Source organism: Sphingomonas sp. IC4-52 (assembly GCF_020707225.1).
In the GTDB taxonomy this organism is placed as follows: domain Bacteria; phylum Pseudomonadota; class Alphaproteobacteria; order Sphingomonadales; family Sphingomonadaceae; genus Sphingomonas.
Genome location: NZ_JAJFEU010000001.1, coordinates 398,385 through 453,616, shown reverse-complemented (window position 1 = coordinate 453,616; position 55,232 = coordinate 398,385). Strand labels below are relative to the sequence as shown.

At 62.2% G+C, this 55,232-nt stretch carries 63 protein-coding genes and 1 tRNA gene (2 of these 64 cut by a window edge); 27 read left to right on the top strand and 37 right to left on the bottom strand.

Annotation, left to right across the window (positions count from 1 at the left end; all coding sequences use genetic code 11):
* Positions 1-100: the 3' end of a type II toxin-antitoxin system RatA family toxin gene (locus tag LK535_RS02175; RefSeq protein WP_227770248.1), read on the top strand. Its footprint begins 383 nt before the window's first position; 100 of the gene's 483 nt are visible here — the last part of the coding sequence; the start codon falls outside the window, past its left edge; its stop codon occupies positions 98-100.
* Here LK535_RS02175 and LK535_RS02170 read toward each other — a convergent pair.
* The 3 genes from LK535_RS02170 to LK535_RS02160 are packed head-to-tail and all read right to left on the bottom strand — an operon-like array spanning position 37 to position 2,212.
* Positions 37-564: a CinA family protein gene (locus LK535_RS02170; RefSeq protein ID WP_227770247.1), complete on the bottom strand. Its 528-nt coding sequence runs from the start codon at positions 562-564 to the stop codon at positions 37-39. The genes LK535_RS02175 and LK535_RS02170 overlap by 64 nt on opposite strands.
* Positions 561-1,091: a hypothetical protein gene (locus tag LK535_RS02165; RefSeq protein WP_227770246.1), complete on the bottom strand. Its 531-nt coding sequence runs from the start codon at positions 1,089-1,091 to the stop codon at positions 561-563. Before LK535_RS02165 ends, LK535_RS02170 begins: the two co-directional genes overlap by 4 nt.
* Positions 1,088-2,212 (bottom strand): bifunctional 2-C-methyl-D-erythritol 4-phosphate cytidylyltransferase/2-C-methyl-D-erythritol 2,4-cyclodiphosphate synthase, encoded by a 1,125-nt coding sequence (locus LK535_RS02160; protein WP_227770245.1) that lies wholly within the window; start codon positions 2,210-2,212, stop codon positions 1,088-1,090. Before LK535_RS02160 ends, LK535_RS02165 begins: the two co-directional genes overlap by 4 nt.
* Before the next feature lie 82 nt (positions 2,213-2,294).
* On the opposite strand from LK535_RS02160, the gene dusB reads away from it, so the two are divergent.
* The 7 genes from dusB to hflX all read left to right on the top strand — a co-directional run bounded on the left by dusB (position 2,295) and on the right by hflX (position 11,388).
* Entirely contained in the window at positions 2,295-3,293 is a 999-nt protein-coding gene (gene dusB, locus LK535_RS02155) for a tRNA dihydrouridine synthase DusB (protein ID WP_227770244.1), read from the top strand.
* Positions 3,293-4,357 (top strand): two-component system sensor histidine kinase NtrB, encoded by a 1,065-nt coding sequence (locus LK535_RS02150; protein WP_227770243.1) that lies wholly within the window; start codon positions 3,293-3,295, stop codon positions 4,355-4,357. Before dusB ends, LK535_RS02150 begins: the two co-directional genes overlap by 1 nt.
* Positions 4,354-5,802, top strand: coding sequence for a nitrogen regulation protein NR(I) (ntrC, locus tag LK535_RS02145; protein WP_227770242.1), 1,449 nt, complete (start codon positions 4,354-4,356; stop codon positions 5,800-5,802). The genes LK535_RS02150 and ntrC overlap by 4 nt, the downstream gene beginning before the upstream one ends.
* Before the next feature lie 52 nt (positions 5,803-5,854).
* Positions 5,855-8,092 carry an ATP-binding protein gene (locus tag LK535_RS02140; protein ID WP_415837060.1) on the top strand — a complete coding sequence of 746 codons (2,238 nt, stop codon included), beginning with the start codon at positions 5,855-5,857 and terminating at the stop codon, positions 8,090-8,092.
* A gap of 2 nt (positions 8,093-8,094) precedes the next feature.
* Positions 8,095-9,465, top strand: coding sequence for a sigma-54-dependent transcriptional regulator (locus LK535_RS02135; protein ID WP_227770241.1), 1,371 nt, complete (start codon positions 8,095-8,097; stop codon positions 9,463-9,465).
* Between the two features lie 82 nt (positions 9,466-9,547).
* Positions 9,548-10,081, top strand: coding sequence for an RNA chaperone Hfq (gene hfq / locus LK535_RS02130; protein ID WP_321576542.1), 534 nt, complete (start codon positions 9,548-9,550; stop codon positions 10,079-10,081).
* Positions 10,078-11,388, top strand: a complete 1,311-nt coding sequence (gene hflX, locus LK535_RS02125) for a GTPase HflX (RefSeq protein ID WP_227770239.1) — start codon at positions 10,078-10,080, stop codon at positions 11,386-11,388. Before hfq ends, hflX begins: the two co-directional genes overlap by 4 nt.
* Positions 11,389-11,440: 52 nt before the next feature.
* Here the strand turns inward: hflX and mazG are convergent, their stop codons facing one another.
* The 10 genes from mazG to LK535_RS02075 form a co-directional block, all read right to left on the bottom strand.
* Entirely contained in the window at positions 11,441-12,208 is a 768-nt protein-coding gene (gene mazG, locus LK535_RS02120) for a nucleoside triphosphate pyrophosphohydrolase (RefSeq protein ID WP_227770238.1), read from the bottom strand.
* 45 nt (positions 12,209-12,253) lie between these two features.
* Complete coding sequence (locus LK535_RS02115) at positions 12,254-12,418, bottom strand: hypothetical protein (protein WP_227770237.1); 165 nt, start codon at positions 12,416-12,418, stop codon at positions 12,254-12,256.
* Positions 12,415-13,179 carry an MBL fold metallo-hydrolase gene (locus LK535_RS02110; RefSeq protein ID WP_227770236.1) on the bottom strand — a complete coding sequence of 255 codons (765 nt, stop codon included), beginning with the start codon at positions 13,177-13,179 and terminating at the stop codon, positions 12,415-12,417. The genes LK535_RS02115 and LK535_RS02110 overlap by 4 nt, the downstream gene beginning before the upstream one ends.
* Complete coding sequence (locus LK535_RS02105; protein ID WP_227770235.1) at positions 13,176-13,952, bottom strand: TatD family hydrolase; 777 nt, start codon at positions 13,950-13,952, stop codon at positions 13,176-13,178. Before LK535_RS02105 ends, LK535_RS02110 begins: the two co-directional genes overlap by 4 nt.
* A complete protein-coding gene (gene metG / locus LK535_RS02100) occupies positions 13,952-15,499 on the bottom strand; it encodes a methionine--tRNA ligase (RefSeq protein WP_227770234.1) in 1,548 nt (515 codons plus the stop codon). Before metG ends, LK535_RS02105 begins: the two co-directional genes overlap by 1 nt.
* Positions 15,500-15,514: 15 nt before the next feature.
* A complete protein-coding gene (locus LK535_RS02095) occupies positions 15,515-16,462 on the bottom strand; it encodes a DNA polymerase III subunit delta' (RefSeq protein ID WP_227770233.1) in 948 nt (315 codons plus the stop codon).
* On the bottom strand, positions 16,459-17,085 hold the full coding sequence (gene tmk, locus LK535_RS02090; RefSeq protein WP_227770232.1) for a dTMP kinase: 627 nt from the start codon (positions 17,083-17,085) through the stop codon (positions 16,459-16,461). The genes LK535_RS02095 and tmk overlap by 4 nt, the downstream gene beginning before the upstream one ends.
* Positions 17,082-18,257, bottom strand: coding sequence for a D-alanyl-D-alanine carboxypeptidase family protein (locus LK535_RS02085; RefSeq protein ID WP_227770231.1), 1,176 nt, complete (start codon positions 18,255-18,257; stop codon positions 17,082-17,084). The genes tmk and LK535_RS02085 overlap by 4 nt, the downstream gene beginning before the upstream one ends.
* A 23-nt stretch (positions 18,258-18,280) precedes the next feature.
* Positions 18,281-18,940: an SPOR domain-containing protein gene (locus LK535_RS16870; protein WP_227770230.1), complete on the bottom strand. Its 660-nt coding sequence runs from the start codon at positions 18,938-18,940 to the stop codon at positions 18,281-18,283.
* Positions 18,941-19,163: 223 nt separating this feature from the next.
* Positions 19,164-20,207, bottom strand: a complete 1,044-nt coding sequence (locus LK535_RS02075) for a lytic murein transglycosylase (RefSeq protein WP_415837059.1) — start codon at positions 20,205-20,207, stop codon at positions 19,164-19,166.
* 94 nt (positions 20,208-20,301) lie between these two features.
* Between LK535_RS02075 and LK535_RS02070 the strand changes: the two genes are divergently transcribed.
* The 3 genes from LK535_RS02070 to LK535_RS02060 all read left to right on the top strand — a co-directional run bounded on the left by LK535_RS02070 (position 20,302) and on the right by LK535_RS02060 (position 22,711).
* Positions 20,302-20,391 (top strand) — tRNA-Ser (locus LK535_RS02070).
* A 144-nt stretch (positions 20,392-20,535) separates the two neighbouring features.
* The gene (locus LK535_RS02065; protein WP_227770229.1) at positions 20,536-21,816 is read left to right on the top strand and encodes a tyrosine-type recombinase/integrase; all 1,281 of its coding nucleotides are present in this window, start codon (positions 20,536-20,538) and stop codon (positions 21,814-21,816) included.
* Positions 21,817-21,841: 25 nt separating this feature from the next.
* Entirely contained in the window at positions 21,842-22,711 is an 870-nt protein-coding gene (locus tag LK535_RS02060) for a helix-turn-helix domain-containing protein (protein ID WP_227770228.1), read from the top strand.
* 413 nt (positions 22,712-23,124) lie between these two features.
* Here the strand turns inward: LK535_RS02060 and LK535_RS02055 are convergent, their stop codons facing one another.
* The 6 genes from LK535_RS02055 to LK535_RS02030 form a co-directional block, all read right to left on the bottom strand.
* Positions 23,125-23,742: a tyrosine-type recombinase/integrase gene (locus tag LK535_RS02055; protein WP_265334018.1), complete on the bottom strand. Its 618-nt coding sequence runs from the start codon at positions 23,740-23,742 to the stop codon at positions 23,125-23,127.
* 282 nt (positions 23,743-24,024) lie between these two features.
* Complete coding sequence (locus LK535_RS02050; protein ID WP_227770227.1) at positions 24,025-24,246, bottom strand: hypothetical protein; 222 nt, start codon at positions 24,244-24,246, stop codon at positions 24,025-24,027.
* 137 nt (positions 24,247-24,383) lie between these two features.
* On the bottom strand, positions 24,384-25,040 hold the full coding sequence (locus LK535_RS02045) for a hypothetical protein (RefSeq protein WP_227770226.1): 657 nt from the start codon (positions 25,038-25,040) through the stop codon (positions 24,384-24,386).
* Entirely contained in the window at positions 25,021-25,455 is a 435-nt protein-coding gene (locus LK535_RS02040; RefSeq protein WP_227770225.1) for a hypothetical protein, read from the bottom strand. Before LK535_RS02040 ends, LK535_RS02045 begins: the two co-directional genes overlap by 20 nt.
* An 81-nt stretch (positions 25,456-25,536) precedes the next feature.
* Positions 25,537-25,890: a hypothetical protein gene (locus LK535_RS02035; protein WP_227770224.1), complete on the bottom strand. Its 354-nt coding sequence runs from the start codon at positions 25,888-25,890 to the stop codon at positions 25,537-25,539.
* Between the two features lie 230 nt (positions 25,891-26,120).
* Complete coding sequence (locus LK535_RS02030) at positions 26,121-26,825, bottom strand: hypothetical protein (RefSeq protein ID WP_227770223.1); 705 nt, start codon at positions 26,823-26,825, stop codon at positions 26,121-26,123.
* A gap of 226 nt (positions 26,826-27,051) precedes the next feature.
* Here LK535_RS02030 and LK535_RS02025 point away from each other — a divergent pair, with 226 nt between their 5' ends.
* The 6 genes from LK535_RS02025 (at position 27,052) to LK535_RS02000 (ending at position 33,360) form a co-directional block, all read left to right on the top strand.
* Positions 27,052-28,140 (top strand): trypsin-like serine peptidase, encoded by a 1,089-nt coding sequence (locus tag LK535_RS02025; protein ID WP_227770222.1) that lies wholly within the window; start codon positions 27,052-27,054, stop codon positions 28,138-28,140.
* A gap of 207 nt (positions 28,141-28,347) precedes the next feature.
* A complete protein-coding gene (locus LK535_RS02020) occupies positions 28,348-28,836 on the top strand; it encodes a hypothetical protein (protein WP_227770221.1) in 489 nt (162 codons plus the stop codon).
* A 262-nt stretch (positions 28,837-29,098) separates the two neighbouring features.
* Positions 29,099-30,205: a protein kinase domain-containing protein gene (locus LK535_RS02015; RefSeq protein ID WP_227770220.1), complete on the top strand. Its 1,107-nt coding sequence runs from the start codon at positions 29,099-29,101 to the stop codon at positions 30,203-30,205.
* 289 nt (positions 30,206-30,494) lie between these two features.
* A complete protein-coding gene (locus LK535_RS02010) occupies positions 30,495-31,844 on the top strand; it encodes a hypothetical protein (protein ID WP_227770219.1) in 1,350 nt (449 codons plus the stop codon).
* A gap of 290 nt (positions 31,845-32,134) precedes the next feature.
* Entirely contained in the window at positions 32,135-32,887 is a 753-nt protein-coding gene (locus LK535_RS02005) for a hypothetical protein (protein WP_227770218.1), read from the top strand.
* An 11-nt stretch (positions 32,888-32,898) separates the two neighbouring features.
* Entirely contained in the window at positions 32,899-33,360 is a 462-nt protein-coding gene (locus tag LK535_RS02000; RefSeq protein ID WP_227770217.1) for a hypothetical protein, read from the top strand.
* Positions 33,361-33,473: 113 nt separating this feature from the next.
* On the opposite strand, the gene LK535_RS01995 is transcribed toward LK535_RS02000, so the two are convergent.
* Both LK535_RS01995 and LK535_RS01990 read right to left on the bottom strand, forming a co-directional pair.
* On the bottom strand, positions 33,474-33,797 hold the full coding sequence (locus LK535_RS01995) for a hypothetical protein (RefSeq protein ID WP_227770216.1): 324 nt from the start codon (positions 33,795-33,797) through the stop codon (positions 33,474-33,476).
* Positions 33,798-33,992: 195 nt separating this feature from the next.
* Complete coding sequence (locus LK535_RS01990; RefSeq protein WP_227770215.1) at positions 33,993-34,562, bottom strand: helix-turn-helix domain-containing protein; 570 nt, start codon at positions 34,560-34,562, stop codon at positions 33,993-33,995.
* Between the two features lie 90 nt (positions 34,563-34,652).
* On the opposite strand from LK535_RS01990, the gene LK535_RS01985 reads away from it, so the two are divergent.
* From LK535_RS01985 to LK535_RS01955, 7 genes are all read left to right on the top strand, one after another.
* A complete protein-coding gene (locus LK535_RS01985) occupies positions 34,653-35,021 on the top strand; it encodes a YdaS family helix-turn-helix protein (RefSeq protein WP_227770214.1) in 369 nt (122 codons plus the stop codon).
* Positions 35,022-35,262: 241 nt separating this feature from the next.
* Positions 35,263-35,745: a hypothetical protein gene (locus tag LK535_RS01980; RefSeq protein WP_227770213.1), complete on the top strand. Its 483-nt coding sequence runs from the start codon at positions 35,263-35,265 to the stop codon at positions 35,743-35,745.
* 196 nt (positions 35,746-35,941) lie between these two features.
* On the top strand, positions 35,942-36,310 hold the full coding sequence (locus LK535_RS01975; RefSeq protein ID WP_227770212.1) for an XRE family transcriptional regulator: 369 nt from the start codon (positions 35,942-35,944) through the stop codon (positions 36,308-36,310).
* The gene (locus LK535_RS01970; RefSeq protein ID WP_227770211.1) at positions 36,307-36,489 is read left to right on the top strand and encodes a hypothetical protein; all 183 of its coding nucleotides are present in this window, start codon (positions 36,307-36,309) and stop codon (positions 36,487-36,489) included. Before LK535_RS01975 ends, LK535_RS01970 begins: the two co-directional genes overlap by 4 nt.
* Positions 36,486-36,707: a hypothetical protein gene (locus LK535_RS01965; protein ID WP_227770210.1), complete on the top strand. Its 222-nt coding sequence runs from the start codon at positions 36,486-36,488 to the stop codon at positions 36,705-36,707. The genes LK535_RS01970 and LK535_RS01965 overlap by 4 nt, the downstream gene beginning before the upstream one ends.
* Positions 36,707-36,973: a DUF2312 domain-containing protein gene (locus LK535_RS01960; RefSeq protein ID WP_227770209.1), complete on the top strand. Its 267-nt coding sequence runs from the start codon at positions 36,707-36,709 to the stop codon at positions 36,971-36,973. The genes LK535_RS01965 and LK535_RS01960 overlap by 1 nt, the downstream gene beginning before the upstream one ends.
* Before the next feature lie 14 nt (positions 36,974-36,987).
* Positions 36,988-37,221 (top strand): helix-turn-helix transcriptional regulator, encoded by a 234-nt coding sequence (locus tag LK535_RS01955; protein WP_227770208.1) that lies wholly within the window; start codon positions 36,988-36,990, stop codon positions 37,219-37,221.
* A gap of 401 nt (positions 37,222-37,622) precedes the next feature.
* On the opposite strand, the gene LK535_RS01950 is transcribed toward LK535_RS01955, so the two are convergent.
* From LK535_RS01950 to LK535_RS01880, 16 genes are all read right to left on the bottom strand, one after another.
* Positions 37,623-37,934: a PilZ domain-containing protein gene (locus tag LK535_RS01950; RefSeq protein WP_227770207.1), complete on the bottom strand. Its 312-nt coding sequence runs from the start codon at positions 37,932-37,934 to the stop codon at positions 37,623-37,625.
* Positions 37,935-37,971: 37 nt separating this feature from the next.
* Positions 37,972-38,199, bottom strand: a complete 228-nt coding sequence (rpmE, locus tag LK535_RS01945) for a 50S ribosomal protein L31 (RefSeq protein WP_066778564.1) — start codon at positions 38,197-38,199, stop codon at positions 37,972-37,974.
* A 105-nt stretch (positions 38,200-38,304) separates the two neighbouring features.
* Entirely contained in the window at positions 38,305-38,781 is a 477-nt protein-coding gene (gene fabZ, locus LK535_RS01940; protein WP_227770206.1) for a 3-hydroxyacyl-ACP dehydratase FabZ, read from the bottom strand.
* Positions 38,782-38,789: 8 nt separating this feature from the next.
* Complete coding sequence (locus LK535_RS01935) at positions 38,790-39,434, bottom strand: OmpH family outer membrane protein (protein WP_227770205.1); 645 nt, start codon at positions 39,432-39,434, stop codon at positions 38,790-38,792.
* Positions 39,434-42,082 carry an outer membrane protein assembly factor BamA gene (gene bamA, locus LK535_RS01930; protein ID WP_227771041.1) on the bottom strand — a complete coding sequence of 883 codons (2,649 nt, stop codon included), beginning with the start codon at positions 42,080-42,082 and terminating at the stop codon, positions 39,434-39,436. Before bamA ends, LK535_RS01935 begins: the two co-directional genes overlap by 1 nt.
* A gap of 122 nt (positions 42,083-42,204) precedes the next feature.
* Positions 42,205-43,338, bottom strand: coding sequence for a M50 family metallopeptidase (locus LK535_RS01925; RefSeq protein ID WP_227770204.1), 1,134 nt, complete (start codon positions 43,336-43,338; stop codon positions 42,205-42,207).
* Positions 43,335-44,492, bottom strand: a complete 1,158-nt coding sequence (locus tag LK535_RS01920) for a 1-deoxy-D-xylulose-5-phosphate reductoisomerase (RefSeq protein ID WP_227770203.1) — start codon at positions 44,490-44,492, stop codon at positions 43,335-43,337. Before LK535_RS01920 ends, LK535_RS01925 begins: the two co-directional genes overlap by 4 nt.
* The gene (locus LK535_RS01915) at positions 44,489-45,244 is read right to left on the bottom strand and encodes a phosphatidate cytidylyltransferase (RefSeq protein ID WP_227771040.1); all 756 of its coding nucleotides are present in this window, start codon (positions 45,242-45,244) and stop codon (positions 44,489-44,491) included. Before LK535_RS01915 ends, LK535_RS01920 begins: the two co-directional genes overlap by 4 nt.
* A 47-nt stretch (positions 45,245-45,291) precedes the next feature.
* On the bottom strand, positions 45,292-45,969 hold the full coding sequence (gene uppS / locus LK535_RS01910) for a polyprenyl diphosphate synthase (RefSeq protein ID WP_227771039.1): 678 nt from the start codon (positions 45,967-45,969) through the stop codon (positions 45,292-45,294).
* 35 nt (positions 45,970-46,004) lie between these two features.
* Entirely contained in the window at positions 46,005-46,130 is a 126-nt protein-coding gene (locus LK535_RS16730) for a hypothetical protein (protein WP_265333966.1), read from the bottom strand.
* Complete coding sequence (gene frr, locus LK535_RS01905) at positions 46,127-46,684, bottom strand: ribosome recycling factor (protein WP_227770202.1); 558 nt, start codon at positions 46,682-46,684, stop codon at positions 46,127-46,129. Before frr ends, LK535_RS16730 begins: the two co-directional genes overlap by 4 nt.
* Positions 46,671-47,414, bottom strand: a complete 744-nt coding sequence (gene pyrH / locus LK535_RS01900) for a UMP kinase (protein WP_227770201.1) — start codon at positions 47,412-47,414, stop codon at positions 46,671-46,673. The genes frr and pyrH overlap by 14 nt, the downstream gene beginning before the upstream one ends.
* 234 nt (positions 47,415-47,648) lie before the next feature.
* The gene (gene tsf, locus LK535_RS01895) at positions 47,649-48,602 is read right to left on the bottom strand and encodes a translation elongation factor Ts (RefSeq protein WP_227770200.1); all 954 of its coding nucleotides are present in this window, start codon (positions 48,600-48,602) and stop codon (positions 47,649-47,651) included.
* A gap of 165 nt (positions 48,603-48,767) precedes the next feature.
* Entirely contained in the window at positions 48,768-49,574 is an 807-nt protein-coding gene (rpsB, locus tag LK535_RS01890) for a 30S ribosomal protein S2 (RefSeq protein ID WP_227770199.1), read from the bottom strand.
* 501 nt (positions 49,575-50,075) lie between these two features.
* Positions 50,076-50,942 carry a CDP-alcohol phosphatidyltransferase family protein gene (locus tag LK535_RS01885; protein WP_227770198.1) on the bottom strand — a complete coding sequence of 289 codons (867 nt, stop codon included), beginning with the start codon at positions 50,940-50,942 and terminating at the stop codon, positions 50,076-50,078.
* Positions 50,939-51,673, bottom strand: a complete 735-nt coding sequence (locus LK535_RS01880; protein WP_227770197.1) for a phosphatidylserine decarboxylase — start codon at positions 51,671-51,673, stop codon at positions 50,939-50,941. The genes LK535_RS01885 and LK535_RS01880 overlap by 4 nt, the downstream gene beginning before the upstream one ends.
* A gap of 115 nt (positions 51,674-51,788) precedes the next feature.
* On the opposite strand from LK535_RS01880, the gene LK535_RS01875 reads away from it, so the two are divergent.
* The 3 genes in view from LK535_RS01875 to LK535_RS01865 are tightly spaced (at most 18 nt apart) and all read left to right on the top strand, a layout consistent with a single transcriptional unit that may run on beyond the window.
* On the top strand, positions 51,789-53,009 hold the full coding sequence (locus tag LK535_RS01875) for an NADP-dependent isocitrate dehydrogenase (protein WP_227770196.1): 1,221 nt from the start codon (positions 51,789-51,791) through the stop codon (positions 53,007-53,009).
* The gene (opgC, locus tag LK535_RS01870) at positions 52,937-54,142 is read left to right on the top strand and encodes an OpgC domain-containing protein (protein WP_227770195.1); all 1,206 of its coding nucleotides are present in this window, start codon (positions 52,937-52,939) and stop codon (positions 54,140-54,142) included. Before LK535_RS01875 ends, opgC begins: the two co-directional genes overlap by 73 nt.
* Positions 54,143-54,160: 18 nt before the next feature.
* Positions 54,161-55,232, top strand: partial view of a cation:proton antiporter gene (locus LK535_RS01865; protein WP_227770194.1) — the 5' portion only. It continues 713 nt past the right edge of the window; 1,072 of the gene's 1,785 nt are visible here — the first part of the coding sequence; the start codon lies at positions 54,161-54,163; the stop codon falls past the right edge of the window.

The window sequence follows — 55,232 nt, the reverse complement described above, 5'->3', positions numbered from 1 at the left end:
GATGATCGGAGCTTTCGAGGAGCGTGCACGAAAGCTCTACGGGTCCGAAGGCTCCTCAGACGGCGGCATCAGCAAATCGAGCGCGCATAGCGCCGCCTGAAGCCGGATCCCGGCGCGACCGAGATCTCCGAACTCGCGCCGGTCCGCCACAACATTGGCGGGGTCGCCGCCCTTTTCGGCGCGAGCGAATACCACGGTACCCACCGGTTTCTTCTCACTGCCGCCGCCCGGGCCGGCGATCCCGGTAATCGCAACGGCGACATCTGCGCCGGTTACTTCCAGAGCGCCCTGCGCCATGCTCCAGGCGGTTGCGATCGAAACTGCGCCGAATGTTTCAATCACGTCCTGGGACACGTGGAGGAGGCCCATTTTCGCTTCATTTGCGTAGCTGACGATCGAGGCTTCCAGCACGTCAGAAGACCCTGGCACCTCCGTGAGTGCGGCAGCGACGAGCCCACCCGTGCAACTTTCGGCCACAGCGACACGGCGTCCCGCGGCCCGATTCGCTGCGATGACGCGTGTAGCCGAAGCGATCAGCGCTTCCGGAAGAAGGCTATCGCTCATCGGCCGGGCGCCGGGCAAACAGGGAGGTCAGGCACCTCGCGAAGGGCCGCAGTACCACGAGCCTTCTCGGCTTTAAGATGCTGTAGGCTGGCCACAACAATCCCCGCGATGTTCCGGGCCGGTAGCGGCTCCAGCAGCGTCATCAACCGGTCAATGGTGCCGCAGTCGGATGTCTGAACCCGTCCAACGATTTGGGGCGCGATGAGCGACGTGATCAATGGCCGCGCGTAGTCCGACTGAAGCAGCAGCATAGACACGCGCGGATCACTGAGTTTGGCGATAGCTCCACGTGCGGTGGGCCAAGCGCGATCTGCCTCTGCCTGGTAGCGGCTGATGAACGGGCCGGACGTCCGGCGGACCAGACTCGAGGCGGGAAGGGTGGTACAAACCCGTCCGGTCTCCAGTATGATATCGGGCAGGGCGACCAGCGTCACGGCCTCTGCCTCTGCGCGGGTGAGGCATGGCGTCTGGGCGAGTGCTGCGCTGGGAAAAGCGAGCAGGGCAACTGCAGCAAGCAAACGCTTCATGGCTGCACTCCGGGCAGGCGGACGGTAGCCACGGCTTGGGTTGCGATGCCTTCCCCCCGGCCGGTGAAGCCCAGTCGCTCTGTTGTAGTCGCCTTCACGCTGACGCGATCGGTTGAAAGCCGCAGAAGTTCCGCGATCCGGTTGCGTATCGCTTCACGATACGGCCCGATCTTGGGCGCCTCGCAAATGATCGTGACATCGACGAAGATGATTTGGCCGCCCCGTGCTTCAACCAAGGATGCAGCGTGGCGCAGGAATTGGCCGGACTCTGCGCCTCGCCATTTCGGATCACTGGGCGGGAAGTGGAGCCCGATGTCGCCTTCTGCGATGGTCCCCAGCACCGCATCAGTGAGCGCATGGAGGGCCACATCAGCATCGCTGTGGCCGGAAAGTCCCTGCGTATGAGGAATCCGTACGCCGCCCAGCCAGAGCTCTTCCCCGTCCGCCAGACGATGCACGTCAAAGCCGGTCGCCGACCGCGTGTCCCACCCGATCCGCGCCTCTGCAGCCGCGAAATCAGCAGGCCAGGTTACCTTTTCTAGCATGGCGTCGCCCTGCACCAGTGTTACCGATCCGCCAAGCGTGCGAACCATCTGCGCGTCGTCAGTAGGTTCGCTACCCGTCCATCCCACGTGAGCACGGCGAAGCGCATCGAAGCGGAACGCCTGCGGCGTCTGTACGCGCGAAATCCCGTCGCGCGGAACGTTCACGCCGTCAGCAGTGACCAACGTGTCGGCCACAGGGAGCACCGGAACTGCACCATCGGCCTGGTCGAGCGCCGCGAGAAGCCGGTCGATGACCTTGGCACTCAGGAACGGCCGCGCGGCATCATGAACCAGGATCCGATCGGCTTGTCCGATCCCCTCCAGGCCACGTCCCACGGACTCTCGACGTGTCGCGCCACCGAGAACAAAGCGGGCGGAAGGCAACGCCGAGCCAAGGAGCGGCTCCTGACCGTCGCCGATCACGACAAGCACGTCATCGATAGCCGGGTTGGCGGACAGAGCAGCATAGCTCCAGGCAAGCATCGGTCGGCCCGCCAGAAGGGTGAATTGCTTGGGCAGCGTACCGCCTATGCGCTCACCCTTGCCAGCAGCCACAATCAGCGCAACGGTCTTCATCGTCGCGGCCGTAGCCGGATCAGAGCCGCCTTGCCAGCGCTGCAATCATCGCTTACCTGCCTGTTTTTCAGGCAAACGATTGATGCGCACGCTCGCTCCCATTCACATTGGCCCCGTCCGGATCGATGAGCCGGTGGTACTGGCGCCGATGACCGGTGTTACCGATCAGCCATTCCGCACATTGGTGCGCCGCTATGGCTCGGGCCTCAATGTCACGGAGATGATCGCGAGTCAGGCTGCGATCCGGGAGACGCGCCAGTCCATCCAGAAGGCGGCTTGGCACCTTTCGGAAGAGCCTGTCTCCATGCAACTGGTCGGCTGCACGCCGCACGAAATGGCCGAGGCAGCGAAGCTGGCTGAGGAAAAGGGTGCAGCGATCATCGACATCAACATGGGATGCCCGGTCCGTAAGGTTACGAGCGGCGACGCCGGCTCGGCGCTGATGCGCGACCTCAAGAACGCTGGCGCCATCATCGATGCCGTGGTGAAAGCAGTCGCGGCACCGGTGACCGTGAAGATGCGCATGGGCTGGTGTCACGACAGCCTGAATGCGCCGGAGCTTGCCCGCATCGCCGAAGATCTGGGCGCTAAGATGGTGACCGTGCACGGGCGCACGCGGAACCAGATGTACAAGGGCTCGGCGGACTGGAGCTTCGTTCGCCGGGTGAAGGACGCGGTTACGGTGCCCGTCATCGTCAACGGCGATATCTGCTCGGTTGATGACGCCCGTGAAGCTCTTGATCAATCGGGCGCAGACGGCGTGATGGTCGGGCGCGGTGCCTATGGCCGGCCTTGGCTGCTCGGCCAGGTTATGGATGCGCTAGTAGGACGACCCGTCCGACCGGAGCCTTCACTCGATGAGCAATACCACCTGATCGTCGAACATTATGAAGCGATGCTAAGCCATTATGGCGAGGTCACCGGCGTCAACATGGCCCGCAAGCACATCGGCTGGTACACCAAGGGTATTCACGGTTCGGCGGAGTTCCGCAACGCGGTCAATAAGGAGCCCGACGCGAAGGTCGTGCTTCGAATGCTGGCGGACTTTTACGCGCCATATCGGAGCCGCGCGGCAGCCTGATGCTGACGCGGCGGGGCCCCGAAGCGGCGGAACTGCTGAGCGCATTGCCGGTTGCCCTGATGGTTGTTGATGCGGAAGGTCGCATCGCTCAGGCAAACGCAGAATGCGAACTGCTCCTCAATCTGTCGGAACGCGCGATGCGGGGACGATCGATCGGCGATGTTCTGGCGCTGCCGGAAGAAGCGGTCGGGCACGATGGAAGGGCGTTTACCGCTTTCGATCTGGCGCTCGAGACGGTTCGCGGCCATCGACTTCGGGTAGACTTGGCCGCGGTGGAGTTGGTTGAGCATCCCGGCTGGCGCATGATCACGCTTCACAATGCGGCAAGTTCCCGACGGCTGGGCGTCTCCGCAGATCGTGCCGCGGCGGCGCGCTCGGCCGTCGGTGCAGCGGCCATGCTCGCCCATGAAATCAAAAATCCCCTCTCGAGCATTCGCGGCGCGGCTCAATTGATCGCTGATGGGGTCGATGCGCAGGTCATGACGAAACTGGTGATTGACGAGGTCGATCGGGTTGCTGCGCTTATCGATCGAATGGAGGATTTCACGGATACCCGGCCGCTGGTCGTCGAGCCGCTGAACATCTATCCGCTACTTGCGCATGCGCGCGATGCGGCACAGGCTGGTTTCGCACGTGGGATCACGATCGAAGAGCGGTTCGATCCGTCGCTTCCACGGGTGCTCGCAAATCGCGATGCGCTGCTTCAGGTGCTGATCAACCTGATGAAGAACGCGGCCGCTGCTTTGGGCGATCGCGGCGAGCGGCGTATCACACTCACGACCTCTTACCGCCACGGCATGGCGATCGCGCCCGGACCGGGCCGACCCCGGCTCCCCTTGCCGATCGAGATCTGCGTGGTTGATACCGGCCCGGGGGCACCCGAAGACATAGCGGAGCACCTGTTTGATCCGTTTGTGTCTAGCCGTCCCGAAGGGAAGGGGCTCGGATTGGCGCTGGTCGACAAGCTGGTGCGCGACATGGGTGGTATTGTGCAATATTCGCGCGAGGGGACGCCAAACGAGACCGTTTTCCGCGTCCTTCTGCCCAGAGCGTCGCAGCGATGAGCGGCGGCAACGTTCTCCTCGTCGATGACGACGACGCGATCCGCACGGTGGTCGCCCATGCGCTGCGCCGTGCCGGTCACCGCGTTAGAACGGCAGCAAGTGTTGCCGATCTGGACCGCGAGCTCCAGCAGAGCGTACCCGACGTCTTGCTAACCGATGTCGTGCTTCCTGACGGCGACGGCATCGAGATAGCCGCACGCCTGAACGCGGTGTCACCGGAGGTGCCGGTGATCGTCCTTTCAGCGCGCAACACCTTGACCACAGCGGTGCGTGCGAACGAAGCAGGGGCCTATGATTACCTGCCCAAGCCGTTTGACCTCGACACTCTGACACGAACGGTTGCCGCCGCCCTGGGCCGACGCGGCGCAAGCCTGCCCTCGCAAGTAGAGGATGAGGATAAGAGCCTGCCCCTGATCGGGCGATCACCCGCGATGCAGGAAGTCTATCGCGTGATCGCACGGGTGGTTTCCAACGACCTCACGGTGCTCGTGTCCGGTGAATCTGGGACGGGAAAGGAACTGGTCGCTCGCGCGATCCACGATCTTGGGCACCGTCGCACGGCGCCCTTCGTGGCGATCAACATGGCGGCAATCCCGCGCGAACTGATCGAAGCGGAGCTGTTCGGCCACGAGCGCGGGGCGTTCACGGGTGCGGCCCAGCGCACGGCTGGCCGATTTGAGCAAGCGGCAGGCGGAACGCTGTTCCTGGATGAGATTGGAGACATGCCGACAGAGGCGCAAACGCGGCTTCTCCGCGTTCTTCAATCGGGAGAATTTACCACCGTGGGCGGTGCCCGCACGATACGCGCCGACGTTCGCATCGTTGCCGCCACCAATCGGGATCTTCAGCAGGCCGTCGCGACCGGGCAGTTCCGTGAAGATCTCTACTATCGCCTGAACGTGGTGCCGATTGCTTTACCCGCGCTGCGGGAGCGCAAGGGCGATATCGCCATGCTGGCGCGGCATTTCCTGGAGCGCGCCGCGGAGTCTGGCCTGCCGCGCAAGACCCTAGATGAGGACGCAGTAAGCGCACTGGAGCAACACGATTGGCCCGGGAATGTCAGGCAGCTCGAAAACCTGATGCGGCGTCTGGCGGCGCTGTCCCGTGATGACCGGATCTCGTCGTCTGAGCTTGCCGCGATGTTGGGTTCTGGCCAGCACGTTGCCTGCCCGGTGCCGGATGACGAAAGGCTGAGCACAGCAGTGCGTGCCTATCTCGAACGACTAGCGCGGTTAGAACCGACCGCGCTGGATAACGGAACCCTCTACGATCGGCTGCTCGCCGAAGTTGAGCGGCCGTTGATCGAGACAATGCTGGCCCGCCACGGGGGCAACCAGTTGCGCGCAGCCCGTGCGATCGGTCTCAACCGCAACACCCTGCGCAAGCGCCTGGACATGCTCGGCATCGATCCGGGGCCTCGACCGCCTGCGCAAGAGTTGCGGTGAACGCCTCAAATATGTGTTTTCTCTGCAACACTCTTGTTGTAGCCTTGCTTCGATGAACGCCGGTTCGGCACCTGGGATTGATCCGGCCTCTGTGCCGCAGCGCCCGACCGTGACGCCTGTTATGGAAGCAGGCGTGCTAGGGATCGCTGTCGCCATCGCGGTAGCTACCTATTACGTCATTGCGCATACGGGTCGACCGGAGGGCTTGATAGCGCCCGGCATCATCGCGCTTCTGCTCGTCGCAAACCTGGTGCCCGGTGTGGCGCTGATGATGCTGCTTGGCCGGCGGATCGCCCGCCGTCGCGCGGCACGCTCGCCCGTTGGCGGCGAGGGACGGCTGCACGTCAGGCTCGTCGCGCTGTTCTCAAGCCTCGCTGCAGTGCCGATGGTGCTTGTGACCATCGCCGCGTCGCTTCTGTTCCAATATGGTGTACAGTTCTGGTACTCCGACCGTGCGAGGGGCGTGTTTGAGAACGCCGCGTCCCTGACTCGGACGTCGTACAACCAGATCCTTCAGCGCTGGGAAGAAGCCACCGTCACGATGGCGACGGATATCAGCCGCGAATTGGAGGAGCGGGCCATCGATGACCCCCGCTTTGGGGCGTTCCTGTTCCAGCAAACCTACTTCCGCAGCCTGTCAGAGGCATTGCTGTTTCAGGTGTCGCCGAATGGCGAGCTCCAGACCCTGGCCTTCGTGAACCCTTACGACCTTGATCTGGCGCGGCAGGTGTCCGCCGATGCCGTCGGGCAGTTGCGACGGGGCCAGCGGAGCGTCGTGACGGTTACCGGTGATCGTATCCAGACCGTTACGCGCTTGCCTGGCTCTGCAAGGGTGTACCTCTACGCCGCGCGGGTCACCAATCCCAAGGAGATGACCACTCAGACGGAGCGAGCGGAGGCGGCTCTCGCCAATTACCGCAGCCTGCTGGTGCGCGCGCGGACCTTGCAACTTCAGTTCAATGCCGCCCTGCTACTCCTGTCTCTCTTGATCGTTGGTGTTGCAGTATGGATCGCCCTCGCTGTTGCTGATCGCCTGGTGCGGCCCGTTGCGGAACTCGTCGATGCCGCGCGACGGGTGGAACGAGGCGATCTTTCCGCACGGGTTCCGGAAACCCGCGAGCGGGACGAAGTGGGCACCCTGTCTCACGCCTTTAATCGCATGACGGAGCGGTTGGAGGAGCAAAACACGGCGCTTGTCACCGCGAACTCTCAACTCGACAACCGGCGCGCGCTGATCGAGGCGGTAATGTCGGGCGTGTCCGCTGGCGTGGTGTCGATTGCGCCTGACCGGACTATCCGGCTGATCAACAGTTCCGCTCAATCGCTTCTAGGATTGACGGACACTCCGATCGGCCGCCCCCTGGCAGTCGTGGCACCCGAGCTGAACGCGCTGCTGGAGGGCACCGCACGCGAAGCGATCATCCAGCTGAACGCGGCTGGAGAAGCTCGCACCCTTGCAGTCCGGATCGCCCGAGACGGTACTGGGCCGATCCTGACGTTCGACGACATCACCCAGCAACTGCTCGATCAGCGCCGAGCCGCCTGGTCCGACGTAGCGCGACGGATCGCGCACGAGATCAAGAACCCACTTACTCCCATTCAGCTCGCGGCCGAACGACTACAGCGGCGCTACGGCGCAAAGGTAGAGGAGGGGGATACCACTTTCGCTCGTCTGACCGAGACGATCGTTCGCCAGGTCGGCGACCTCCGCCGGATGGTCGACGAGTTCTCCTCATTCGCTCGAATGCCGAAACCCGAGTTCCGCGAGGAAGCGCTGGTCGACATCGCCCGGCAGACGATGTTCCTTCATGAGGTGGCACATGCCGCCATTCACTTCGAGCTCCGGCATGACGAACCTGGCCCCACCTTGGTCTGCGATCGTCGGCAGATCGGCCAAGCGCTCACCAATATTGTCAAGAACGCCGTCGAAGCGATCGAGGGGACCGGTCGCGGAGCCGGTGAAATCCTGATGGAAGTGGCAGAGGTGGGAGGACGGGCAGTGATCACCGTGGCAGATGACGGTGTGGGCCTGCCGGCCGAGCGCGACCGTATCGTCGAACCTTACATGACCACACGTGCCCGGGGCACGGGTTTGGGCCTCGCGATCGTCAAGAAGATCGCAGAAGAACATTTCGGAACGATTTCGTTCGCCGACCGTCCCGAAGGCGGAACGCTCGTGACAATGACTTTCGACACAACCATGCTGGCCGGCCTGATCGGCCGGGAAGATGACTCCAGCGACAACGACGGCGGAGAGCTCGCCGCGCTTACCCGAAATCGGACTGCATAATCATGGCGCTAGACATCCTCGTCGTCGATGACGAACTTGATATTCGCGAACTGGTATCCGGCGTACTCGAAGACGAAGGATATGAGACACGCAGCGCGGCGGACAGCGACGCGGCGCTTGAAGCCATCGCAGCGCGCCGCCCCAGCCTCGTCATCCTGGACGTCTGGCTTCAGGGGTCCCGGCTGGATGGACTAGAGCTTCTCGCCGAAATCAAGCGACGGGATCCGTCCATTGCGGTACTGGTGATCTCCGGGCACGGCAATCTGGACACGGCCGTAGCCGCCATCAGGCAGGGCGCTGCCGACTTCATCGAGAAGCCGTTTCAGGCCGAGCGCTTGCTGCTGATGGTGGAGCGCGCGACAGAAACCGAGCGTCTGCGCCGTGAGGTGGCGAGCCTGCGTCTCTCCGCCGGCCGCGACACGGATCTGACCGGAAGCTCCGGCTCTATCAACACCGTCCGGGCGACGCTGAAGCGGGTGGCCGCAACCGGCAGTCGGGTCATGATTGTCGGCCCGGCCGGCGTCGGCAAGGAAGTGGCCGCGCGGCTGCTACATGGCTGGAGCCAGCGCGCGAGCAGCCCCTTTGTCGTGGTCAGCGCCGCCAACATGACCCCCGAGCGAGTGGAAGAAGAATTGTTCGGGGTGGAAGAGGGCGGGGACCTGGTTCGTCCCGGCCTGCTCGAACAGGCACATGGCGGCACGCTGTTTCTTGATGAAATCGCCGACATGCCGATCACTACGCAAGGTCGCATCCTGCGTGTGCTGACGGACCAGAGTTTCACCCGGGTTGGCGGTACGAGGATCGTGAAAGTCGACGTTCGCGTGGTGTCAGCCACGGGACGTGATCTGACCCAGGAGATTGCAGAGGGGCGGTTCCGAGAGGATCTGTACTACCGGCTCAACGTTGTTCCCGTCTCGATCCCGCCGCTGTCGGAGCGGCGCGAGGACATACCTGCGCTGGTGGAGCATTTTGTAGCACACTACGCCGCCGAACGCCGTGTAAGCACGCCGGAGGTCGCCACCGACGCCATGGTGGCTCTGCAATCCTACGACTGGCCAGGTAACGTGCGCCAATTGCGCAACGTGGTGGAGCGTACGATCATCCTCGCGCCGGGTGACCGGATCGGGAGGATCGACGTCGACCTGCTGCCCGCCGAGGTTTTGGGGGATCAGGGCAGCGGCGGCGGTTCCAATACCATCATGGGCGCGCCGCTCCGCGAAGCGCGTGAAACGTTTGAACGCGAGTATCTGAAGGTTCAGATCCGTCGCTTCTCTGGAAACATTTCGAGGACGGCTACCTTCATCGGGATGGAACGCTCCGCGCTGCACAGGAAGCTGAAACTACTCGGCATTACGGAAACCAAGGACGATTGAGCCGCTGGACCATAAGCGAGATGGTTCCTACATAACGGACAGCGTGCTGCATGAGCCGCAACCCGACGCCGGGCACCGGCGCATCGCGGAGCAAACTCCGCCAAAAAAGAAAGGGCATCGACCAATGGCCGACAAGCAAAGCTCCCTGCAGGATCTGTTCCTGAACGCACTGCGAAAATCAAAGACTCCTGTGACGCTGTTCCTGGTGAAGGGCGTCAAGCTCCAGGGCATCGTGACCTGGTTTGACAATTTTTCGGTGCTGCTTCGTCGCGACGGGCAGAGCCAGCTGATCTACAAGCATGCGATCTCGACAATAATGCCCGGAGCGCAGATCGACGTTCAGTCCATTGTTGATCATCTCGGCGAGCAAGGCCGAAAGCAGCCGCTGCTGCAGGAGATCTTCCTGAACGCTGTGCGCAAGTCGGAAGACGCGGTCACGATGTTCCTCGTGAATGGCGTTATGCTGCAAGGGCAGATCGCGGCGTTCGATCTTTTCTGCATGCTGCTGCAGCGCGATGGCACGTCGCAGCTCGTATACAAGCATGCAGTTTCCACTATCCAGCCGGCGCGGCCGCTGAATTTGGCGGATGAGACTTCAAGTTCGGAGGAAGATTGAGTACAGGTTTCGATCGCGATCGTGAGGAGTTCGCACGTGGCGCGCGCGCCATCGTCGTTTATCCTGATCTCGGCGGATCGTCGCGCGACGCCGACGCTCGTCTCGAGGAAACGGCTGGTCTAGCGGCTGCCATTGGTGTGGACGTGGTCGATCGGCAGGCAGTGCGTGTGCGTTCCCCGCGCGCTGCCACACTGATAGGCTCCGGTCAGGTTGAGCAACTTGGCGTCCTGGGGCGACAGGAGGATGCTTCGCTGTTCGTCTTCGATGCTGCCTTGTCGCCCATTCAGCAGCGCAATCTGGAAACTGCGCTCGAGGCCAAGGTGATCGACCGCACTGGCCTTATCTTGGAGATTTTCGGCGAACGCGCAGCCACGGCAGAGGGGCGGCTTCAGGTTGAGTTGGCTCACCTCGATTACCAGGCTGGTCGCCTGGTGCGCAGCTGGACCCACCTCGAACGCCAGCGCGGCGGCTTCGGCTTTCTGGGGGGGCCTGGTGAAACACAGATCGAGGCGGACCGCCGGCTCATTCGCGATCGCATGGCCCGGTTGCGGCGAGAGCTTGATCAAGTCACCCGTACTCGTGGCCTCCACCGGGAACGCCGACAACGCGCGCCTTGGCCGGTGATTGCACTGGTTGGCTATACGAACGCCGGCAAATCTACGCTCTTCAACCGGTTGACCGGCGCCCATGTGATGGCCGAGGATCTCCTGTTCGCCACGCTGGATCCCACGCTTCGGCAGATCAGCCTGCCGGGGATCGAAAAAGCGATCCTCTCCGACACAGTGGGCTTTGTTTCCGAGCTGCCCACGCAGTTGGTGGCGGCGTTTAAGGCGACGCTCGAGGAAGTAGTCTCGGCCGATCTGTTGATCCATGTGCGCGACGTGGCCCACCCAGACACGTTGGCGCAAAAGGCAGACGTAGAGGCTGTGCTGGCCGAACTCGGCGTGTCGGAGACGACACCGCGCATTGAGGTTTGGAACAAGGTCGACCTGATCGAGCAGGATGCGGGTGAGGAAATGCTAAGCGAGGCAGCGCGCCGGGACGACGTGGTCGCCATGTCTGCTTTGCGCGGTGAGGGGGTTGATACGCTCGTTCGGCTGCTCTCCAACCGGTTGACCGAGGGTCATCAGCGCTATTCCATCGCCCTCGACATCGGCGATGGTGCGAGTGCCGCATGGCTGCATCAGCACGGCGAAGTGCTCCATCAGTCGGTAGATGCCGATCAGGCCATGTATGAAGTGCGCATGTCCCCAAAGGACTACGAGCGCTTCGCGGAACGTACGGGTGGGATCGACGACGCTTCTTAGCGGCGTCCAATGAGGTCAGCGCGGCAACATACGCACAGAGGAGAGTAGGGCGCTACTCTCCTCGTTCCTGCCGCTTTGCAGCCAACCAGAGCTCCTCTTGATCAGAGAGATTGAGGCCGGCGATGGAACCGCCTGCAGCTTTCTCCATAGCCACAAAGCGCCGCTCGAACTTTCCATTCGCGCTTCGCAGTGCAGCTTCTGCATCAACACCGAGATGCCGCGCCCAATTCACCACCGCGAACAACAGGTCCCCGACCTCTTCAGCACGTGTCGCGTCGCTCGCCGTTGAGACCTCCTCGAGCTCCTCATCGATCTTTGCGCGCGGGCCCGCAGCGTCCGGCCAGTCAAAGCCTACGCGGGCTGCACGCTTTTGAAGTTTCTCAGCACGGAGCAACGCTGGCAGACCCAACGCCACGCCGCTAAGAGCGCCAGCGTCCGACTTTTTAGCACGTTCCTGTGCCTTGATGATCTCCCAAAGGTGATGACCACCTTCCTCGGCATTCCCGAAGATATGCGGATGGCGTCGCTCCATCTTCTCGGAAATCGCGTTTGCCACATCATCAAACGTGAATTTTCCTCGCTCCTCCGCGATCTGGCTATGGAAGATCACCTGAAGCAGCAGGTCACCTAGCTCGTCCTTGAGGTCACCCAAGTCGCCCCGCGAGCATGCGTCTGCAACTTCGTAAGCTTCTTCAATCGTGTAAGGCGCGATGGTTTCGAAAGTCTGCTCCCGATCCCACTCACAGCCTGTATCGGGATCACGTAAGCGCGCCATAATGGCCCGCAACCGGATTATGGGGGAGAGCTCCCGATCATTCATTCACATTCACCGATAATAAACATTATGTTAAGCCTGAGCTAGGTTTCAGGAACTCACCAGCAGGACCGCCCCGGTGACTATGGCGAAGATCGCCGCCCATATCACAGCGAACCACACAACTCTGCCAAGTGGCAGCCGCCGGACGAGCAATGCGGACACTGGTAGGACGAGCATCAACAGCAGCAACAGCGCCGCGGCGCTGTCGTTCACAGCATGAACTCCTGACCATCAAAACATGGCTCCACACCCGAGGGCAGCTCCGCGAGCAAAGACGCGTAATCCATGGAGTGATCCATATGGGTCAAAGCAGCGCGCCGCGGCTGTAGCTCGTTGATCCACCCAAGGGCCTGTTCAAGGCTCGGGTGCGTCGGGTGGGTTCGACGACGCAGCGCGTCGACAATCCATAGATCCAGCCCGCTATAAAGAGAGCGCATTTGCTCCGACATGCCACTAATATCAGTGGCATAACCGAATGCCTTACCATCGGCTTCGAACCGCAACCCGGCGGAGGTGATCGCCCCATGCGGTTGGTCCACGACCCGCAGGTTGATCGAGCCAATCGTGAACGCGTCGGGCAGCTCGTGGAGTGACACCGTAGGCGGATACTCGTCCTGTCCAGCAAAGACGTAGCCGAACATTGTCTTGAGCTTCGCACCGGTACGCCGGCGTGCAAAACCGGTGACTGGCCGGCCGATCTGGTGATAAATCTGTCGCAAATCGTCGATCCCAAACACGTGATCGGCGTGTTCGTGAGTCCAGATTACCGCATCCACCGTACCGACGCCTGCAGCCAACAACTGCTGGCGCATGTCCGGTCCCGTGTCGACCAGGATACGGGTACCCTCATGCTCCACCAGAACCGAGACCCGTGTTCGCCGGTTTCGAGGTTCCGACGGATCGCACAGGCCCCAGTCATTGCCGATCCTCGGCACTCCTGAAGACGTCCCACAGCCGAGGACACGGACCTTCACGCGGTCGTCTTATCGAACAAGGCATGAAAGTTTCGAGCCGTAACTTCTTTGAGACGCTCGACGTTCTCGCCTCGAAGGTCAGCCAGGAAATTGGCGGTATCGGCGACAAAGGCGGGCTCGCCAGTCTTCCCTCGATGTGGAACGGGCGCAAGAAACGGTGCGTCTGTCTCTATCAGCAGGCGATTGAGAGGAAGAGCGGCAGCGGTCTGCTGAAGGTCGCGCGCGCTCTTGAACGTCACGATCCCGGAAATCGAGATGTAGAAGCCGAGTTCGATCGCGATGGCAGCGAAGGTTTTTGTGCCAGTGAAGCAGTGGATTACGCCCGAAAAGGCGCCCTTCCCCAACTCATCCCTCAGTATCTCGGCCGTATCATCTTCGGCCTCGCGCGTGTGGACAATGATCGGCACTCCCGCGTCCCGTGCCGCAGCGATGTGAGCGCGAAAACTCGCTTGCTGCCTGCCCCGGTCGGAATGATCGTAGAAATAGTCGAGCCCACTCTCGCCAATACCCACCACACGCGGATGACGTGCTCGCTCCACGAGCTTGGCTGTGTCGACGTGCGGATGCTGATCTGCCTCGTGCGGGTGGATACCCACCGTAGCCCAAACGTCCGGTTCTCGCTCGGCTGTCGCGAGAACATTATCCCACTCGCTCTCTCGTGTCGCAATGTTGAGCATCGCGGTCACGCCGCGGGCGCGTGCTCGTTCAAGCACCGCCTGCTGTTCTTCGGCCAAGCCCTTGTAGTTGAGGTGACAATGGCTGTCAGCGAGCATCAGGCAGTCTCCACCGGCATGTCAAGCCGCGGGAAGGCTGGTGATGGCACCGACAAGGCTGCGCCGCTGCTCACCCGACGCTCATACCAGCCATCATCGTCGATCGCGGCATGATCGCGTTCCGCCTCCGCCACGCCGAGTTGATCGAGGATCGCGCCGGCGCCCGCGGGAACCACCGGAAGGATCGCGATCGCGAGCATCCGGATTGCGCGGACCAGGGTGCGCAACACGGCGTTCATCCGCTCAGGATCGGTCTTGCGAAGGCTCCAGGGTGCCTGAGCGTCGATATACTGGTTGCAGGCGAACACGCCGCGCATCCAAGCTTCGATCCCCTGACTCAACATGAGATCACCGAAAGCAGCCTTAAGCCCGGCTGCGGCAACGATAACTTCTTCGATCAACACACCATCAGTGTCGTCAGCGCGGCCACCCTCCGGGAGGCTGCCGAGGTTCTTCGCGATGAACGATAATGTGCGCTGCGCGAGATTGCCGAACGAATTTGCCAGCTCGGCATTAACGCGAGTTACAATGGCTTCTGCCGAATAGCTGCCATCCTGTCCGAAACTCACCTCACGCAAAAGGAAGTAACGAAGCGCATCGACACCGAAGGCGGACACTAGGTCAGCAGGATCGACGACGTTGCCGACGCTCTTCGACATCTTCTCACCGCGGTGAAGCACGAACCCGTGCCCAAACACCGACCGCGGCAGTGGTAGCTTCGCCGACATCAGAAATGCCGGCCAATAAACGGCGTGAAAGCGGACGATATCCTTTCCGATCAGGTGCAAATCGGCCGGCCAGTGGCGCATTTCGGCCTCCGGATAGCCGGCGCCGGTCAGGTAGTTCGTGAGTGCGTCCACCCACACATACATGACATGCCCGGGACTGCCCGGAACCGGCACGCCCCAGTCAAAGCTGGTACGCGACACCGACAAATCCGACAGCCCGCCTTCCACAAACCGCATAACTTCGTTGCGCCGCGATTCCGGACGAATGAAATCGGGATTGTCGCGATAGAGGTCGAGCAGTGGCTGCTGATATTTGGAAAGGCGGAAAAACCAGGTCTCCTCCGCCGTCCACGTCACCGGCGTCCCTTGCGGCGAGAGCTTCTCACCTCCCTCACCAGCGACGAGCTCCTTCTCGTCGTAAAAGGCCTCGTCTCGCACAGAGTACCAGCCTTCGTAGCGATCGAGGTAAAGATCTCCGGCAGCCTCCATTGCCTGCCAGATCGCCTGACTGGCGCGGTAATGATCGGCATCCGTAGTGCGGATGAAGCGATCATAAGAGATGTTCAGATTGTCGCACATAGCACGGAAATGAGAGGACATTTCCGAAGCGAGGTCGCCTACCGCCATGCCGCGATCCCGGGCGGTCTGCACCATCTTCAGACCATGTTCGTCCGTCCCCGTCTGAAAACGAACGTCGCGCCCGGACTGGCGCTGGAACCGCGCGATGGCGTCGGCAGCGATCGCTTCATAGGCATGGCCGATGTGCGGCTTTCCGTTGGGATAGCTGATCGCGGTGGTGATGTAGAAGGGTTCGCCCATAGGAGTTCGCCTCTACTATCGAGCGAGCCGCGCGACCACCCCCGCCAGTTCAAACACGGTTGTCCCGGGATCAAGGGAGAGACCGCGGGCACTGGCTGCGATCCTCCGCCCCTCGTCATACGCATCCAGGGCCGTGCGCAGCGCGGTGCCGGAGCGGTAGGGCGCCTGTTCCGCGATGAAGGTGGGCACACGATCGAGGAACGCCTCATACCGTGGCTGCGCCGCCTTCAACGACAGCGCGCGCATCAGCTTCACCCGCTCAACGTTGTCGCGGTCACCATGTTGCGCGATTGCGGCCAGCGCCGCGTCGATCCTGTTGAGTTCAAGCCCAGCGAAGCGGAGCGCCCGCCCTGGCGACCCAGCGCCCGCCCGCAGCAACGACTCGCGTTCATCCTGGCTGGCGTCGGGCAGGAGATCCGAAAGGGCAGCCTGCATGTCGGCATCACTCAGCGGGTCAAAGCGCAACAAGCGACACCGCGAGCGGATCGTCGGCAGGAGGCGGCCGGGTGCATGGCTGATCAACAGGAAAACAGTGCCGGCAGGCGGCTCTTCCAGATTCTTCAGCAGCGCGTTCGCCCCAGCGCGCTCGAGATCGTCAACGGCGTCGATCACAATAACCCGGCGCGGACCGAGCGACGGCGTGGTCGCGAACAGGGGCTGGAGCCCGCGAACCTGAGCGATCGTGATGCTGCGCGCGAGATCACCATCGGGCTTGCCGTCCTTCGGCAAACGCTCAAGCACGCGAAGGTCGGGATGCGAGCCCGCCTCGACGAGCGCGCGGGTCCGTTCGGGCCCGAGATCACCGGACGCCCGCGCCAGAAGGTCGACGGCCGCCTCCCGAGCAAAGCTGCCCTTCCCTATCCCTTGCGAGCCGGCGAACAACCAGGCGTGGTGCATGGTTCCGCCAGCCACCGCTGCCTGAAATGCCTCCCGCGCCGCGTTGTTGCCGCGCAGGGCGATCACGGCAGCAGATCGCTCAGTTCGGACAGCAGCAGCGCCGTGACGTCGCCGGGCGAGCGGCTAGCATCGACCACCCTGAACCGGCCCGGCTCACGGGACGCAAACGCGCGAAAGGCCCGGCCAACGTCGGCATGGAAATGCTCGCTGCGCATCGAGAAGCGGTCCGTCGCATCGCCATCGCGCAGAGCAGCACGACGAACGCCTTCGGCCACCGGCAAATCCAGAACAAAGGTACGATCCGGGAGAAGGCCGCGAGACCCGAAGCCGTGGAGCGCCAGGATCGCCGCGTCGTCTATCCCGCCCGCTGCGCCTTGGTAGGCGCGGGTCGAGTCGATGAAACGATCGGTGATCACCCATGTGCCTGCTTCAAGCGCCGGCTTGATAACCTTTTCGACGTGGTCCGATCGCGCTGCGGCGAACAACAGGGCCTCCGCACGAGCGCCCCAACGTGTAACGTCACCTTGCATCAACAAGGTGCGTATCGCCTCGGCGCCCTCGCTTCCGCCTGGTTCCCGGGTGACGAGCACGGACAACCCACGCGATTCGAGCGCTGCAGCCAGCGCCCGAACCTGCGTCGACTTACCCGCTCCCTCGCCGCCCTCCAGCGAGAGGAAGCGTCCGTTCATCCGAACAACCCGGCGAGACCAGCCCAGGCACGACCGAAGAAGCCAGCTTCCTCGACATCCTTTTCGGCAACCAGCGGCATGGTCTGAACCGGCAGGCCAGGTGAGGTGATCACAAGATCGGCGACATGCGCGCCAGCCTTGATTGGTGCCTTGATCGGCCCCTGATAGACGACCTTCGCGCTCATGGCCGGTGCGGCACCTGACGGCAGCGCAACCTTCAGGTCACGTGGCGCAACAAGGCCCACGGTGGACGCATCGCCAAGCTGAACTTCAGCCTCGGTGACCTTGCGCCCCTGCTTCACGACCGGCTTCGCCTGCCATGCGCGGAAGCCCCAGTCCATGAAGCGCACCGACTCGCTGATGCGCTGATTGGAGCTCGTCAGCCCGGCGAGCACCATGACCAGGCGACGGCCATTCTGTTCCGCAGATCCGGTGAAGCCATAACCGGCCTCTTCGGTGTGCCCCGTCTTAAGCCCGTCGGCACCGGCAACGCGGCCCAGCAGAGGATCGCGATTCGCCTGGGTGATGGCGTTGCCTGATCCGAGCGTCTTGCCCCAGGTAAATTCGCGCCGCGAGTAGAACTGCTTGTAGAGACGCGGGTGATCTTCGATCGTGGACGCCGCCAGTTTCGCTAGATCACGCGCCGTCACATAGGTGACGCCATTGTCGGGCCAGCCATTGGACGTACCAAAGTAGCTGTTGTTGAGGCCCAGCTTCTTGGCAGCTTCATTCATCCGCTGCGTGAAAGCTTCCTCGGTGCCGGAAATGCCCTCAGCCAGCACGACGCACGCATCGTTACCCGAAAGCACGACAATGCCGTACAAAAGGTTCGCAACGGAAACCCGCTCGCCCGGTGACAGGAACATGGTCGAGCCTGCCGACGGACCATGCCACTTCTGCCATGTTTCCGGTCGGACTTCGAACTCTTGATCCAGCTTCAGCTCGCCGCGCTTGATGAGATCAAACGCCACATAGGCCGTCATCATCTTCGCCATCGATGCGGGTGGCATCCGGCGATCGGCGTCCTTGGCGAAGAGCACGGCGCCGGACGACAGATCCTTCAGGAAGGCGACAGGCGCCACGGTCTGGAACTGCGGCGCAGAGGCGGCGGAGGGGTAGGCGACAGACAAGGCAATCGCCGGCACCGCAAGATAGGACAGAAGCTTGGTCATGGACGCTCTACTCGGTGCTTTTCTCAAGGCTGAACAATGATTGCGGCACCGCCATAGCCGCGGCGCTCGGCTGCGTCACGTGCGCGTTGGGCGGAATTCTTATCGGCAAATGGCCCCAGCCGAACTCGGTGGAGTCCGCCGGTGCCTTCGACATAGCCCCCCAGCGTTTCCGCCAGTGCACGGGCGCGCGATTGGCTGGACAGCGCCGCCACCTGCACGAGATATCTCCCTGATGTCGCCATGCGTGGGACGGCGGGCGTCACGCGGGACGGAACGGCCGACGTACGCACAGCGGTGGGCATAGCGGAAACTGCGGGAGATCGGGTCTGGGAAGCAGTGATTGCTGCGGCAGAACCGAGTTCGAGCTGGTTGCGAAGTGCCGCAAGCAGTCCGGGCGGTGCATCAAGTCGCCGTCCGGCGGGACGACCGGCCCTCAGTTCCGCCAGATCGGCCGCACTGGCGGCGACTCCGCGGACACGAACCGGCGCGGAGAGCCTGTCGGCCAGACCGAGCAACCCCGCTGCGGCCGGCGAAAGCTCAATCTCTGCACCGTTCCCGCTTGGCGCCATGTGGCGATCGATGAGGACAAGGATCGTGCTGCCGGTGTCCAGCGACGTGACCTCCGCCACGGACCCTGGAGTAAGCTGGTGGTGGGCGGCAACGATGGCAGTCTGGCTGGCCACGCCTCCGGCCGCGCTGGTGGTTGCAGCCGCATCAGGCGAGCGCCTTCTTGCGGGCCCCACCTGATCATAGCGAGGCTGGCCCATGCCGGACGTCGCAGCCGGTCCCGCCGGCGTGCCCGCCTCTGGCGGAAGCGGCACGCTCGTTGATGCGGGAAGCTGAGCCGGAGCGGGATTGGCGGCGGCAATTGATGCCAGGGCAAGTCCAACCAGCGTTGGCCTGGCCCTATTGCTCCACGGCATCAGCCAGCAGACCGACCGAAAGCGCATAAAAATTCGAGCAATTATAGTCGAGGATCACCCGGTAATTGCCGGTCAGCAAATAGGCCGTCTGGCCCGGACCATCCGGCTCCATCAGGGTGGCGAGGACGTCATCCGCGGGCCAGGCGCGTCCCTGCGGTACGATGCCGAGCGCACGCCATTCGGCCATGGTTCGCCATGTGCTGTGCCGTTCGAAGACGCGTGGGCAGCGAGGCGAAACCAGCCGGTTGCGCTGGCTCGAACGATCGAACCCCGCGGGTACGGAGACGGCAAAGCCCCATGGCTGACCGGGGCGCCAGCCCGCGTTGACGAAGTAGTTGCCGATAGAGGCAAGCGTATCCGCCTGGCTGTTCCAAATGTCTGCACGGCCGTCTCCATCGCCGTCCTTGGCGAGGCGCAGATAAATGGAGGGCAGGAATTGGGGGTTACCCGTGGCCCCTGCCCAGCTACCCTTCAACGTCTCTCGCGAGATCCCGCGTTCCAGGATCTTGAGCGAAGCGATGAACTCGCCTGCGAAGAGCGAGCGGCGGCGCCCCTCATAGGCAAGCGTCGCCAGGCTGCGGAGCAGGTCGAAGTTGCCGGTATAACTGCCGTAATTCGTTTCGTGGCCCCAGATCGCCACCATGATCGATTCCGGCACGCCGGTCTCCGCCTCCACGCGCGCCAGTCGCCCCCGGTTGGCGACATAGGCCGCGCGGCCGCGGGAAATGCGCGCCGCATCCACGTGGCGCGCCTTGTACGGGGCGAACGGCGGGCTGGCGGTGGATTGCGGATTGCCGGGCTGCGCACGGTCAAGCTCCACCACGCGCGCGCTATAGGTAAGCGTCGGCAGTATCGCATCGACGGTGGATGGTCGCACGCCTTCGCGCAGTGCCTGCGCCCGCAGTTCGGGCAGATAGGCCTGAAAGCCCGCCTCGTCCTGAGCAGCTGCCGCACCGGCGAAGGTGAAGCCCGCCGCCAGGGCGGTTGCGATCCGAAAAAAATGACTGGTGATGTTGAAGCCCCTCACCCCTGCTGTGTGACACAGCCGGCCATTATTCGGAACCGTCAATCATCGACGGGCTTGCACGTATCGCCGCACCGCGCCACAGGGCGTTCCGGACGGATGGGTGGCCGAGTGGTTTAAGGCAGCGGTCTTGAAAACCGCCGTGGGTTCACGCTCACCGTGGGTTCGAATCCCACCCCATCCGCCACCCCTTCTTTTCTGACTGTATCAGAACAGGTCAAAAACGCCCGCATTTCCGTCGATTTTACCTTGTGTGTCGTGTCACGGCACCTCACAGCGGGGCCATGCATCGTAGCGACTTTGGGGGCACTTCAGGGGCATCGCACTCACGGTGTGGGGGCATCGGAGAGTGCCCCTGACGGATCGAGCCTGCAAACAGGCGAAAGCGCAAGACAAGCCGTACAAAATGGCGGATGCGTTCGGCCTGTATCTCTACGTGACGCCGAACGGATATCGCAGCTGGCGCTGGAAGTATCGGTTCGCCGGCAAGGAAAAGCGGCTGACTTTCGGGCCCTATCCGGATGTGACACTGGCCGAGGCTCGCGACCGGCGCGAAGAGGCGGCACGGCAGCTACGCTCGGGAGTGGATCCCGCACTCGAGAAGAAACGCCAACACGCGGCGCGGTCGCTACAGGCGGATGCCACCTTCAAGAAGATCGCCGAGGACTGGATCGGCAGCCAGACGGCGCGGTGGTCGAAGCGGCACTCCGCGTTGGTGAAGGCCAGCATGGAGCGGGACGTCTATCCCAAAATTGGCAAGCTGCCGATCGATGCGATCACGACGCCGATCGTGCTGTCCGTGCTTCGTCCGATCGAGGAGCGCGGGGCGATCGAGACGGCGCATCGAACTCGGCAACGGATCTCGGAGGTGTTCGCCCGAGCGATCGGCAGCGGCTTGGCACTGGCGGACCCTGCAGCGATCGCCGGCCGGGCACTGGCGCCGGTTCGGAAGGGCAAGTTCCCGGCCGTTCGGACGGTGGAGGCAGCTCGCTCGGTGCTCGCGGATGTGGAGGCCAAGCCGGCACATCCAATGACGAAGCTGGCGTCACGCCTGCTCGCGCTGACCGCCGTTCGCGCGGGCGTCCTTCGTTTAGCGGAGCCAGCAGAATTCGAGGGGTTGGATGGCGCAGAGCCAATCTGGCGCATCCCCGCGGTCAAGATGAAGCTCGTCGTGGAACGCAAGGAGGATGCGGCCTTCGAATTCATCGTGCCGCTGTCGAGGCAGGCGGTGGAGACAATCGAGGTGGCGATCGCCCTCTCCGGTGGCGCGCCGCTCATCTTCCGGAGCGTACGGCACCCGCGCCGGCCGATATCGGACAGCACGCTGAGCAAGGCATATCGGGATGCCGGCTATTCCGGCATCCACGTCCCGCACGGCTGGCGGTCGACCTTCTCCACGGTGATGAACGAACTGGCTGGCACCGAGAATCGTGTTGGCGATCGTGCAATTATCGATTTGATGCTGGCGCACGCGCAGGGCGGCGTGGAGCCGACGTACAATCGCGCTGCGTATATGCCACGTCGGCGCGAGCTGGCGCAGGAATGGGCGGATCTGCTGACCGCCACGCTGCCGCACCCCAGCGCGTTGCTCGAGGGTCCGCGACGGGTCTGAACCTCCCGAACGGGAGTGCCGCGGCGTGAGCGGCGGGGCATCGATCTCGCGTGACGTCCACCGCCTGCTGAAGGGCGCTACCGCCAAGCTCGCCGGCCGCAACCCGCGCGGCCCGGACATTGGAGAAGGGCGGCGTGTTCCGCACCGGAAAAGCTTCCTCGAGACCACCCCAGAAGCGAAGCCTTGGGCTCGCATCGGTGACGGCTCGGTGGCTGCCGGCCTAGCGCACCGCGAGGCCATAATCGAGACGGCCGAGCAACTGCGGGTGGATCAGTGGCGAAAGTTCCCGCTGCAAGAAGTCCGCCAGGCACGCTTGGAGCGGGATGCGGCGGCAACGGAGCTGGAGGAGCTGGCAACCCGCTCGCCGGCGGAACTGCCCGTTGGCCGGCCAGCCGCGCTGCGCCAGCGCATCGAGCAGCTGGACGCCAAGATCGAGGCGGCGGATCGCCGGCTACGTCGCACCGACCTAACGGTGCTGAAGGCATTGCTCGCCTTTCTGGACTTCAAAACCGGGAAGCTATTCCCCGCGCATGAAACAATCGCGGAAAAAGCCGGCTGTCACCTAAACACGGTCAAAGCGGCGTTGAAACGCCTCAACAATCACGGCTTCATCGACTGGGTTCGGCGCACGGCGCGAACCGGCAATGAAGGTGAATTCGCACCGCAGCTCGAGCAGACGAGCAACGCCTACTTCTTCGATAACCGACGGAAGATGGCCAAGACGACCTGGTCGCGATTCGTGCAGATCCTGACAGCTAAGATGCGACGGATCGGTCGCACGCCGCAGGGGCTGGCTGCAGCGCCCGTCAGCGATCCCTCTCCGCCCCCGGCCCCGGGTAGTCTGGCTGCGGCTATCGCCGACCTCGGCGCAGCGGTCTCACGCGCGAGTACATAGAATGTCTTCTATCCGGCCTTCAGAGCTTAAGAGCAAAAGGGATGGCATCGCTGGAGCGATGCCATGCGCTGATTTGTAGTTCCCCCCGGCATCAAAGGATCACCACACGCAGTCGACAGCCAAGATCCGGCTGTCGGCGCGTGGCGGCTTGCGCCGCCCCGGGGGTATGCGAGGGGGAAGAGCACGAACCATGCCACGCCCTCGCCGGCGTTGCGCTTCCGGTAAGGAGGGGATGCGGCAAGGGACGGGCTTCTCCCTGTCCTTCCCCTGCCGCACTCCCCTCACCTGACGCTCGCTGTCGAAGGTTTACGCTTCCGCCCCGAACGTCGACACTTCGGGATTGACGGTAGGGATGTTTCCGGAAGGACGAACCTTCGGGCGGGCTCGGACGAGGGCGAACTTTTTACTTTGGATTACCTTCCGCTGCGCACGGTCCCACTACGCGGTGTCCGGCCCCTCTCGGCCCTGACTTTCGACCCCCGCCGCCCTATCTCGGCCCCGATGCCCGCCCAGCCGGCCCCTCCCGACGATGACGCGCCCACCTGCGACGGGATCGGGCATGCCTGGCGGATCCTGCCGGGCGACTGGCATGAGCAGCACGCGGTGGCGCGCTGTTGCGGGATCCGCTGACGCAACCGGCGGGCAGTCTCCCGCGCACCGCGGCGCTCCACGGCGCGCAGCAGCTCGAGCACGTCGGCCGGCGCGATCGCGCCGAGCGGCTGGGCGCCGATCGTCGGGAAGACGTCGCGCTCGAGGCTGACCAGGACGTCGGCCGCGTGGACCGGTGTCCAGCCCTCGAGCTGGACGGCGTGCCAGGCGCGCGCGGCCGCTTCGAATGTTTCGACGCGAGCCGATCGGGTGCGCGGATCCTCGCCGCGGGCAAGCTGCTCACGCGCCGCGTCGGCGCGAGCCCGGGCGGCGACCAGGTCGAGCTCGGGATAGCTGCCGAGCGTCAGCAGCTGCTCCTTACCGGCGAACCGGAAACGCCACCGGAAGCTCTTGAGCCCGGTCGGTGCGACATAGAGGTGCAGCCCCGCCCCGTCGGCGAGCTTGTAGGCGCCATCAGAACAGCGCCGAATGGCCGTCAGCGCTTACGTGCAGCGGAGCAGCGCTCGGGCGGCGAGCGTTCCGGCCGCGGAAAGCGGCGACCAGTTCGTCAGCGAACGCTTGCGCATCCTCCTCGAGCTGATGCGTTTCCCGCTCGGATCGGGTGGCCAGCGCCGCCCGGCGGACAATATCGTCCCAACGGGGAGTGAGACGATCCAGTTCGTCCAGCCTCGACGGGCGGCGCTGACCGGTCGCGCGCATGGGGCTCAGAAGCTCCCGGCGCGGCCCAGCTCGGCACGACGGCGTAGCCGGCGGGCGAGCTTGGACGGGCCGCGGGCGCAGCGACGAAGGGAACAGGCAAGCCGACGCAGCGGCAGCTGGTCGATGGTCAGGCGCGCGATTGTCCGGTGACGATAGCGGCTGAGAGCCCGGGCCGTGGCGGTGAATTCATCATCCGGCCGGGCCAGGTCGATTGCGATCTGGGTCATGTCAAAGCCCCAAAACGAAAGCGCCCGCTCACCCCGTTGTAGGGCGGCGGGCGCAACTATGGCGGGGTCGTTTTTGCCGTTTGCGTGACCGTTTTACCGGCTGCTCACTCGCGCAGTGCGCAAATGCGCACCCCCCTTCAGCGTCGCCGCCAACGATCGAGTGAGCTCGCCAGCATGGTACGCGCGCGCCGGTTCGACATGCGCCAGCGGCGAGCCGCGTCGGTTATGCCTACGTCGTCGACGATGATCGCCAGCAGCATGTCGGCGTGCGGTGCTACTGCGGCTCGCCAATCGGTATAGGCGCGTTCCAACAGTACCCGCCCGATCGGGACGGCAGCTGCCGCGTTGGGACCGCCACCGGTGCCGCGCTCGAGCTTGGCGGTACGTACGGCAACGTCGGCCGTGATGAGGGTATAGGCCGTCGCGATCTCCTGCGCCGCAGCCAGCTGGTGAGCATCGAGAGCGCCGGTCTGAACCAGTCGGGCAATCGCACCTTCACGCTTCGCTTCCCGTGCAGCGAATTCAAGTGTCTCAGGCGTGCCGGCAATACCGCGCCACGTTTCGCTAAGCGCCACACGCTCTTCGATCCCCGGGGCCAGCTGCGTACCTTCCTGGCGCAGCCGTTCCTTCATCGCTCGCCACTCGAGCTTGGAAATGCCCTTAGGCTTCTTCGGCAGGTCCGGCTTCGGTCGCGGCGCGCCTAGCACCAGGTGCGTGATCCGATGCTGCTCCCGCAGCTCCGCAGCGGTGAGCTTGCGGGCAGTTGGTGGCGCGTCAGCCCGCTCGTGTTGCATGCGTGTCCCCGTCATTCTCAGGGACATGCTGGAGAACTGCGACGATCGGCAGCTGCGCATGCCCGCAGTACCCCATCAGCTCGCCAAGCGGAGCGGCCGCCATGCCGCCAATGCGTCGAAACACCTCCACCACGATCTCCCGGGCATGGGTGACATCAATCACGACGAGGTTGCGCTGCAGCCCGGCCGTGCGGCCGATAACTTTGGCGGCGACGAGCTGATCCACCAGCTGGCGAGCGCGTGTCTCGCTCACTCCAACTGCTTCGCCAATTTCCTTGTAGCTAGGACAGCCTAGCCCGCGGGCCAGTCGCTCGACGATGAAGGCGAATACCTCCTCCCGCCGCAGCGGAGCACGAGCCGCGGTGCGGCTCAGGCCCGACGATGCAGGTGGTACCGCCGCTGTGGTAGCGCCCATCAATCCCCTCACGCCCCCACCAGGAACATAAGGAGAAATGCCAGAGATTGCTATCCAGCGCTCTTCCGGAACGCTTCATCGTCACCGTAGCTCGGCCGGAACGGCGTAGCCGCGCTTCAGAAGGCCACGGACGAGATCCGCGAAGCACCCGCCTGGCGTGGCCCATGGATGCTCACTCGTTTCGACATAAGCTGCCCAGAACCGTTCGAGCATGCCACGATCGCAAAGGTGCGGGTGCAGCGCGCGAAGCGCCAAGCGGACCGCTTCGACTGGGACGGAGTCGCGTGACCCAGAATACGACGCCCGCCGCAGGATGATCAGCGCCAGCTCGATCGTGATCAACTCGGCGCGTCGCCTACGCAGTTCGGGAAGATCCTCAGCGAATGCCTCGATCTCGACCTTGACGTCGTGACTGGTGCAGTAGCCGCAGAGCATCTGGCGCGAAACTGTCGGCCAATCGCATGACTGTAGCCCAGCAGATCGAAGCTGGATCAGCTCCTCCCGATCGTGAAGCGTGGCTCGCTTGCAGGTCCGGCACGTAACGCGCACTGCGCCGTCAATGCGGCGGAGATCTTGCAGCGTTTTCGGCGGGCCAACCATGGGCTAGCCTTAAATCGGAACATACCGCGAACGCTAGTCGTGAGCCCCGGAGGAACACCGCGTTGCTAGAAGAGGACCGATGCGGGGGGCGGGTTTATTCGCCTGACCGCCTTAAGCGATCCGCCGGGGAGAATTTGCACCCCTGTTCGGGTGACAACGATGAATGATTTCGCATCTTGGTCGAGGGGCAAGCCAATCACCTGACCCGCGCTGCTCACGTAAACGAAACAAGATTTGCAGCCGTCTTCGACGCGGTCGAAATAGCGAGCTGCGTTAAACTCTGCCGCGATCACACCGCAGAGGAAGCCCGCCAGCAATACGATGAAGAAGTGGTAAAGCATTGCCGCTGCGCGGGAAACGTTGAAAAGGGTCAAGCGCGCACCGGGAGTCCGGCTAGTTACCTTGGCCGCGGTTCGGTTCATCCAGAGAAGGAACCACGTGGCAAGTATCAGAAATGCAGGAACGTAAAAGCATTGCAGGACCGCCGCGTATCCGTCTGCCATGGTCTGCTGGATGCTCTTCTCCACAACGCCCGACGACAGCCCAAAAAAGCGAAAAACGTAGTGCTGGTAAATCGAACCGGTGAAGTAGAGCGTGGCAGCTCCGATGATCGTGACCGGAGCCGCAATCGTCGTGATTATAGTAAGCGGCGAGCTCCGCTCCTCCTGATCTTTCATCTTGGCCCCCACCGAAGTCGTTTGAAGTTTGGCCTCTACGGCTGCCATGACGGCGGAGATACCCTCCGCCGCGGTGACGCTTTTGAGCGGCATACCGTAGCCATCTTACCCGCACCGATCGAGCCCATACCCGAGGCAAATGCCCGAAAGTGGGAAGTGGCCCGTCCAGCCTGCATGTCGGCCATTGGAAGGAATGCCGCCATTCAAGGCCACGGGTGAGAGCGGCCGCTAGCTCGAGAACTGGATTCTGGGCTGCTCTAGCCGCTTGCAAGCTCGAGTGAAAATGGATCTTATAGGTCTTATCGCGTGAGGAGCGGTCATGCGGCGAGTCGGAAGCCGGGTTTGTGTTGGTAACCTATCGCACGCTGAGTCGGTCGATCACGGGGCGATTACGGCGCTCGAGCGCGATAGGCTCAAGCTGGAGCGGCAAAAGCTCGCCCTAGATGTCATGCAGAAACGTCGTGAACTCGCTTCATCCAAAAAGAACCCGTGGCAAGAGCTCATCTCCAATCCGCTAACGCTCGCTATCGTCGGCGGTTTCATCAGCGTCATGACAACTATCGTCGCGGGCAGTCTCACAGCTTGGGCAAGTCGCGAGGCAGAGAAGCAGAAAGCCGAACTCGCCCGCGCAAGCGCTCAAGACGAGCTTCAGGCGGAACTCATCAAGAAGTTTACTGAGGGCTCCCGACCCGTCGTGCGAGAAAACCTTAGGTTCTTGATCGATGCCGGCCTGCTACCCAAATATAAGGAAGATATTCGCGCCTACCTCGAAGCCAATCCTGATGTAGCGCCGCAGGCATCATTTGGATATAGGGGTGGCATCCAAGGATCCGACGACGCAGTCGAACTGCCGGAGCTGCCCGCGACCGATCCTCTGGCGATGATGGGACGCGCTGTAGGACAGGTTCAGCTTGGCCCGGGTAGGACCTGCACTGCGTTTCTCATCGCGCCCGATCGCGCGCTATCTGCCGGGCATTGCGGCACCGAGTTGAAAGGCAAGGTAGCCAAGTTCGCCATTAATGGCAGGTTGCTTAATGCCAGCATCTTGCGCCAGCAAGCGCTCGGCTTTTATGCAGGCGGATACACCATCTTTGCTCTGCGAGGCTCGACGGAGGGCCTTACCAGTCTCAAGCTGGCAAGCGCGCCGGCAAGGAGCGGTGCGCGGTTGAAGCTGGTGATGTTTCGGGCGGCCAACGTTCCGCTGGCAGTGCAGTCTCCCGACTGCCGCGTCTTGGCAATTTCAACCAGGACTTTCACACATGGCTGCGACACGGGACCAGGTTCTTCCGGTGCGCCGTTGCTTTCTGAGGATGGAAAGGCCGTGCTCGGCATCCATGCCGGCCGCAATGCCGATGGCACCGGTTGGGCAACGCTGGCGAGTGTGGTGGCCACGGGCATCGCGCACTGATGTTGCCAGTGGAAATGCCCGCTCGGCACGGCAGTCACGCTGGAGCATCACTCCAAATAGATTTCGATCAAGCTTACCGCAGCTTCAGGAATTGAGCAAATTCATCTGGCAGAACTGAGCCTTGTCGAGTGGCTGCGATTCCGCTTGTGGGAGGTTAGCGGAAGTCCGCACAATGCTCGCTGAGCGGCGATTGTGGGCGAGATCGGAATGACCGCTTTTCCCGAGGATCATGGCGGAGACATCCTCCGCCGTGCTGGCGGACTTTTGCGGCTCAGCGCAGCTGCTGTACCCGCCCGCGAGGGAGCAATACCCTTCTCGCTTTCGCCAGATCGCTCCGACCGTGAGCCGTTTCACAGCCGCTGCCGATGGAAACATCACCTGTTACCTCGTTCAACCCCATTTCTCGTTACCCCCAGCCTCTTGCCTGCGCAATATTTGCGCATATATTACACTCATATCATGGAGACGATCATGGCAAAAGTGCGCATGAATATCGAGGTTAGTCAGGACGTTGCTGCGTTCCTTGACCAGCTGGCTACGGACGAGGCCACGACCAAAACTGAAATAGTGAGGCGGGCTCTGTCGGTTCTGAAGGCCTATCAGCAACAAAAGGCGAAAGGGAGGAACCACATTGGCTTTACTGCCGACGCAGACAAGCTCGATGCCGAGCTCGTCGGCATCCTTGACAGTCAATGAGCACTAGTCTGCCGCCTGATCACCGACCGGAGATCATCGTCTCAGACAGGCTAATCCGCGACAGTGACGTTGGGGATGTTGACTTGGTGAAAGTGCGAGCATCAGTCCGCATAGCCTACGTTTCGCTCGGGATCGCCTGCGCTGTTTTGATGTACTCGCTATATGCCGGCGATGGAGACCTACGGTCTTGGGCGTCCGGGCTGATTTCATCAATTGCTGGCGCGGCGCTCGCGTATGGATTTGTCACGCGTGGGAACGGGAAGTGACGTCGACTGTAGCTTCAAATCTCACCGGCATGGTGCTCGCGGGCAAGAAGAGCAACCGGAAGTGGACGGTTGGCGAGATGATCTCAGTTCCGGTCGACAGATCTCAACCCAACTTCTCCGTCGGTTATCACGTCACCAGTGACGATGGTGTTCAGGCATTCCTCAAGGCGACGGATCTCGGTCTTCTCACTCACGACGGCGGTAGCGTTTATGATCGAGTGCGAGCGGCCATGGACAGCCATGGCTTTGAGCGGTCGATCTTAGATCATTGCCGCTCTAGGAGCATGGACAAAGTCGTCGTCGCGATCGACTACGGCGACGCAATGGTTACGTTTGGAGGAGTGCAAGACGCTCTCTTCTACCTTGTGTTCGAGCTTGCGAAATACGATCTGCGCAAGCACTACGATAAGACGGAGGGGTTTGCTCTATCCTGGGCGCTGGGTGCCATGCATCAACTTGCAGTTGGGGTATCGCAATTGCACGATGGCCAGGTTACTCATAATGATATCAAGCCGGCAAACTTTCTGGTTTTCGCAGACGATGCCCAAAAGATATCGGACTTGGGGTGCGCAACATCTCCCCTGATAACTGCTCTTCATCAAGATAAGCACGATCCCGGAGACATAAAGTACGCTGCTCCTGAGCTTCTGTATGCTGAAACCGAAGGAAGTCAGCGCGCACTATGTACATTCGAAAATAGGCGCGCCGCAGACTTGTATAACCTCGGGAGTATGGCATTTTATCTGGTAACTGGAACAATGCTGACTCCGCAAGTGATCGGACGCTTGGCTACTGAGCATCGCCCCGTGAGTCAGAGTGGGGGCTGGAACGGATCTTGGGCAGATGCTATGCCATACTGGCGGGAGGCCTTTGCGCGGGTGATCTCAGAGGCGTCGGATGATTACGTTCGCGACAGCACCAGTGCAGTCCACTCAGTTGTTCAAGAAGTTTTTGCCATTATCAAACAACTGTGTGAGCCAGACGCCACAATACGGGGACACCCTCTCAATCACTCTGGACGAAGCGACCGATACGGGTTGGAGCGCTATATCTCTTCATTCAATCGGCTGCGCTTGCGGTCACTAGTTAATAGAGATGGATGACGCCTATCAAAACTCGCCGCGCCAGGTTCTTCCGCGGTGGAGGAGTTTGGCCCGCACCCCGGGAGCGGAGCTCGCATCGTTGGGGCGGCGCCATCGCACGGCGATAGGCTCCAGCTCAAGCGGTCGCGTGGGCCCGACGGAGCGCCATGCTTGGCTGGCGACTCCTGGCGTGGGTCCTGCGACGGAGTTGCTCGAGGCCGCTATTGTAGGGGGTGACCCGTCACTCGCGGAGGACGCTGCCTACTGGTTGCTACGCAACTCTGATCGAGCTCGTCCAAGCCAGATAAGGTTGGCGAAGCTGTTGCTGGGCATCGAGGCGCCCGTTCAAGACACGTCGCCAAGCGAGCTTTTCACTCAACCTGATGAGCTCCACGCAAGTGTACGGCGACTCAAGCAGCGGTTAGTCGAACATCCTAGGGATGCTATAGCCGGCGCTGAATTGGCTCGCTTTTACTTGCTACTTGGCCAGCCTACTAGCGCTCTCGCTGCCATGGAGAGGGCTGTGTCCAATGCCCCCGATAACCGGTTTGTACTGCGGAGCGCAGCCCAGCTGTTTGCAACCACGTCCGAACCGCAGCGCGGTCTCGACCTTCTTTGGCGGAGTGATGCAGTCAGATCTGATCCGTGGGTCCAAGCGGCAGAGGTGGCGCTTGCCGACCTGGTGGGCCGCGGGCCAAGGTACGGGTCGAAGAAGTTAGCATCACTGCTCGCAACCGACGCTATCGGGATCAGCTACAGCGAGCTAAGCGCCGGGCTGGCTTCGCTTGAATGGAAGTCTGGTGTAAAAAGAAGTAAGGTTAAGAAGCTTCTTCAAAAGAGTATACGATCGCCAACCGAGAATGCACTAGCTCAAGCGGTGTGGCTTGAGAACGAGAGTGATATATCAGTTAGCACAGACAACCTGATAGCAAATAATGGATCAGCATACGAGGCGCGATCACGAGCGAACTACGAAGCGGGAAACTATGCTGGCTCAAGTGAGGCGGCGCTTCATTGGTTGAATGACCAGCCGTTTTCTCTGGATGCGGCTCGTGATTACGTGTTTGTAACATCAGTACATTTAAGCCAGTTCTCTAAGTCTATCGAAGTCGCAGAAGCCGCTGCACGCTTGCACCCACGTGACTTTAACCTGATCAACGGGCTGCTCTATTCACTGGTAATGGACGGGCGACACCAGCGTGCTCGCGAAGCACGGGTGAAGTTGCGGCAGATAAGAAGCAGCGGTGATCAGCTTCCGTTTCTTCATGCAGCAGATGGCTTACTAGCATTTTCAGACGGGAACATTGAAGAAGGCAGGCAATGTTACCTCAGAGCGATGACATCTGCGCGCGAGGTGAAGCGTCCCAATCTCGTGATTAATGCCGGCATATATTGGCTTGAACAAGAGACACTAAGCGGTTCAATGGGAAAGGCCGATATACTAGAAAACATTGGAGATCTAGATAAAGCGATAGCGGAGTCGGCAAAGAACGTCTCTGTCGACGCATCTCCCACTTGGAAATCTAAGAGGCAGCACATTCTGGACCTTCTCTATAAGAGGGAAAGCAAGGTTACCCGCCAAATTGAAATAGGCGACGGAAAAAAAGTGTCGTACACCATCTCGGCGAAGCACCTCACAGCCGCGATGCGCGACAAATGAGAAGGCGGGGCTTTCTCATCTCTTGAGAGTTAGACACGCGACGCGGCGGAGGTGCCCTCCGCCGCGATCATGACAGACGACGCACTTCAGCCGTCATACCGCCTGCGCAACCGCGCGATACCCGACCGATACCCGGGCCCCATCTCTAGAATGGCCCCTCGCCCTCGCCGCTCGCTAGGGCGTTTCACTAAGTCGCTGGCCGAATTGACGCCGCAAGGGTTTCGGCGTCGAATCTCCTCCTCGTGATCTGGCGTGAACCGGATCTTGAAGAATGGAGGCCAGCAACGTCTATGGAAACGCTGATGACGCGGCGAGCCATCCTCGCCGGTGGTGCCGCAACCGTTATCGCCGGCACTTCCGCGAGCGGCGCGTCCACAAAGGCTTGGGTGAATTCGCGAGCGATCCCATTGAGCAGAGTTGGCGAAGCCACCCAATGGCTGCTCTCCAATTTTCGAGGAGAGATGGAGCGCGCGACGAGTGGTACGCCATTCTCTGTGGAATTGGCCTGTGCCATGGCTTGCCAGGAATCGGCATACGCGTGGATCGATCCCAACTTCCGCAAGGGGCGCTCCCCTTCGGGGGTGTTGCGGCTGATCGTCCTCGATGCTTCAGACAAGCGCGGCGCGTTCCCAAGGAACGAGAAAGAGTTTCGCCGTCACCCCACGCTTGGCAAGATCACCGACGAGCTGATCGCCGTGGCAGACGAGGCGCGCGATGCGCGAGGCGTTACGAAGAAGCGCGGGACACTGATGTATGGGTACGGACTGTTCCAATATGACCTACAGAACAGTCTGACCGACCCTGAGTTTTGGCTGAGCCCAGCCCCCGGTTCTTCCGCAGCCAGCCGCCAGCACGGCCTTTGGGGGAGCATCGACGCTTGCGTTGATCGCTGGCGGAAGGAGATGGACGGTAAGTACAAGGCTGCCCGCGGTGACCTGTGGGAGGCAGTAAAGCGCTACAATGGAAGCGGTTCGGACGCTGACCTGTACAAACAGTTCGTGTTCGACAACTTTACCGAAATTCGACGTCTCAAGATCGTCTGATGGGAGGCGGTATGATGGTCACGCGCATCGCTCGACCCGTCGTTCAGGCCTTCGTCGCCTTCGTGTTCGTCATCTCGCCCCCAGCAAAAGCAGAGGTCATCTGGGAGGATAGCTCGGACCTTGAGATGCGCATGGACACAACCATGCGCGAGATCCTCCCTGCCACGTGTGTGCCCTCGCCGAACGAAGCACCCGAGTCCGACGATCCCGCCAATCGATCCGCGCTGATTGGATACAATCAGGCCTACTCGTTTGAGCCGTCCATCATCCGCTACGAAGTGGTCGTTCACATCACAAAGCAGTGTTTCGACCTCGCGGAGGCGCGACTCGATCAGATGGTGAAAGAGAAAAAGCCGATTTTTTCCAACAAGGTCGCGCAATCACTTGAGGCTTACTACGATGCCGATGGTGGCCCTACGTTCATATTGCAGTTCAAAGTCGCAAAGCGGGAGTCGGATCGAGTCGCACAATAACCGCTGATCCTGGCCCCGACCCGAATTTTGATCGGGCGGGCGAAGGTGACCGAACAGGCCGGCGCTGCGCACCGGCTTGCCATTCCTTCCCAGCCGCAAACGGGCGATGCGTCTCAGGTTCGAGCGGTGTGGCTGCGATGATCGCCCCCGCCGGCGAACGGACAACAGGACGACTGTTGCTTCATCGCGCTAGAAGGAACGTCGAGAACCGGACAATCAAGGCACACAATCCACACGCCGGCGACGATGGTGGAGCCGAAGACACCTGCTAGTGCGACTGTTCTCACGGGCGTGAGATACATCTTCGTGATCATCGACCCTACCGAGAGCCTGGATGCTTGATCATCCGGTTCCTCGATGGAGCCCGAACGAACCGGAATGATCAAAAACGAGGCAGTCAGCGCTACAACCAACAGACTGGCAAGGTTCCACCACATCGAGTTCCTCCCCCCTTCCCTCTCGCAGATCAACGCTCAACGGGCCGACCGGCGGCGTCGTCAGGTTCTTGAGGGACATCTTTTATCCGCGCCTCCAAAATAGTCGCTGGAGCTGGATAATGAATGAGGTCGTATATCGCGCAACGCCTGGATGCCGGGACGCATGTTTGCCTTGCGACGTCATGTGTGCGGTCGTCACTGCGGTTCGCGAACGGGAATGGTCGGCTCTTCGAGCTTTGTGGCGCCGTCCGGCTGGGCCGACGCGGGAAGCAGATCTCGCAGTTGCGCTAGACCGATGGGGAGCCGCTGCGCGAGAAGCAGAGCTTGTTCGTCCAACGGCGCGTCCAGATCCATCACCCGCAACAGGCCCTCGAACATTCGTGCCAGCGCGTGTTCCGGAGGCAGCTCGATCTGCGAGGGAATAAGAGCAGTTTTCGGCCGAGCCCTGCCAGACAGTGACCTCGCGAGCTGGGTCAGCGCAGCGTGGTCTTCTGGCGACAGGGCTCGGAAGCAGTTCAAAAGCTCTTGCTCACCATGAGCGAGCAATGGCTCCGGTGGCGCATCCCGATCGGGATCGTCCGTTTCGCCGGTCAAGTATGCCGGTGTGGTGAGAAGCTCACGAGCGATCTTGTGAAGATGCCTCGTGCCGTAGCTTTCGCCCACGAGCAATTTGTAGATCGTAGCCTGTGAGACCCCCACGCGGCGCCCCAATTCGGACTGCGAAAGTCCGCGAAGCTCCATCAGCTGCTTAAGGCGAGCGGACACAATCACGAGAGCAAATTAAACGCGCCCGTGTAAGCCGCGACCGACGAATACGTGTTGACTCATCTAAACGGTTCCGTTTAACTACGCGTCATGGACCAGGCACCCGCCTCCGAGCCGATGGACGCGCTGCGTCGCGCTGTTGACCTGAAAGGGTCACAGTCCGCGCTCGCGCGCGAAATCGGCTTCACACAAGGCTCCGTTTGGCGATGGCTGAACGGCACACAGGTGCCGGCAGAAGCTGCGATCGCGATCGAGAAGGCAACGGGTATTCGGAAAACGGAAATCCGCCCTGACCTGTTCGGCCCGGAGCCGACCGACAACACGGATCCGCCGCCCCCTTTTCCTGACCTGCTCCCTCGCACCGTCGTTCCGGCACCCGGGGCTGACGCAGCCTTCACGAACCCAAATGGGCTAGAACCTTCGGGAAGCGACCCCACCCAGGCGGAGAAGGTCGCTTGAACGGCGAGAGCGTCACCCCATCCGATCCCGAGCTCACTTTCGGTCGCTGGCATGCCGGCCGGAACCCGTGCGGGGCCACCCACCCCGATCAGAACACGCGGGACGTCCGTATGCTGCATTTGGAAGAGCCCCCCCAGGAAGACGGCGCCGGTTTCCGCAAGCGACCGGCGTCGTCTTTTTCAGTGCGCACCGCCAAATGTCTCTTGGAAACGAACCTCACTTTTCCAGCCGAGGTGCAATCATGACGATTGCACGTGCGCCGGGCTCGATCGAGCAGGCCCTGGACAAGATTGCCGGCGAGCAGTTGTTGGGCGGCTGGGCAGGAATGGCGGGTGTCGTCGACCGCGCCGAGAATACCGTCCGCAACTGGGCAAACCCAAACACGCCCGAATCCATCCCTCTCGATCTTGCGCTGAAGCTGGATCTCGCTTGGCAAATGGCCGGTCTGATCGGTGCGCCGATCCGCGACGCGTATAACGCCCTCGCCGATCAGCTGCGCGAGGCCGAGTTCGGCTGTCAGTTCGAGCTGCTGCGCGGCGCTGCCGCCTTCGCAAAGGAAAACGGCGAGGCGGAGGAAGCGCTGATGCTTCTGGCGCTGCCCGGCGCCGACGAGGCGGCGATCGCCAAGGCTGAACGCGAAGTCAGCCAGGTCGTCGCACTGGCAGACAATCTCCGCGGCATGATCAGGCGCCTGCGGCGCTCACCTAACCGCAGCCCGCCATAAGTTCAGCGGGCCGCGCTCGGCCGCCGCGCCCGTAACTGTCGAGACTTCCCCACTACCGCACCTCCGCCCGCGTCGCCTCGAGCTTCGCGGAGCGGCTTTGTGCTGCCTGGACAACATAACCATCATGACCGCAGTCCCGAAGAGTTGGATCCGCCGGATAGATTTTACCCCGGGCTCTTACCTCAAGACGCGCCGCGTGGCGCAGCTGCTCGATCTGCACCAGGTCGCCGCGAAGATCCGCACCCAGCCGCACGTGCCCGAGCACGATCTCGTCGCTTGGCTCGAGGGCATCGAGGCAGACGTCGTGCCGGCTTCAATCACCACGATCGACGTGCTCCACGCCGCCTTCCGCTTCGATCGCTCGGTGCTCGCCGCATTAGACGCGATCGTGAAGGGCGAGCGCGATCCCGAACACACGCCGCGGATCTGCCGCATCTGCGCTTGCAGCTGGCGCTTGCCCTGCACCCGCAGCGGCGAGGCCTGCGCTTGGATCTCGGGCGAAGACCTCTGCAGCGGCTGTGTCGACGCGCTCGCGGCGCCGGTCGCCGAGGGCGCTGCGGCATGAGCCGCTACCGCGCCCGCCTACGGGTGGCGATCGGCTTGGGTGCGCTGGTGATCTGCGTCGTGATCGCTGCCGCCAGCAAACCCGAGGACGTCGTCGTCGTCACGATCATCCTCGTCGCGATCGTCGTGGCCGCCGCCGCGGCCAACCACCTCATCCTCATCAAGGGAATTCGATCATGATCCCTCTACGCCACCCGATCGAAGGGCAGCCGTTCCAGCTCGACCTTCACCCGTACCACTGCGATTGCCCGAGCTGCGGTGACATCGCTAACGAAGCTCCCCTCGCCCGCACGCTCGCAAACTGCGCAGTCGCCGCCCTCGGCGCCGTGCTGCTCGGCCAGCTGATTGGCGTGGTGCTCGAGCGCACCGGCTTCCTCGCCATGATCGGGATTGGCTGATGGCTGAGGAACGCGGCGAGGGCATGGGCGGCGGCCAGGTCGCTGCCGAAGAACTCCGCCTCCTAATTGAGCGCGCGGAGCGCCTCGAGGAGGAAAAGAAGGGCATCGCGGATGATATCCGGGACGTCTTCGCCGAGGCCAGAAGCCGCGGCTACGACCCGAGAGCGATCAAGAAGATCATCTCCATCCGCAAAAAGAAGCGCGAGGAGTTTCAGGAAGAGGAAGCGATCCTCGAAACCTACATGCAAGCGCTGGGCATGCTCTGATGAGACGCCCCCCCATGAAGGTCGCCGAAGCGAAACGGGAAGGTCGCCCGGCACGCGGTGGTCGCTTCATGCGCCTGCCCGACGTGATTGCGACGACCGGGCTTAGCCAGGCGACGATCTACCGCCTGATCAGGCGAGCGGAATTCCCCCGGCAGCACCAACTCACCGTTCGGAGCGTCGGATGGTGGGAAGCGGACGTCGAGGAGTGGCTTCGCAAGCGAAGCCCCGATGCAACTCACGTCAGCTGATCAAGCCGCGCCGCGGGGGCACCCGCGGGGGCATCATACAAAAGTTCACCGAACGAACCCGAGTGAAAGCAGTGACATATGACCCGCAATTCGGCAGCCACCCCATCCGCCAACCCAGCCTGCGCAAAGCGTGTCGGCGTTACCTTCGCTACCCGGATCTTGGGACAGGCACGGACGTGATAGCTACTTGGCGGTCGCCAATAGCTTCTCTGGGGTAGAAAAGCTTAGATGGGGATCCGTCTACAGATCAAACCATGCCGGCGAGCAGTTCGATACCGTCGATCATCCCCAGCTCATGGCTCAGGCGGCGATCAACAGCGGCTTGATGAAGCACGTGCCCGAGCTGTTCATCGGAACACCCTACCCTCCGGGCATCCGGAGCTGAGTCCACGCTTACGTCCTCACAAGACCAGCAACTGCTTGAAAATGTCGGGTCGGAGGGGCTTGTTGAAGCGGCAGCCTGCCGTGAAATCGTCAGCCCACATCACATCTGCTGAAAGGGTGCCGGCGAGAGGCAGCGTGAGCCAGATGCTACTCCCGACACGCAGCGCAGAGTGCGTCTGCATCCGGGCTCCATCTATGGAGATGTCCACGATCTTGCATAACGTGCGCCGCAAGCCGCCATCGCCCACCCGCACATCAAACGAAACCGGCGCACGCGGGCTGCGGCGCCGGCCAGTCGTTTCAGCTGGTTCATATTCCGCCGCGAACATCAGGCAAATGCTAGGCTCGCGGCGGTTAACCAGTCGTTTACTTGCGAAGCGTGAGCCCGCCGAAACGCTTGTTGAAGCGCGCGACCTGACCACCCTGGTCAAGCATCTGACCGCGACCGCCGGTCCATGCCGGGTGCGCCAGCGGATCGATTTCGAGCGTCATCGTGTCGCCTTCCTTGCCCCAGGTGGAGCGGGTTTCGTACACAGTGCCGTCCGTCATCTGCACCTTGATCATGTGGTAGTCGGGGTGGGTGTCTTTCTTCACGTCTTCTTCTCCGGAATGGCTGGTTCCAACCAGCCTAAAAGGAAGCGGCGCGCCTAGCAGACGCGCGCTCCCCCTGCAATCCACAGCTTTCGGCCTAGACCAAGCTCACGCAGAGGGCGGATCAGCGATCATGGCCGTGAACTCACATTCGGCGGCCAGGTCATCACCGATCAGTGCCCTTCCCGCAAACTTGCACACCCGGGCGCGCTTTTGCACGAAGGAAACCTGAAGCCGCAGCAGAACCCCGGGCTCCACCGGCTTGCGAAATTTCACGCCGTCGATCGACATGAAATACACCAGCTTGCCGGTACCCGCGAGACCGAGGCTCTCGACCGCGAGGACGCCGGCGGCCTGCGCCAGCGCCTCTACGATCAGCACGCCCGGCATGATCGGACGCCCTGGGAAGTGCCCTTGGAAGAACTGCTCGTTCATCGTCACCGCCTTGATGGCGGTGATCGACTCATCGGGCACCAATTCTTCCACCCGGTCGACGAGCAGCATCGGATAACGATGCGGCAGCGCCGCCATCACCCGAGTGACGTCAAAGGGCCCGAGTGCCGTCGAGGTGGGCGTATCGGTCATGACTGGGATCAGCGACCCTGCGGCTGGTTACGCTGCGGCTGGGCTGCCGGCGCGGCCTGTGCCTGACCCTGTCCGCCCGGCTGCCAGTTTGCCGGCGGCGTGATCCCGACGCTCGGCACCGACTTGTCGAGTTCAGCGGTGATCGCCGAGGTGATATCAGCGGCGGGCTGTGCATAGAGCGCAGCCTCGGGACGCAGCAGCAGCGTCACGTTGCGCGCGCGCACGGCAGCCTGCACCGCATCCGACAGCTTCGCGCTGATCTGCTCAATCGCATAAGCTTCGGCACGCTGAGCCGGCTCGGTCAGACGGGCGAGCTCCTGCTGAGCGGCCTGCTGCTTGGTCTGAATGGCCTGTGCCTGAGGACGAAGCGACGCTTCGCTTGCGCCAGGCGCCCGCGCGGCCGTCTGATAGGCGGTCACCAGCGGCTGCAGCTCGGCCTGGATCGCGGTGCGCCGCGTGTTCGCCTGATCGAGCTGGGTCTTGTACTGCGTCTGGATCTGCGAACGGGCAGTCGTCCAGGCCTTGGAATTGGCAACAGCCTGCTCCGGGTTGGCGACAGCGATGCCTGACACCTGCGCGGTGGCGGTACCAGCGGAAAACGCAACCGGGGCCGCGAGTGCTGCGGCGAGCAGCATGTGCTTGAACTTGGTCATCAGAACTGAGTCCCTACGTTGAAGGTAATAAGCTTGTCGTCGTCGCCTTCCTGCTTGATCAGGGCGCGAGCGATGTCGATGCGCAGCGGGCCGAATGGCGAGGTCCAGTTGACGCCGAAGCCGACCGACAGACGCGGCTTGGCCGAGTTGCCGAGGAAGCTTTCCTTGAACGGCTGCGACGCGATCTGCGCGGTATTCGGGATGATGCCATTGCAGTTCCCGCTGGCATCGGGGATGCCGGCCGCGCAGGTCGTGGTGACCGGAACCCCGGCCGGGTTCGTGTAGTAATAGAGCGGGTTACCAGCGGTATCCGTCTGCGGCAGCGGCAGCACGATCGTGTTGCCATTTGCGTCCGTCGTCGTCGGGAACACCGCTGTCGGACGCGGACGGGTGATGTTGAACAAGCTGCCCGCCTGAACATAGACCGACGGACGGAGGCCAAGCTCACGCGCGCCCGAACCAAGCGGAATCTCGAGCTCGATACGGCCGAGGTAGTAAGCCGTGCCGCCAAGTGCGTCATCGACGATTTGATCACGATCCGTGATCAGCACCTGAGCGCCGCTCTCGTTTGTCGTATAATATTGCCGCAGCACGCGCGGCCCGACGCCGCGGATGTCGAAGCCGCGGAACTGCGGCTCGCCAAGGTAGAAGCGGTCGGTAATGCGGATCGGATCAACGCCCTCGTCCGGGCTATCCTCGAGCGGATGGATGTAGCCGCCCTCCGCCAGCGCGGAGAGGACGAAGCCGCCGCCAATCCCCCAATATTTCGCCGCATCGGCACGGGTGCGCAGATACTTCACATCGCCGCCAAGACCCGCAAAGTCCTGGCTGAAGGTGAAGCGTTGGCCAGCGGTCGGACGCAGGCGGCTGTTGAGGCTGTCGTAGATCAACGAATAGCCGACGGACGAGGTCAGACGGTTGCCCAAAGCGTCACACAGATAGCGCCCGGCAAGAAGCGGGTCGCACCGCCCGTTCCGGAAGAACTGATCGCGATCCAGGCTCACTTCATCATAGGACAGGCCATAACGCGCCGACAAAGACCAATATTCGGTCAGCGGAACGCCAGCGCGCACCTGGAAGCCGGTCGACACCTGGCTGTAGGTCGTCTCACGATTGTTATTGATGAAGTTGAAGGCATTGTAGTCGCGGCGGAACACATCAACGCCGACCGCGATGTTCTTGTCGAATAGATAAGGTTCGGTGAACCCGGCCTCGATCGACTTCGAATAGCTCGAATAGTTCACGCCGAAGCGAAGTTCCTGGCCCTTGCCGCGGAAATTACGCTGGGTCAGGTTGAACTGCAGAATGAAGCGTTCGAGGCTCGAGAAGCCGGCCGACAACTGAAGCTCACCGGTCGCACGCTCTTCGACGTTCGCGCCGAGGATGACGCGATCAGGTCCCGTGCCTGGCGTCTGCTTAATCTCGAACTTGTCCTGGAAATATCCCAGGCTGTTGATGCGGTCTTGCGAACGACGCACCTGGAAGCTGTTGAACGCGTCGCCTTCCGCAAGGCGGATCTCGCGGCGGATCACCTTGTCCTGAGTCTGCGTGTTGCCCGTGATGTCGACCCGCTCAACGTAGGTCCGCTTTGCTTCCGCGATGTGGAAGTTGATGGACATGGTAAGCGATTCACGATCGCGCTGGAACTCCGGATTGATCTCCGTGAAGGCGTAGCCGAACAGGCCCGTCGTCTGGCTGAGGCTGTCGACGGTGTCTTCGACCAGCTTCGCGTTGTACCAGTCGCCCTTCTTCACAGCGAGCGTCTTGGCCAGCGCCTTGTCGTCGAAGTCGCGAATGTCGCTGTCGACGGTGACGTCACCGAACTTATAACGAGGGCCTTCCTCCACCACGTAGGTGATGATGAAGTCTTCCTTGTCCGGCGTCAGCTCGGCCACCGCGCTCGTGACCCGGAAGTCGGCATAGCCCTCGGTCAGATAGAATTGGCGCAGCTTCTGCTGATCGTACGCCAAACGATCCTGGTCGTAGGTGGTGTTGGACGACAGCAGGCGGAAAAGCCGTGCCTGCTTGGTCGCCATCTGCTCACGCAGCTTGTCGTCGTCGAACACCTCGTTGCCGATGATGTTGATCTGCCGAACCTTGGACTTGGGGCCTTCGCTGATCTCGAAGACCACGTCGACGCGGTTCTGATCGAGCGACACCATCTTGGGCTCGACACTCGCGCCAAACCGGCCCTGGCGGCGGTATAGCTCCACGATGCGGGCGACATCCTGGCGAACGGCCGAGCGGGTGAAGACCTGGCGCGGCTTAAGCCGGATCTCCTTGGTAATCTTGTCCTCTTTCAGGCGCTTGTTGCCCTCGAGGATGACCCGATTGATGATCGGGTTCTCGCGTACGCGAAGAACGATGTCGCCCGTTTCCGCGCCCGACACCGTCACGTCAGCAAACAAGTCGCTGGCGTATAGGTCCTTGATCGCCTGATCGAGCGCTTCGTTGGTGTACGTCTGTCCCACGCGAAGCTTGGTGTAGCTAAGCGCGGTATCCGGCTCGATTCGTTGCGAGCCTTCGACGCGCAGCGACCGAATCGCGCGTTCGACCGGAGGCGCGACCGCTGGCGCGGCCTGCTGCACCTGAGGCTGGGCAGACGTGCTCTGCTGCGCTGCCGCCATGGACGGAACGCCCGCAAGCATCGTGCAGCCAAGCAGAAGCGCAGCCGCGCGCGGTCGAGCAAACGAAGTGTTCAATACAGTCACCAAATCCACCCCGGTAAGCCCAAACAAGCCCGTGAGCGCAGCGCCCTGCCCTTGAATCGTCAACCGATCAAGCGGGCGAGGCTGCGCCAAAGGCCGAAATTCCCCAGATCATTGAAGGTCACCAGCAGCATGAGGCCGAGGATCGCCGCCAGACCGCCGCGAAACGCCCATTCCTGTGCATCCGGCCCGACCGGACGCCGGCGCACTGCCTCAATCGCGTAGAAGAGCAAATGACCGCCATCCAGCATGGGAACTGGCAGCAGGTTGATGAACCCCAGATTGATGGACACCAGCGCGATCAGAAAGACGAAGGCTTCCGGGCCAAGGGTGATCTGCTCACCCGACACCTTTGCAATCGACAGCGGACCGCCCAGCTCCTTTACCGAGCGGCGACCGGAGATGATCTGACCGATCGTTTCCACCATCATGGAAACGATCTCGCCGGTCCGGCGAACTGCGATGCCCGGCGCCTCCAGCAGGCTCACCGGCACGGACACTCGCTCCCCGCGGGCAATGCCCAGCATGCCGATACGGTAGCTGTTGCCGAAACGGTCGACCTGTTGTTGAACCCCGATGGTCACCGGACGCGTCAGCTGCTCACCGGCGCGCTCGAACGTAACCTGCGTCACCTCGCCCGGATGGATCCGGGTGTAGGACAGCATGTCCTCGAAGATCGCGATCTCGCGATCGCCCAACCGAGTGATGCGGTCGCCGGCCTGCAGCCCTGCCCGTGCGGCAGCACTTCCCTGCACTACCGTTCCGACCACCGGAGGCGTGCGGGTATCGCCAAATGCGAGGGCGAAGCCGCCCAGGATCAGCATGGCAATCAGAAAGTTGACGATCGGGCCAGCCGCGACGATGATCGCCCTCTGCCAGACCGGTTTCGCCTGAAACGTGCGATTACGCTCTTCGGCCGGCAGCGACAGCCACTCGGCCGACGGCTGGCTCACCGCGTTCATGTCTCCGGCGAAGCGGACGTAGCCGCCCAGCGGCATCCATCCGATCTTCCAGCGCGTCCCACGCTTGTCGGTCCAGCCGGCAATCTCGCGGCCAAAGCCAATCGAGAACACGTCGGACTTCACCCCGAACCAGCGAGCGGCCAGATAATGCCCCATCTCGTGCACGAACACGAGCGGCCCGATTACCAGTACGAAGGCGAGCAGCGTCAGCGGCAGGCCAGGAGTTTCGATCAAGCGACGCGATCCTTCACACGCTCTTCCGCCAGTGCCCTCGCCTCGCGATCCACATCTAGAACCGCGTCGAGCGACGAGGGAGCGAGCGGATCAAAGCGTTCCAAGGTATCGGCGACGATTGCGGCAATTTCGAGGTAACCGACGCGCCCCTTCAAAAAGGCATCAACCGCCACTTCATTGGCCGCGTTCAAGATGGCCGGACGGGCGCCGCCTGCCTCCAGCGCCTCTCGGGCGAGACGAAGCGCCGGGAAACGCTCCTGATCGGGGGCCTCAAAGTCCAGACGACCGACACGGACCAGGTCCAGCCTCTCGCCAGGCGTTGCCATGCGATCCGGCCAGGCGAGCGCATAAGCGATGGGCGTGCGCATATCGGGCGTGCCGAGTTGGGCAAGGACCGATCCGTCGACATATTCGACCATGGAGTGGATCACCGATTGTCGATGCACAACAATCTCGATCTGCTCCGACGCAACGGGGAACAGGTGGTAGGCCTCGATAAGTTCCAGCCCCTTGTTCATCATCGTCGCGGAGTCGACCGAGATCTTGGCCCCCATCGACCAGTTCGGATGCGCTACAGCCTGAGCCGGCGTGATGGCCCGCATGTCTTCCAGGGGGCGATCGCGGAACGGCCCGCCACTGGCGGTAAGCACGATGCGGCTGACCCGCCCGGCAAGACGCGCGTCAAGGCACTGAAAAATGGCGCTATGCTCGCTGTCGACCGGAAGCAGTGTCGCGCCGCTACGCTGAACCGCAGCGTTCATCACGTCGCCGGCCGATACCAGCGCCTCCTTGTTCGCGAGCGCCAGGGTACCGCCCTGCTCCACCGCAGCCATCGCAGGCCTGAGACCGGCACAACCGACGATTGCTGCGACCGTGACATCGGCGCCCATCGCCGCGGCTTCGGCCACCGCTGCATCACCGCCAGCCGCCTCGATCCCGCTGCCTGCCAGTGCATCACGCAGCGCCGGAAGGCGTGCTTCGTCTGCAACCACAGCGCGCCGCGCTCGCGTGCGCAGCGCAGCAGAGGCAAGCCGCTCAACGTCGCTATTTGCGGTAAGCGCAACGACCCGAAATGCGTCAGGCGAACGCTCGATCAGGTCGAGCGTCGATGTGCCGACCGACCCGGTCGCGCCAAGAACAGTGATTGTCTTCATCGGTAAAGATAGGGCGCGATCACGAGAAAGGCGGCCACCGGAGCGACTGGAACGACACCATCGAGCCGGTCGAGAACCCCACCGTGACCCGGCAGAATATCACCCGAATCCTTCACGCCGGCCTGCCGCTTGAGCCAACTTTCATACAGATCTCCTCCTTGCGCCAGGACAGCCAGCAGGGGAGTTCCCAGGGTCATGCGCCAGGGAAGGCCATAGCGGACATGCAAGATCAGAGCGAGGATAGTTGCCGCCGCCACGCCCCCGATCAACCCGGCCCACGTCTTGTTGGGTGAGAGCTTTGGCGCGAGCTTCGGCCCGCCAATCGAGCGCCCAGCAAAGAAGGCGCCGATGTCGGTCGCCCAGACTAGAGCCAGAGCCCAGAACGCGAACAGCAGACCTTCATCCTGCCGGCGCAGAAACACGAGAGCGAGCACCGGAAGCCCGCAATAAACAACGCCCTTACCCAATCCCGAGCGCCGGGTGACAATGGCGACGAAGAAGGCAGCGCCGGCCAGCAGACCCAGCGAGAAGAAGTCATGCTCCTCCAGCACCAGCGACGCAGGCGCCATCACCGCCAGCGGAACCGACAAGCCGTATTGAGCGATCCGCTTTTCACGTGGCGAGACCTTCTGAAGGTCCGACCATTCCGCCATCATGAACAGTGCGACCACCACCGCCAGCAGCCAGAAGGCGATACCACCAAACCAGAGCGCTGCGGTTGCCACGGCGATCATTGCCACGCTGGCGATCATCCGCAGCCGCAGATTGGATGGCGTACGGAACTTGGCGTCGGGAGCAGTCACAAGCCTCCGAACCGCCGGTTGCGGGTGCCAAACGCAGCGACTGCTTCGTCCAGATCGGACGCGCCAAAATCCGGCCAAAGCGTGTCGACGAACAGCAGCTCGGCGTAAGCGGCCTGCCACAGAAGAAAGTTGGACAGGCGATGCTCACCCGACGTCCGGATCAAGAGGTCCAACGGCGGCATGTCACGGGTTTCGAGTTCAGCCTCTATAGCTGCCGCGTCGATCTGTTCGGGCGGCAAGCGCTCCGCCAGCCGGCGCGCGGCACGTACGAGTTCCGCCTGCGCACCATAGTTCAACGCAATCGCCAGGATCGGGCCCGTGTTCGTGGAACAGCGCGCTAGCGCGTCGTCGATCAGCGCAACTACGTCGCCGGGGAAGCGCCGGTAGTCGCCAAGGATCTTGAGTCGGACGTTTTCACGAACAAGTTCTGCAAGGTCGCTGCGAATGAACAACCGCAGCAGACCCATCAGGTCGCCGATCTCCTCCTCCGGGCGACGCCAGTTCTCGGAAGAGAAGGCATAGATCGTCAGCGCTTCGATGCCGATGGCGCGCGCGTGACGGGTCACGCGTCGCACCGCCTCTACGCCGGCCTTGTGACCGGCGGCGCGGGGTAGCAGGCGCTTCTTGGCCCATCGTCCGTTGCCATCCATGATGATGGCGACATGACGCGGCATATTGACGTTGCCCGCTTGGAGCGCTGGCGCAACGCTCACAGGAGCAAGTTCCCGCCCGCATTGTTGCCGGCGACAGGCAACAGGCACAAAGCCTGCGCCGCGTCGGCCAGCGTCAGCTCCACGGCGGCGCGCAGAAAGGAACCTGAAAGTCCCGAGCTCACTTGCCCAGGATTTCCTTTTCCTTGGCGCTAGCGGCCGCGTCGATGTCCGCAATCGTGGCGTCGGTCAGCTTCTGCACCTCGACCTCGTGCCGCTTGCGTTCGTCTTCGCCGAAGACGCCCTTCTTCTCGTCGGTCTTCAAGCTATCCATGCCGTCGCGCCGGACATTACGAACCGCCACTTTAGCCTTTTCCGCATAGGATCCGGCAAGCTTCGCGAGCTCCTTGCGGCGCTCCTCGGTGAGGTCAGGGATCGGCAAACGCAGTGTCTGGCCATCATTGATCGGATTGAGGCCGAGACCGGCCGATCGGATCGCCTTTTCCACCGGGCTGACGTTGCTCTTGTCCCACACCTGCACGGAAAGCATCCGCGGCTCCGGGACGGAAACCGTTGCCACCTGGTTCAGCGGCATATGCGAGCCATAGACTTCAACCGTCACGGGATCGAGCAACGCGGTGGACGCGCGGCCAGTACGAAGACCAGCCAGATCGCTCTTCAGCGCTTCCACCGCGCCAGCCATGCGGCGCTCCAGATCCGCTTTGTCATACGCGGGCATCGATCATCTCCTGTTCGTTCATTACGATCGTCGATACGCCCTCGCCCCGCAGCACGTCAGCAAAATTGCCGTGCTCGCGAATGTTGAAGACGACGATCGGGATATTCGAATCGCGGCACAATGCTACCGCACTCGCATCCATCACCTTGAGGTTCTTGGACAGAACGGTGTCGTAGGAAATCGTCTCGTAACGCGTTGCGTTCGGCACCTGCTTCGGGTCCGCGTCGTAAATCCCGTCAACGCTCGTGCCCTTGAACAATGCGTCACAGTTCATCTCCGCCGCACGCAAGGCCGCACCGCTGTCTGTGGTGAAGAACGGCGAACCGACGCCAGCCGCAAAGATCACGACCCTGTTCTTCTCCAAGTGACGGACAGCGCGGCGGCGAATGAACGGCTCGCAAACCGACTGCATCGGAATTGCCGATTGGACACGGGTATCGACGCCGATCTGCTCCAACGCATTCTGGACCGCCAGCGCGTTCATGACCGTCGCCAACATGCCCATGTAATCGGCGGTCGCCCGTTCGAAGCCCTTGGCAGCAGCAGCGAGCCCGCGGAAGATGTTGCCTCCACCGACCACCACGCAAAGCTCATATCCTTGAGCCTTAACGTCGGCGATCTCCTCGGCAACACGGCCAGTCACGGCGGGATCAATGGCTAAGCCATCTGCCCCCATCAGAACTTCGCCCGAAAGCTTCAGGAGGATTCGTTTGTAACGAGGGCTAGTCATTTGATCCGATACGGCTGAGGTCGGGCGGCGGGAACCTTAGGGAAGCCCCGCAAGGGTCGCAACCACTACGTCGCGGAACCCTCAATTCCAAGGCGCTGCCTGACCGACAAAAATCATCCCGGCCTCGCTCCGGGAATCAGCTCTTCGGTCACTGCGTAGCGACCGTTTGAGCAGATCTCCGGGCGAGACCGGGATGTTGATCGTCGAGCGACGGCTGGCCGTCGCCCGGAATGATCAGGCGGTCGGCTCCGCCTGCTTGTTCTGCGGCACGCCCGAAGCGGCAGCAACTTCAGCAGCGAAGTCCGACGCTTCCTTCTCAATGCCCTCGCCCAGCTGGAAGCGGACATAGTCCTTCAGAACGATCGGCGTGCCAGCGTCCTTGCCCGCCTTGGCAACAACGTCGCTGATGCGGGTCTTGCCGTCCATCACGAACAGCTGGCTGACCAGCGCATGCTCCTTGCGGTACTTCGCAATCGAACCCTCGACCATCTTAGCGATGATGTCGGCCGGCTTGCCACTCTCGCCCGCCTTTTCAGCGGCAATCGCGCGCTCACGTTCGATCTCGGCCTCGTCCAGGTCTTCCTCGTTCAGCGCCTTCGGGAACGCCGCGGCAACGTGCATTGCCAGCTGCTTGCCGAGGCTCTGAAGCACCTCATCCGAAGCTTCGCTCTCAAGCGCCACGAGAACGCCAATCTTGCCGAGGCCCAGCGCCTGCTGGTTGTGCACGTAGCCGACAACCGCACCCTTCGAGACTTCGAGGCGCTTCGAACGACGGAGCGACTGGTTTTCACCGATCGTTGCAATGTTGTTGGTCAGCACTTCCTCAACGGTCGTGCCCGATGGCATCTTCTCGCCCTTGAGCGAGTCGACATCGCCGCCAGTGGCGAGGGCGATCTGCGTCACTTCACGAACGAAATCCTGGAACTGGTCGTTCTTGGCGACAAAGTCGGTTTCCGAGTTCACCTCAACCGCCGCGCCCTTGGTGCCGCTGGTAGCGATGCCCACCAAGCCCTCGGCCGCGGTACGGCTGGACTTCTTCGCAGCCGCTGCCAGGCCCTTCGTGCGGAGCCAATCGAGCGCAGCGTCCATGTCGCCGCCAGTCTCGTTCAGCGCCTTCTTGCAGTCCATCATGCCTGCACCGCTCTTCTCGCGCAGGTCCTTGACCATCGCTGCCGTGATATCGGCCATCGTGTAATCCTTCCTGTGGATCCCGTGAGGTGGGATCAGCCCGTATGAAACCGCTCGTGCCGAGCCCGCCGAAGTACCGCCCTTCTCTCCGCAGCATTGCAGGAAAGAGACAGTGCTTCGACAAACTCGGCACGAAAAGGTGAGTGGCTTGTCGAAGCCGCAGTCTTACGCGTCGATCTGGCGCGATTCCTCTGCACCCGCCGTGGCAACCACCGGGTCGCTGCCCAGCGCTTCCTCCGCAGGCGGCTCGGCCATGGCACCGAAGTCAACGCCGCCACGGCGCTGCTGCTCTGCGTTGCCGCGGGTTGCGGCGATCGCAACCGCCTCGCAGTACAGCCAGATGGCACGGCTTGCGTCGTCGTTCGCGGGGACCGGGAACGCGATGCCGTCCGGAGACACGTTCGAATCGAGGATCGCAACGACCGGGATGCCGAGGGTGTTGGCTTCCTTGATCGCGAGCTCTTCCTTGTTCGCGTCGATCACGAACATGATGTCGGGAATGCCGCCCATGTCGCGGATGCCGCCCAGGCTCATCTCAAGCTTGTCGCGCTCACGGGTGAGCTGCAGCACTTCCTTCTTGGTGAGGCCGGCGGTGTTGCCCGACAGCTGCTCTTCAAGAGCCTTCAGACGCTTGATCGAGTTGGAGATCGTCTTCCAGTTGGTGAGCATGCCGCCCAGCCAGCGATGGTTGACGAAGTGCTGGCCGGCACGACGCGCGGCGTCGGCAACCGGCTCCTGCGCCTGGCGCTTGGTGCCTACGAACAGCACCTTGCCGCCCGACGCGACGGTCGAGCTGATGAACTCAAGCGCACGCGCAAAGAGCGGTACGGTCTGAGACAGGTCAATGATGTGGACGCCATTGCGCTCGCCGAACAGATACGGCTTCATCTTCGGGTTCCAGCGGTGGGTCTGGTGGCCGAAGTGCGCGCCGGTTTCGATAAGCTGCTGCATCGTGACGACAGGTGCCGCCATAATCTTTATTCCTTCCGGTTAGACCTCTGGGAAGCGGATGGCGCGAGCCTAAAAGGCCAGCGCACCGGTCGTTGTACTTCCCATGCGGAGTTGAGGCCCGCGCCCTTACCGGAACATTCGTCCACGCACAAGCGGCTTGATACCGCTTGACCCGCACGAACATACGTGGAACAAACGCAAGAACAGAGAGGGAACCTAGCCGAACGCGAGTAGGAAATGCCGGTCCACGCAGCAGAGCCCAATGGTGCATTTTGGGTGGAAAGTGGAACAGCAGGTCTTTTCAGCGGTTTGCGCGCTATGGTTCGCAAGTGCCATGGAGGCAGACAATGATGGCGGTTGTGAGTTTCGCGATTTTTATCGGCGCGTTCGCAGTTTCAGCCTATGCTCTTGCGACGACCATCATTCCTCGTTTTGACAGAATTGTTAGCGCGTTGCGCAGGCAAGCGCCGGCAGATCATCAGCCGCTGGCTGCCCTGGTTCGCGCAGAGCAGCGTATCGCCGTCAGGCGTTGGGCGGCACAGGCGCGGCCTGCGCCTGCATACCGGACGCGCGCAGCCGCTTAACTCGTGCATAGCTGGCGATGCTGAATGGCAGCGCCAGCAGATAGGCGATGCTGATTGCGCTCACGGTGTGCCAAGGTGCGGTCACGGCTGCCGCGGCCACGATGACCACAAGGGCCAGAGCCTCGAAGCGAATGTTCCTGCGCAGGCGAAGCGAAGACCACGACCAAGTGGCCAGGCTCGACACCATCAGCAAGGCAGAAAGAACCGTCCACGGCGCGACGATATAGGGCGATCGCAGCGCCGGCTCCTCCGTCCAGAACCACAAGAACATGGGCAGCAGGGCCAATCCAGCGCCGGCTGGCGCCGGGACGCCGGTAAGGAAGCCAGCAGACTTATGTGGCTGATCGTCCGCATCGATATTCGCATTGAAACGCGCAAGGCGTAACGCTGCGAACACTGCCAGCATCAAGGCGGCAATCCAGCCGAACCGCGGCAAGGACGACAGCGACCACAGGTAAAGAATCAACGCGGGCGACACACCAAAGGAAATCGCGTCCGCGAGAGAATCGAGCTCCGCCCCGAAGCGACTCTCACCGTGAAGCAGACGCGCAATGCGCCCGTCGATCCCGTCCAAAAGACCGGCGATAAGAACAAAGGCGACCGCCAGTTGCCAGTGGGTTGCAACGCGATCTGCGAGCGCCGCCAGCTCCGCACCGCGCAGCAATGCCAGATCATTCTCCATCATGCGGGCCTTGATCGCGAACTGCACGCCGCTGAGACCAGAGCATAGCGCCAAGGCGGTAATGGCATTGGGAGCGACGGCGCGCAGCGGAAGGCCCCGCCGCGGACGTATTGGGCGCCTCATTGTGCAACTCCGGATACAGGCGACAATCCCGCGCGGGCCAGGACGGTTTCGCCGGCGATTGTCCGCTGGCCCAGTGCCACCTGTGGAGCATAGCCTGCGGGCAGATAGACGTCGACGCGGCTTCCGAAGCGGATCAAGCCGACGCGCTGGCCCGCGGCCACCATGTCTCCGACCTTGGCGAAGCCGATGATCCGCCGCGCCACCAAGCCGGCGATCTGGGTGAACCCAACCCGGCGGCCGTCATGACCTTCCACGACGAAGTGCTGCCGCTCATTCTCCTCCGACGCTTTGTCGAGATCGGCGTTCAGGAACTTGCCGGAGATATAGACCACCTGCCGGATCGTGCCGGCGATCGGCGAACGGTTGATATGCACGTCGAAGACACTCATGAAGACCGACACCCGGGTAAGATGCGTTGCACCAAGATCCGCGGCGAGTTCGCGAGGTACTGGCACCTCCGCGATCATCGTTACCAATCCATCTGCGGGAGAAACGATCAGATCCTCACCCCGGGGCGTCGTGCGGACCGGATCACGGAAGAACGCCGCCACCCAGATCGTGATCCCCAGAAGCGGCCAGAAAAACACGCTATGAACAATGGTCATCAACAGCGTGATACCGAACGCGATGGCGGCGAACTTCTGCCCTTCGGGATGGACTGCTGGGAAGCGCCACCTGACAGTGGTAGTTACAGGCAGACCCTGTTCTTCGGGTTTCGGCAATGAAGGCATGCGGCCTCGTGTAGCGGGGGGAGCCAATGCGCACAACGCGGGCGTACCGATGGTTGATCCCCCGCCCCCTTACCCGTATCGACCGCGCCAGAACCTCCCTCAAAGGAAACGAACAATGGCGAAGATCAAGGTGAAAACGCCCGTCGTGGAGATCGACGGCGACGAAATGACGCGGATCATCTGGGAATGGATTCGTGAGCGCCTGATCAAGCCGTACCTCGACATCGATCTCGACTATTACGACCTCGGCATGGAGCATCGCGACGCCACCGACGACAAGGTGACGGTCGACAGTGCCAAAGCGATCCAGAAATATGGCGTCGGCGTGAAGTGCGCCACCATCACGCCGGACGAAGCCCGTGTCGAAGAATTCGGCCTCAAGAAGATGTGGAAGTCGCCAAATGGCACGATCCGCAACATCCTGGGCGGCGTCGTTTTCCGCGAGCCGATCGTGATCAAGAATGTCCCCCGCCTCATTCCGGGCTGGACGCACCCGATCGTGGTCGGTCGTCACGCATTCGGCGATCAGTATCGCGCGACGGACTTCAAGGTGCCCGGCGCCGGCAAGCTGACCATGAAATGGACGGGCGAGGACGGCCAGGAAATCGAGCATGAGGTGTTCGACTTCCCGGGCGCTGGTGTCGCCATGGGCATGTACAACCTTGACGAGTCGATCCGTGACTTCGCCCGGGCGTCGCTGAACTACGGCATCAATCGCAACTGGCCGGTCTATCTCAGCACCAAGAACACGATCCTTAAAGCGTATGACGGTCGCTTTAAGGACATCTTTGCTGAGGTTTACGAGGCGGAGTTCGTAGAAAAGTTCAAGGAGCTCGGCATCACCTACGAGCACCGCCTGATCGACGACATGGTCGCATCGGCGCTGAAGTGGAACGGTGAGTTCGTCTGGGCCTGCAAGAACTATGATGGCGACGTACAGTCCGATCAGGTCGCGCAGGGCTTCGGCTCGCTGGGCCTCATGACGTCGGTGCTGATGACCCCGGACGGCAAGACGATCGAGGCCGAGGCGGCGCACGGCACCGTGACGCGCCACTATCGCCAGCATCAGCAGGGCAAGGCGACCTCGACTAACCCGATCGCTTCCATCTTCGCGTGGACTGGCGGCCTGAAGTTCCGCGGCAAGTTTGACGACACTCCGGACGTCACCCGCTTTGCCGAGACGCTGGAGCAGGTCTGCATCGAAACCGTGGAGAATGGCGACATGACCAAGGATCTCGCGATCCTGATCGGCCCGGACCAGAAGTGGATGACGACCGAGCAATTCTTCGAAGCGGTTCGCGTCAACCTCGAGAACAAGATGGCGGCCTGGGCATAAGCTCCGCCCCACCCCACAATGCAGCTCCCGGCACATCGCCGGGAGCTGTCATTGCTCGCGAGCCGCGGATCGACATTCTTCGCGGCTGCGCGCTTCTAACGATTGTCATCAATCATCTCAGCCAAGTGGCGGAGGCAGGCGGCCTTACTTCCGGACTTGTTCCGACGCCGACGCGCTATGGTTATTCGACGGCTGCCGAGCTGTTCGTCATCCTGTCAGGTTATATGGTTGGCTTGGTCTATCTCGCCCGGCCGCAGCCAATCCTCGCCGTCGTCAAGCGCGCCGCAACGCTCTGGCTTTACAATTTCGCACTATTGGCAGCGGTCTTTCCGCTGGCTTTTCTCATGTCGACTATCGAGCTAGACTTTTGGCGCTTCAACGATCTCGTGAATGATCCGCTGGACGCAATCGTTCGCATGGGAGCGCTGCAGCAGGCGCCACGGCTTCTCGACATCCTCCTCCTTTACGTCACCCTTATGTTGATCGCGCCGCTGGCGATTGTCATCCACGCCCGATCGCCCCGGGTCCTGATCGCAGCATCTGCCACTATTTACGTTGTAGCTCAGATCCTTACGATCAAGCGCATCGACGGCTCGCCTACTGCCACCGACGACGGCATATTAAAGCTGCTAAGCTGGCAGGTGATTTTCTTTGTTCCCATGGCGCTGGGCGCGCGACGCTTGCACCTGGCCCTGTTTCGGTGGCTGGAGACCCACCGCACACCATTGGTGCTGTTCGTTTCCCTGTTCCTGGCTGGAGCGCTCCTGAAGACGTGGGAAGCCCCAGCGCCAGAATGGCTGACGCCGCGATACGGCCTTCATCTGCTGCGGCTCGGCCACGCGATATTGGTCCTGATGTTATATACCGCACTGCTTACCGCGGCGCGGCGGCTCCTGCATACGCCGCCAGCAAGGATGCTTGCCACCATCGGCCGTCACAGCTTGGACTGCTTCGCTGCCGGTGTACTCGCAACCTATGTGCTGGCGCTTACATGGGACCGGGCCGGCGGCGGTCACCTCGTTTACTGTCTATCGGTTCTTACTGCGGTGACGCTGACAGCGTTGGTCGCATGGTGGCGGGAAAGCGCACGAAAACCACGACATCGGCATCGCGCTACTGACAATCGAACTTGATCGAGGCAAGGAAAGTGGATGGCGATTGGTCTCGACAACCCGCAATTCTCTGACGCACTGGTGATCCTCGGCGCCGCTGGCCTCGTGATCCCAGCTTTCGCCCGGTTCAAGATCAGCCCGGTTATTGGCTTCATCCTTGTGGGTCTGTTGGTGGGTCCGGCGGGGCTCGGTAGCCAAGTGGACCGATGGCCATGGCTTTACTACCTCACCATCTCGAACCCTCATTCGATTGAGCCGTTCGCAGAATTCGGCATCGTCCTTCTGCTGTTTTCCATCGGCCTTGAACTGTCGTTTCGACGCTTGTGGGCCATGCGCCGTCTCGTGTTCGGAATTGGTCCGGTTGAGCTCTTGGGTTCGGCGCTGATTATTGGTGCGGCTTTGCACATCATGGGACAAAGCTGGCCAGGGGCGATCGGATTGGGCCTCGCTCTCGCACTGTCCTCTACCGCTCTCGTTCTTCCGCTCGTTGGCACCGTCAGTGCCGTTGGTCGGGGCGCGTTCGCCATGCTCCTGTTTGAGGATCTGGCACTGGTGCCAATCATCTTTGCCCTCGGTGCCCTTGCACCTTCGGCGGCAGCAGACGGCTTCGGTAACATCGGCATGGTAGCGCTGCGCGGCGGCTTGACGGTTGTTGCGATCTACATCGGGGGGCGACTGGTGCTCCCGAGGCTGTTCGCCCAGGCGGCACGCACCAAAAGCCCGGAGCTGTTCCTTGCGGCGTCGCTCCTCGTCGTTATTGTGGCAAGTGTCGCCACGACTGCCGCTGGCCTGTCGCCGATTGTGGGTGCGCTGCTGGCGGGTCTTCTGATTGCGGAAACCGAATACCATACAGAAGTTGAGGTGATAACAGCGCCCTTCAAGGGCTTGGCGCTTGGCGTTTTTCTGATCAGCGTAGGAATGAGCCTGGATCTGCGGCTGATTGTCAGGAATTGGTCCGACCTGCTCCTGGCGGTGGCGGGCGTCGTGGCCGTGAAGACGGCAGTTACGTACCTTTTCCTCCGCATCGCCAATGCGCGGCGCGGCGTCGCAGCGGAAACGGGATTGCTCATGGGCAGCCCGTCAGAAACCACGTTGATCGTACTTGCCACGG

Coding starts and splice junctions, on each gene's coding strand:
- LK535_RS02040 (WP_227770225.1), bottom strand. CDS start 25,455: ATGGGCGCTACCACAGCGGCGGTACCACCTGCATCGTCGGGCCTGAGC.
- LK535_RS02150 (WP_227770243.1), top strand. CDS start 3,293: ATGCTGACGCGGCGGGGCCCCGAAGCGGCGGAACTGCTGAGCGCATTG.
- ntrC (WP_227770242.1), top strand. CDS start 4,354: ATGAGCGGCGGCAACGTTCTCCTCGTCGATGACGACGACGCGATCCGC.
- LK535_RS01970 (WP_227770211.1), top strand. CDS start 36,307: ATGAGCCGCTACCGCGCCCGCCTACGGGTGGCGATCGGCTTGGGTGCG.
- uppS (WP_227771039.1), bottom strand. CDS start 45,969: ATGCCGCGTCATGTCGCCATCATCATGGATGGCAACGGACGATGGGCC.
- LK535_RS02085 (WP_227770231.1), bottom strand. CDS start 18,257: ATGACCAAGCTTCTGTCCTATCTTGCGGTGCCGGCGATTGCCTTGTCT.
- LK535_RS01875 (WP_227770196.1), top strand. CDS start 51,789: ATGGCGAAGATCAAGGTGAAAACGCCCGTCGTGGAGATCGACGGCGAC.
- LK535_RS02135 (WP_227770241.1), top strand. CDS start 8,095: ATGGCGCTAGACATCCTCGTCGTCGATGACGAACTTGATATTCGCGAA.
- LK535_RS01955 (WP_227770208.1), top strand. CDS start 36,988: ATGAAGGTCGCCGAAGCGAAACGGGAAGGTCGCCCGGCACGCGGTGGT.
- LK535_RS02000 (WP_227770217.1), top strand. CDS start 32,899: ATGATGGTCACGCGCATCGCTCGACCCGTCGTTCAGGCCTTCGTCGCC.
- LK535_RS02005 (WP_227770218.1), top strand. CDS start 32,135: ATGGAAACGCTGATGACGCGGCGAGCCATCCTCGCCGGTGGTGCCGCA.
- metG (WP_227770234.1), bottom strand. CDS start 15,499: ATGGGCGAACCCTTCTACATCACCACCGCGATCAGCTATCCCAACGGA.
- rpsB (WP_227770199.1), bottom strand. CDS start 49,574: ATGGCGGCACCTGTCGTCACGATGCAGCAGCTTATCGAAACCGGCGCG.
- LK535_RS01980 (WP_227770213.1), top strand. CDS start 35,263: ATGACGATTGCACGTGCGCCGGGCTCGATCGAGCAGGCCCTGGACAAG.
- LK535_RS02025 (WP_227770222.1), top strand. CDS start 27,052: ATGCGGCGAGTCGGAAGCCGGGTTTGTGTTGGTAACCTATCGCACGCT.
- LK535_RS01935 (WP_227770205.1), bottom strand. CDS start 39,434: ATGACCAAGTTCAAGCACATGCTGCTCGCCGCAGCACTCGCGGCCCCG.
- LK535_RS01985 (WP_227770214.1), top strand. CDS start 34,653: ATGGACCAGGCACCCGCCTCCGAGCCGATGGACGCGCTGCGTCGCGCT.
- LK535_RS02170 (WP_227770247.1), bottom strand. CDS start 564: ATGAGCGATAGCCTTCTTCCGGAAGCGCTGATCGCTTCGGCTACACGC.
- LK535_RS02050 (WP_227770227.1), bottom strand. CDS start 24,246: ATGACCCAGATCGCAATCGACCTGGCCCGGCCGGATGATGAATTCACC.
- tsf (WP_227770200.1), bottom strand. CDS start 48,602: ATGGCCGATATCACGGCAGCGATGGTCAAGGACCTGCGCGAGAAGAGC.
- pyrH (WP_227770201.1), bottom strand. CDS start 47,414: ATGACTAGCCCTCGTTACAAACGAATCCTCCTGAAGCTTTCGGGCGAA.
- LK535_RS01995 (WP_227770216.1), bottom strand. CDS start 33,797: ATGTGGTGGAACCTTGCCAGTCTGTTGGTTGTAGCGCTGACTGCCTCG.
- dusB (WP_227770244.1), top strand. CDS start 2,295: ATGCGCACGCTCGCTCCCATTCACATTGGCCCCGTCCGGATCGATGAG.
- LK535_RS01915 (WP_227771040.1), bottom strand. CDS start 45,244: ATGATCGCCAGCGTGGCAATGATCGCCGTGGCAACCGCAGCGCTCTGG.
- LK535_RS02045 (WP_227770226.1), bottom strand. CDS start 25,040: ATGCAACACGAGCGGGCTGACGCGCCACCAACTGCCCGCAAGCTCACC.
- LK535_RS02030 (WP_227770223.1), bottom strand. CDS start 26,825: ATGCCGCTCAAAAGCGTCACCGCGGCGGAGGGTATCTCCGCCGTCATG.
- LK535_RS01885 (WP_227770198.1), bottom strand. CDS start 50,942: ATGAGGCGCCCAATACGTCCGCGGCGGGGCCTTCCGCTGCGCGCCGTC.
- bamA (WP_227771041.1), bottom strand. CDS start 42,082: ATGCTTGCGGGCGTTCCGTCCATGGCGGCAGCGCAGCAGAGCACGTCT.
- LK535_RS01950 (WP_227770207.1), bottom strand. CDS start 37,934: ATGTTCGCGGCGGAATATGAACCAGCTGAAACGACTGGCCGGCGCCGC.
- mazG (WP_227770238.1), bottom strand. CDS start 12,208: ATGAATGATCGGGAGCTCTCCCCCATAATCCGGTTGCGGGCCATTATG.
- LK535_RS01920 (WP_227770203.1), bottom strand. CDS start 44,492: ATGAAGACAATCACTGTTCTTGGCGCGACCGGGTCGGTCGGCACATCG.
- LK535_RS02035 (WP_227770224.1), bottom strand. CDS start 25,890: ATGCTCTGCGGCTACTGCACCAGTCACGACGTCAAGGTCGAGATCGAG.
- LK535_RS01960 (WP_227770209.1), top strand. CDS start 36,707: ATGGCTGAGGAACGCGGCGAGGGCATGGGCGGCGGCCAGGTCGCTGCC.
- LK535_RS01965 (WP_227770210.1), top strand. CDS start 36,486: ATGATCCCTCTACGCCACCCGATCGAAGGGCAGCCGTTCCAGCTCGAC.
- LK535_RS02165 (WP_227770246.1), bottom strand. CDS start 1,091: ATGAAGCGTTTGCTTGCTGCAGTTGCCCTGCTCGCTTTTCCCAGCGCA.
- LK535_RS02020 (WP_227770221.1), top strand. CDS start 28,348: ATGACCGCTTTTCCCGAGGATCATGGCGGAGACATCCTCCGCCGTGCT.
- LK535_RS02105 (WP_227770235.1), bottom strand. CDS start 13,952: ATGCTCGCTGACAGCCATTGTCACCTCAACTACAAGGGCTTGGCCGAA.
- fabZ (WP_227770206.1), bottom strand. CDS start 38,781: ATGACCGATACGCCCACCTCGACGGCACTCGGGCCCTTTGACGTCACT.
- frr (WP_227770202.1), bottom strand. CDS start 46,684: ATGCCCGCGTATGACAAAGCGGATCTGGAGCGCCGCATGGCTGGCGCG.
- LK535_RS01880 (WP_227770197.1), bottom strand. CDS start 51,673: ATGCCTTCATTGCCGAAACCCGAAGAACAGGGTCTGCCTGTAACTACC.
- tmk (WP_227770232.1), bottom strand. CDS start 17,085: ATGAACGGACGCTTCCTCTCGCTGGAGGGCGGCGAGGGAGCGGGTAAG.
- LK535_RS02160 (WP_227770245.1), bottom strand. CDS start 2,212: ATGAAGACCGTTGCGCTGATTGTGGCTGCTGGCAAGGGTGAGCGCATA.
- LK535_RS02140 (WP_415837060.1), top strand. CDS start 5,855: ATGAACGCCGGTTCGGCACCTGGGATTGATCCGGCCTCTGTGCCGCAG.